This is a genomic window from Aquitalea sp. ASV15 (assembly GCF_016429115.1).
Lineage (GTDB): Bacteria > Pseudomonadota > Gammaproteobacteria > Burkholderiales > Chromobacteriaceae > Aquitalea > Aquitalea magnusonii.
The window spans coordinates 1-57,671 of sequence record NZ_JAELTZ010000008.1 but is presented as its reverse complement, the minus strand read 5'-3'; the positions used below and the strand labels follow the sequence as shown (position 1 = coordinate 57,671).

Here is a 57,671-nt window from a genome sequence, read left to right as displayed (position 1 = left end):
TGCGGAAAAGCAGCTAATAACTGGTTGCAAGGTCAAGCAAGTTGCCCTTAGAATCGATTCACTCGATTCACAATTATAAGCAGGACAAAGCAATGGACAGACAGCGCTGGTTGCAGGGTACCCTGTACCATCCGGATTTCGAGCAGGACAGCTGCGGATTCGGCCTCATCACCCAACTGGACGACAAACCCAGCCACTGGCTGGTGGAAACCGCCATCTCCTCGCTGGCCAAACTGACCCACCGTGGAGCGGTGGCGGCAGACGGCAAGTCGGGCGACGGCTGTGGCCTGCTGTTCCGCAAGCCGGACGGCTTTTTGCGTGAAGTGGCAGCCGAGGCGGATATCGCGCTGAAGGCAGTGTACGCCGCCGGTCTGGTATTCCACCACCCCGACAGTGAAATCGGCGAGCGCAGCCTGCGCCGGCTGAAAGAGTACCTGGAAGCCCAGCAACTGGAAGTGGCCGGTTTCCGCGTGGTGCCCACCGACATCAGCGCCTGTGGTGAAGCCGCGCTGGCCAGCCTGCCGGCCATTTCGCAGGTTTTCGTGAACTGTCCTTTCGGGATGGACGAGCTGACTTTCCAGCGTCGCCTGTACATGGGCCGTCGTCAGGCAGAAAAAGCCAACAAGGTGGACGATCCGTCCTTCTACCTGCCCACGCTGTCGCCGCACACCCTGTCCTACAAAGGCCTGGTGACTCCGGAAAACCTGCCCAAGTTCTTCCTGGACCTGAACGACCCGCGTTTTGAATCCAGCCTGGCGGTATTCCACCAGCGCTTCTCCACCAATACCTGGCCGCAATGGAAGCTGGCACAGCCTTTCCGTTTCCTGGCGCACAACGGTGAAATCAACACCGTGCAGGGCAACCGTTACTGGGCGCGCGCCCGCGAGCGCATCATGGCCTCGCCGCACCTGGACATGGATGCCGTGCGTCCCATCGTGCAGACCGATGGTTCGGACTCGATGAGCCTGGACAATATGCTGGAAGGCCTGCTGATGGGCGGCATTCCGCTGTTCCGTGCGCTGCGCCTGCTAGTACCGCCGGCCTGGCAGAACGTGGACTCCACCGACAAGGACCTGCGCGCCTTCTACGAATACAACTCCATGCACATGGAGCCGTGGGATGGCCCGGCCGGTATCGTGCTGACCGATGGCCGCTACGCTGCCTGCATGCTGGACCGCAACGGCCTGCGCCCGGCGCGCTGGGTGCTGACCCGCGACAATATCCTCACCATCGCCTCCGAAGTGGGCGTGTGGGACTACAAGCCGGAAGATGTCGTCCGCAAGGGCCGCGTCAAGCCCGGCCAGCTGTTTGCTGCTGACCTGGCCACCGGCGAGCTGCTGATGCCGGAAGACATCGATGCCATGCTCAAGAGCGCCAAGCCGTATCGCCAGTGGATCAAGGACAGCGCCAAGTATCTGGAACTGTCGATCGAGGACGATGCCGGCATCGAGGCGGTGAGCAAGGAAGAGCTGTCCCGTCTGCAAAAGCTGTACAACTTCAGCTTTGAAGAACGCGACCAGATCCTGCGCGTCCTGGCCGAAGACGGTCAGGAAGCCGTTGGCTCGATGGGCGATGACACCCCGATGGCGGTGCTCAGCCAGAAAGTGCGCTCGCCGTTTGACTACCTGCGCCAGCAATTTGCCCAGGTGACCAACCCGCCGATCGACCCCATCCGCGAAGCGGTGGTGATGTCGCTCAACAGCGTGTTTGGCCCGGAACGCAATATGTTTGAAGAGAGCGCCGAGCACGCCAAGCGTCTGGAAGTGCGCTCGCCGGTGCTGTCGCACGAAAAATTCATCCGCGTCACCACCCGTCCGGAACCGTATCTGAAGGCCACCACCTTCGATTTGTGCTACGACCCGAAGGAAAGCTCGCTCAAGCAGGCCATCGAAAAGCTGTGCCAGCATGTGATCGAAGCCGTACAAGAGGGTACGGTGATCGTGGTGCTGTCCGACCGCATCATCACCCAGGGCCGTCTGCCCATCCATGCGCTGTTTGCCACCGGTGCGGTACACCATGCGCTGATTGAAAGCGGCCTGCGCTGCAAGACCAACATCCTGCTGGAAACCGGCACTGTGCGCGACGCGCACCAGATGGCCTGTGTCATCGGTTATGGTGCCACCGCGGTTTATCCTTACCTGGCTTACCAGAGCATCATCGACCTGGTGAACAGCGGCGTGGTCAACTGCAAAATTAACGAAGCGCTGCAGCACTACCGCAAGGGCATCAACAAGGGCCTGCTGAAAGTGCTGTCCAAGATGGGGATTTCCACCATCGCTTCCTATCGCGGTGCCCAGCTGTTTGAAGCCGTGGGCATCCACAAGGACGTGGTGGACCTGTGCCTGAAGGGCACCGTGTCGCGCGTTTCCGGGGCCAGCTTCGAGGACTTCGAGGACGACCAGCAACAACTGCTGCGTTTCGCCTTCAACCCGATGCGCCCGATTTCGCAAGGCGGCCTGCTCAAGTACGTGCACGGCGAGGAATACCACGCCTACAACCCGGACGTGGTGCAGCTGCTGCAAAAAGCGGTACAAAACGACGACTACCAGGCCTACCAGCAATACGCCGACACGGTGAACACCCGCCCGGTGGCCATGCTGCGCGACCTGATGAAGGTGAAACTGGCCGAGCAGCCGATCTCCATCGATGAAGTCGAGCCGATCGAAGCCATTCTCAAGCGTTTCGACTCCGCCGGCATGTCGCTGGGCGCGCTGTCGCCGGAAGCCCACGAGGCACTGGCAACCGCCATGAACCGTCTGGGTGGCCGTTCCAACTCCGGTGAAGGTGGTGAAGATGCATCGCGCTACGGTACCGAGCGCATGTCCAAGATCAAGCAGGTGGCCTCCGGCCGCTTTGGTGTCACCCCGCATTACCTGGTGAATGCCGAAGTGCTGCAGATCAAGGTAGCCCAAGGTGCCAAGCCGGGTGAGGGTGGCCAGCTGCCGGGCGACAAGGTGACCGGCCTGATTGCCCGCCTGCGTCACGCCAAGGAAGGCATCAGCCTGATTTCGCCGCCGCCGCACCACGATATTTACTCCATCGAAGACCTGGCCCAGCTGATCTTCGACCTGAAGCAGGTCAACCCGACCGCGCTGGTATCGGTGAAGCTGGTGGCCGAGCCGGGCGTGGGCACCATTGCCGCCGGTGTGGCCAAGGCCTATGCCGACCTGATCACCATCTCCGGTTACGACGGTGGTACCGGTGCCTCGCCGCTGACCTCGGTGAAATACGCCGGCTCGCCGTGGGAACTGGGTCTGTCCGAAGCCCAGCAAGTGCTGCGTGCCAACGGCCTGCGTGGCCGGGTACGGGTGCAGACCGACGGTGGCCTGAAAACCGGCCTGGACGTGATCAAGGCCGCCATCCTCGGTGCAGAAAGCTTCGGCTTCGGTACCGGCCCGATGGTGGCGCTGGGCTGCAAATACCTGCGGATCTGCCACCTGAACAACTGCGCCACCGGCGTGGCCACCCAGGAAATCAAGCTGCGCTCCAAGTACTTCCTCGGCCTGCCGGAAATGGTGATGAACTACTTCCTGTTCATCGCCCGCGAAACCCGCGAATGGATGGCCAAGCTGGGCGTACGCAGCATGGAAGAGCTGATCGGCCGCATGGACCTGATGGAACTGCTGGAGGGCGAAACCACCAAGCAGAACAAGCTGGACCTGTCGCCGCTGCTGTCGCAAGGCACGGTGCCGGACGATGTGCCGCGCTTCTGCATCAGCGACAGCAACCCGTCCTTTGACAAGGGCGAGCTGGCCGAGCAGATCCTGGCCGATGCCCTGCCTGCCATCCATAACAAGCAGATGCTGGAACTGTCCTACCCGATCGAGAACATCCACCGTTCCATCGGTGCCCGCCTGTCCGGCGAAATCGCCCGTGTACATGGTGCGGCTGGCCTGCCGTTTGGCTGTCTCAAGGTCAAGTTCAACGGCAGCGCCGGTCAGAGCTTTGGCGTGTGGAACGCGCCTGGCCTGCACCTGGAACTGGAAGGCGATGCCAACGACTACGTGGGCAAGGGCATGGCCGGTGGCCGCGTCACCATCTACCCGCCGAAGAATGCGGCGTACGACAGCGGCGAAGCCATCATCATCGGCAATACCTGCCTGTATGGCGCCACCGGTGGCCAGCTGTTTGCCGCCGGTGTGGCCGGCGAGCGCTTCGGTGTGCGTAACTCCGGCGCGCTGGCGGTCATCGAAGGTGCGGGCGACCACTGCTGCGAATACATGACCGGTGGTACCGTCATCGTGCTGGGCGAAACCGGCTACAACTTCGGTGCCGGCATGACCGGTGGTTTCGCCTTCGTCTACGACCCGGGCGAGCGCTTTGCCTACCGCTACAACAATGAACTGGTCGACATTCACCTGATCAACGGCGAAGCAATGGGCATGTACCGTGCCTTCCTGCTGGAGAAGATTGCCAAGCATGTCGAGCTGACCGGCTCCGAAACCGGCCGCGCCATGCTGCAAAACTTCGACGACTACGTGGACTACTTCTGGCTGGTAAAGCCGAAGGCCGCCACGTTGGACAGCCTGCTGAAGGATTGACGATCGAGGGCGGGGCGTGCTGCCCCGCCGCTATGGAAACAACAGGGCCTGCCGCCATTTACAAGGCCGGGTCCGCAGTCAGGAAACGATCATGGGTGACGTATTCCAGTTCATGAAGCTCTCCCGCAACCCCGGCGAAAAAGTCGAAGCCGCGGTGCGCAAGATTGAGTTCAAGGAAATCTACCAACCGCTGCACAAGGTGGACGCCGCCGACCAGGCCGGGCGCTGCCTGTCCTGTGGCAACCCCTATTGCGAATGGGAATGCCCGGTACACAACTACATTCCCAACTGGCTGAAGCTGGTGACCGAAGGCAAGCTGTTCGAAGCGGCCGAAATGTCGCACAAGACCAACAGCCTGCCGGAAATCTGCGGCCGTGTATGCCCGCAAGACCGCCTGTGCGAAGGCTCCTGCACGCTGAACCAGGGTGGTTTCGGTGCCGTGACCATCGGCAGCATCGAAAAATACATCACCGACGAAGCCTATAAAGCTGGCTGGCGTCCGGACATGTCCAAGGTGATCTGGAGCGACAAGAAAGTCGCCGTCATCGGTGCCGGCCCGGCAGGCCTTGCCTGTGCCGACGTGCTGGTACGCAACGGCGTGAAGCCGGTGGTATACGACCGCTACGAAGAAATCGGCGGCCTGCTCACCTTCGGCATTCCGGAATTCAAGCTGGAAAAGGCCGTCGTGCAGCGCCGTCGCGAAATCATGCAAGGCATGGGCGTGGAGTTCGTACTGAATACCGAAATCGGCAAGGACATCGAAATCGAAGCCCTGCTGGAACAGTACGATGCCGTATTCATGGGCATGGGTGCCTACAAGTACATGAAGGGCGGCTTTGCCGGTGAAGACCTGCCAGGCGTGCTGGAAGCGCTGCCGTATCTGGTCAACAACGTGCGCCAGTGCATGGAAACCCTGCCCGCAGGCGAGCAAGCCATCTCCATGGCCGGCAAGCGTGTGGTGGTGCTGGGTGGTGGCGACACCGCCATGGACTGCAACCGCACCGCCATCCGTCAGGGTGCCAAGCGCGTCACCTGCGCTTACCGCCGCGACGAGGCAAACATGCCGGGCTCCAAGCGCGAAGTGGCCAATGCCAAGGAAGAGGGCGTGGAATTCCGCTGGAACAGCCAGCCGGTAGGCATCGAACAACTGGCCAATGGCGCGCTGGCGGTGATCCTGGCCGAAACCCGCCTGGGTGAGCCGGATGCCAAAGGCCGTCGCAATGCCGAAATCGTACCGGGCAGCGAAGAGCGCATCGAGTGCGACCACGTCATCATCGCCTTCGGCTTCCAGGTAGAAGCCGCCAGCTGGTTTGACCGCGCCGGCATCAGCAGCCAGCCCAACGGTCGCACCATCGCCTCGGAAAAGTCCAGGTTCAAGTACCAGACCAGCCACGCCAAGATCTTCGCCGGTGGCGACCAGGTACGCGGTGCCGACCTGGTGGTGCGTGCCGTGTTCGAAGGCCGTCAGGCGGCAGAAGGCATCCTGAGCTATCTGCAGGTGTGGTAAGCAGGGGTAGCCTGAGCGCTTGAGTAAAGAAGCCCGCCGACTGGCGGGCTTTTTCTTTACGCATGCGGTATGTGGCTGTAGTCAAGGCAGCTGTTACAATGTGCCGTTTTTGTTTTTGTTTATGCAGACTGGTTTGCATGCCATCTGCTCCGCGCACACGCATTTTGGAATGTGGCCGACGGCATGCCGTGCTGGTATGGCGATATGCATGACTGGCCACCATTGTTTGCCATGTATGAGGTATTCATGAGTCGTTTTCTGTCGATGAGCGACACGGCAGCCAGCAAAGGCTGGCACGCAATAGCGGTACTGTTGCTGTCTTTCATCTATGTTGCCGTATGCAGCGTGGGACACACGGTAGCATTGCGCTATGCCTTGCAAGGTGGCTTGCTGCTGTTGGCACTGCCTTTGTTGCCCCGCAGCTTGCCTACTTTCCGGGCCGCCAGATATCCCGTCATCCTGCTGGCCCTGTTCATGGCCTATGCCACACTGCATACCTTGTTGTTATCACGCTGGCCAGCCATTTCCATGGCGGAACTGCGCAGCCAGCTGGGGATGGCTACATTATGGTTTGTGATCGGAATGGTCTTGTACCGGGTATGGCGCAAGTTTTCCATCATCGACGTGGTCATTGGCGGTGGCGTTGCGCTGGCCGTGGCCGAGTTTGTCCTGGAGGCCTACCAGTATTTCTCTACCGGCACCTGGCCTTACCGCGAGACATTTTCCACACCCACGTATCTTGAGTTCACCTTTCTGATCAATTTCGTATTGGCCTTTGTTGTTGCCACCTTGTGTTTTGGTCATTGGGGACGGCAACGCGTCAGCCGCATCAGCAAACCATGGCTGCTGGGTATTCTGGCCTTGTTTGTGTTTGTCAGCCTGCATGCTGCGGCCCGTAACGGCATGATAGGCATGGTCTATCTCAGTTTTTCCATGCTGCTGCTGTACTCCATTTTCCAGGGCGTGAAGCATGGCTGGGGCAAGTTATTGCTGATCTGGCTGGTGGTACTCGGCACGCTGAGTGGCTTGGTGACCTATGCCATCAAGCAAGACAGCCGCAATCTGGCGTTTACCGAATCGGTTGCGGCAGGCTGGGATTACCAGCATCACCCCACCTGGACCCAGATCGGCCCCTTGCCGCTGATGTCCAACGGCCAGCCAGTCGATGATTCGGCCTTCAAGCGCGTAGCCTGGATTCACAGCGGTCTGGACATGATTGCCAGCCACCCGCTGGGATTTGGCTTCATGCGCGAAGTATTTGCCCAGGCGGCCACCAGCATGGGCATCAAGAATAATCTGGGGCATGCCCATAGCGGTTTCATCGACCTGGGGCTGGCACTGGGTATCCCCGGCATTGTGCTGTGGTTGCTGTTTTGCGCCAGCCTGTTTGTTACCGGCTATCGGCGTTTCCGCTATCAGCAGGATGTACGCGGGCTGATGCTGATGCTGATGGTGTGTGGTTTCCTGGGGCGCATGCTCAACGAAAGCATCTTCCGCGATCACATGTTGCAGTTGTTGTTGTTTGTAGCCGGGGCCTTGCTTGCCGAATTGGCCCATGAAAATTACTCAGGCGCAGTCGATACTGCCAAGTAAATATTGTAAGCAACTATTTCATTCCACATGATTAGTCATTTTGACTTTTTTGGCATGCTTTGCAAGTACCATGACTCCCTGAGTAAGTGTTTATAAACTGTCATCTGATTCTAAGCATACTTCATTGCACATTTCAGGTAGGCTGGTGACAAGTAGTTGGTGATACTGTATTGCATCAAGTGTGATGGGTTGAATACTGATTTAGCCAAAAGTTCAGAATTTACTTCTTTTTGATTCATACATTCCTATAGGTTTGAAGAGCTCTTTCATCATTATATGTCATCAGTTGCATGGTAAAATATTCTGTGTGATTTTGTAGGGAGGCGAATGAAATTTATTTGTAGGCATCTTTTTATGATGCATTTGCACTTCTTATTGTGGTGGCTTGCCGTTTTATAACTGTATTATTTTATGTTGTGCTAAATGGTATGACTATTCACCGATTAGTGAATAGGGTCTAATTGTGCGGCAGTGATGTATTGTCCGTGGTTATTGACTTGATTGGGTCATTTTATTTGGACATGCCGCATCTTTGACATTGCTTGATATGTGTTAAGATTAAAGTTGATATTTTTTATCTTCCACTCTGTTTTTGGAGTCATTTAAATGAAGGCAGTATTGCTAGCTGGTGGTTTGGGGACCAGAATTTCCGAAGAGACTCATCTCAAACCTAAACCAATGATTGAGATCGGCGGTCGCCCAATCCTTTGGCATATCATGAAAATGTACTCTGCGCATGGTATTAATGATTTTGTTGTGTGTTGCGGTTATAAGGGTTATGTCATCAAAGAGTACTTTGCAAACTACTTCTTGCATATGTCAGATGTTACATTTGATATGCGTAGCAATGAAATGCAAGTGCATCAGAATAACGCCGAATCCTGGAGGGTGACGCTTGTGGATACTGGTGAAAGTACCATGACAGGTGGGCGTCTACGCCGTGTGGCTCAGTATGTAGGTGATGAAGATTTCTGCTTTACCTATGGTGATGGTGTTGGTACGGTTGATATTCGTGCATCCATTGAATTTCACAAAGCTCACGGCAAGCAAGCTACTGTAACCGCTGTCCAGCCACCTGGCCGGTTTGGGGCGTTGGAAATCAACGGGAGTAGCGTCAATAGTTTTATGGAAAAACCGACTGGTGACGGTGCTTACATCAATGGTGGTTTTTTTGTCCTGTCGCCAAAGGTAATCAGTCTTATAGACGACGACACTACCATCTGGGAGCGCCAACCTCTAGAAGCGTTGGCACGCTCAGGTCAGCTGCAAGCCTTCAAGCATGATGGTTTCTGGCAGCCTATGGATACCCTGCGGGACAAGCAGCACCTGGAAGAACTGTGGAATAGTGGTAAGGCACCGTGGAAGGTGTGGGAATGACCCCCGAGTTCTGGCAAGGCAAGCGTGTTTTACTGACTGGGCATACCGGATTCAAAGGTAGCTGGATGTCCTTGTGGCTTCAGTCGCTTGGTGCTGAACTGCATGGATTCGCTTTATCACCACTCAGCTCTCCATCCTTGTTCGAAACCGCTGGACTAATGCACGGTATGTGTTCCGAGATCGGAGATATCCGTGATTACGACCATGTGTTGCGCGTAGTTCAGGATTTTCAGCCTGAAATTGTCATCCACATGGCGGCCCAGCCGCTTGTGCGTTATTCCTACAGGCATCCGATAGAAACATACGCCACCAACGTGATGGGAACCGTGCATCTTCTTGAAGCAACCCGGCAGGTTGGTAGCGCCAAGGTGATTGTCAACATCACGACAGACAAGTGCTACGAAAACCGTGAGTGGGTATGGGGGTATCGTGAAGATGAGCCTATGGGCGGGCATGATCCATACAGCAGTAGCAAAGCTTGTGCAGAACTGGTCAGCTCTGCCTATCGCCGTTCCTTCTTGCAAGAGGCGGGCATTTCACTAGCAACAGTCCGTGCTGGTAATGTGATTGGTGGCGGTGACTGGGCTGAAGATCGTCTGGTTCCCGATATGCTGCGGGCCTTTGAAAAAGGATTGCCTGTAGTTATTCGCAATCCGCTTTCTACTCGCCCTTGGCAGCATGTACTAGAGCCGCTTTCCGGATACCTAGATTTGGCAGAAAGGCTCTGGCACGAGCCTTTGGCTTTTGCTGAAGGATGGAATTTCGGTCCCAAAGACGAAGATGCCAAACCGGTAGAATGGATTGTGTCCAAGTTGTGCGACAAATGGGGTAGCGGCGCTAGCTGGCGCTTAGATGATGCTGCTCAGCCGCACGAAGCTGGTTTTCTAAAACTGGACATTTCCAAAGCCCGCCATCTGCTTGGTTGGGGCCCTCGTTGGTCATTGGAGCAGGCGCTGGAAAAGATTGTTTCGTGGCACAAGGCCTGGCTGGCAGGTGAGGACATGCGTCAACTGTGTCTGCAACAAATCCATGAATATCAAAAAACTCCCATTAAGTATTAAGAGTGTGAATCAATGACGGATACCAAAATTCTTCGTGAGAAAATCAGCCAACTGGTGGCTGAATACGCCGAGCAAGCGCTGGCGGCAAAACCTTTTGTACCAGGACAGACCGTTGTGCCGCCGTCCGGCAAGCTTATCGGGGCTGAGGAGCTGCAAATGATGGTGGAGGCCTCGCTGGACGGTTGGCTGACGACTGGCCGCTTCAACGACGAATTCGAGCGTAAGCTTGCTGAGTTTTACGGTGTCAAATATCTTATTACCGTTAACTCTGGCTCTTCGGCCAACCTTGTTGCTTTTAGTACGCTCACATCACCCAAGCTGGGCGAAAGAGCTATCCGCCCAGGTGACGAAGTCATCGGTGTGGCCGCAGGCTTTCCCACTACCGTAAACCCGATCATCCAGTTCGGCGCAATTCCTGTATTTGTCGATGTGGAGCTCGGTACTTACAACATTGATGCCAGCAAGATAGAAGCTGCCATCAGTTCGAAAACCAAAGCCATCATGCTAGCCCACACCTTGGGCAATCCGTACAACTTGGAAGTCATCTCCGCGCTGTGCAAGAAGTACAATCTGTGGCTGGTGGAGGACTGCTGCGACGCACTGGGCTCCACCTACGATGGCAAGATGGTTGGCACATTCGGCGATATCGGTACTGTCAGCTTCTATCCGGCCCACCACATCACCATGGGCGAAGGTGGTGCAGTATTCACCAATAATGAAGAACTGAAGAAAATCGCGGAAAGTTTCCGCGATTGGGGCCGTGATTGCTATTGCGCACCAGGCCGCGACAATACCTGTGGCAAGCGTTTCTGCCAGAAACTGGGCAGCCTACCGGAAGGCTACGATCACAAGTACACTTATAGCCATCTTGGTTACAACCTCAAGATCACGGACATGCAAGCGGCCTGCGGTTTGGCACAGCTGGCCAAGGCTCCTGAGTTTGTACAAAAGCGCAAGGACAACTTCGCCTACCTCAAGACTCGCCTTCGTAGCTGTGAAGAGTTCCTCATTTTGCCAGAGGCTACTGAAAAGTCTGATCCTTCCTGGTTTGGCTTTCCGATCACGCTTCGTGAAAATGCACCAGTTTCTCGCGTGGAATTACTGCAGTACCTTGATCAATATCGCATAGGCACCCGTTTACTGTTTGCGGGCAATCTGACACGTCAGCCTTATATGATAGGTCGAAATTACCGTGTTGTGGGTGAGTTGACTAATACAGACATCGTCATGAACAACACCTTCTGGATTGGAGTCCAACCAGCATTGACCGAAGAAATGCTGGATTGGGCGGCTACCAAAATTGAGGCCTTTTTAGGTGTTAATTTTTGATTAAGTCTATGGTGGCCAGCCTTAATAGGCTGGCTAAGAAAAAAGGTATTTCGACCGAAGAGCTCCTCCGCTATGTACTTGTTGGAGGAGGTAATACCATTTTTGCTTATGTATTCACTGTGGTGGTCTACTATCTATTTCAGCAAAAATTTCACATCGTACTAATTGTTATCTTTACTAACATTGTGTGTATTACAGTATCATTTTTCACAAACAAGTTTCTTGTGTTTAGAAGTAAGTCGCACTGGCTTTTAGAGTATTTGCGCTGCTATGTCGTATATGGAGGTAGTACTGTTCTTGGAATCGCGGGGCTATGGCTGTTGGTAAGTCAGATTGGAATCCCATTCTGGATTGCACAGGCTGGTCTTATGGTGATTAGTGTCGTTTTTTCGTATGTCGGTCACCGAAAATTTACATTTAAGAGCGTAAGATCATGAGCAATAAAAAAATTGTTAGCATCGTTGCAGGTTGTTATAACGAAGTGGACAATGTTGAAGAGTTGACTAGGCGAGTTGGGCTGGCTATGAGTCAGTTCCCAGAATTGGACTATGAAATAATTCTGATTGATAATGACAGTGTCGATGGTACTGATTTAAAAATAAAGCAGCTATGTGAGGCGGATAAACGGATAAAGGCAATTTTCAACGTCCGCAATTTTGGGCATATACGTTCACCATATCACGCTTTGCTTCAGGCCCAAGGTGATGCCGTGATCGGCATGGCTTCAGACCTGGAGGATCCGCCGGAGCTAATTGTTGATTTTGTCAATAATTGGTTGAAAGGCAGTAAAATAGTCATTGGGGTTCGCCGATCGCATCAGGAAAAAGGACTTACGCCTTATTTGAGGAAATTATATTACTCGCTGATTACTAGGATATCAGAAGTCGATCAAGTGAGGAACTTTACCGGTTTTGGCCTTTACGATAAAAAGGTAATGGATATTTTACGTGATATGCAGGATCCTTACCCATATTTTCGTGGGTTGATCTGCGAGATTGGCTATCCACGCGTGGAAGTCCCTTTTGACAAGCCATTGAGAAGATCAGGGCTATCAAAAGGAAATTTCTTTGTTTATCTTGATAGTGCTTTGCTTGGAGTGGTAAATCACTCCAAAGCTCCTTTACGTCTCGCAACCATTATTGGTGGCTCCATGAGTGGCTTGAGCTTCATGCTTGGGGTTTATTATCTGGTGCGGAAACTTATTGCGTGGGATGATTTTCAAGTAGGTTTTGCACCTCTTGCAATAGCATTATTTTTCTTTCTAGGTGTTTTATTTTTCCTTGTTGGAATGTTAGGTGAGTACATTGGCCTTCTGGTGACGCATACGGTTAAACGACCGATGGTTGTCGAGCGGGAACGCGTCAATTTCGAATAAATAGCTATGAATACATCAATTCCTGCCGGTTTTTCTCTTTTTAAACAAGATTTGAATGAAATCATTCAGAAAACGAGTGATGTTCACCATGATTTTGAAAACGGTAATGTCTTTATTACCGGCGCTAGTGGTTTCTTTGGCATATGGTTAGTTGAAGCGTTCCTTTGGATAGCACGTGAGCGGCGGATGAATCTGACGGTTACTGTGCTACTTCGTGATACTGCCAAATTTTTTGCACGCTATCCTCATCTTCGTGGCAATGATGCGCTGCGGTGGGTGGAGGGTGATCTCGATGATTTCAAGTTTCCTGATCAGCCTGTCAGTCATATCATTCATGCTGCGTCTGTACCCAATCTTGGCGGGTATGATGATTGGGCGAGTGAACATATATGCGCTGGCGTAATTGGTATGAGCCGGGTTCTGAAATTGGCCGCAGAAAAACAGGTCCGAGCGTTGCTTGTTACGAGCTCCGGTGGTGTCTATACCTCGGTGCTTGAATACCAGAGTGAAAGTGGCTTTGTCGAAGAAGTTGACAGTATGGCAGCGTTGACGAGTGAGAAGGTTGTCTACGGTCAGACCAAGCGAATGATGGAAATCATGTCTGCGGCAGAGGCAAGAAAACATGGTTTCAAATTGGCCATCGCGCGATGCTTTGCTTTCGTCGGTCCTTATCTACCCATGAATGCCAACTATGCAATTGGCAACTTCATCCGCGATGCCCGTGCGGGTAAGGACATTGTGATCATGGGTGATGGTACTCCACTACGCTCCTATTTGTATGCTGCTGACTTAGCTGCATCCTTGATCCGAATGTTGGTGAAGTCACGCAGTGGCGTGCCATACAATATTGCCGGTAAGGAAGTACTATCCATCAAGGAGCTTGCCCTGCTGGTTGCTCAGTGCCACGATATGCCAACCGAGTCGGTAAAAGTAATGACGCAGGTAATCTCTGGTGCACCGGTAAATAAGTATCTGGCTGACATCGATAAAGCCTCCAAAGAAGGACTGCTTTGTGACTCCACCAGTCTAGTGGATGCCATTACTAGAACAAGCAAATGGCTTGATCAGAAAGCATGATGTCGGTAACCCATTAAGAATATATTTTGAGCAATTGCAATGAAAAATGTTGAGCTCTCCAGAATTTCTGTTAATGCGGAATCCAAAATTTCCGATATCGTCAGCTGTATTCAGAACAGTGGCTCAGTAGCGTGCTGTCTTTACTACAATAATGAAGGAAAATTCGAGAATATATTCACTGATGGTGATGTACGTCGTGCCTTCTTGGCTGGGCGAGGGCTGGCCGACTCTGCACAGGAAGTACTCAAGATCAAGCAAGCGAGTAGCAGATCAAAGCCGATTACTGCTAACGAAGATGCTACGGAAGATACACGACGTGACTTGTTTACCGAGCATAGCTTACGACAGCTAGTGCTGGTAGATCAGCTTGGAGATCCGGTAGACGTAATTGGTGCTGATTATCTTTGCCATGAGTATGATTTCCAGAAGAAGAATTTTTCAGCCATTGTCATGGCGGGTGGCTTCGGTACGCGCATGCGACCTTTTACTGACACCACTCCCAAACCGATGCTGAAAGTGAATGGGCGTCCAATTCTGGAAATTAGCATCATGAAGATGATCGAGTTCGGTGTACGTAAGTTTTACATCACTACGCACTATCTACCGGAGAAGATCATGGAGCACTTTGGCGATGGTAGCCGCTATGGTGTCGAAATTAAATATATCAATGAAGACACTCCTTTAGGTACCGGTGGTGCATTGGCTCTGGTAGATCAACCAGATGAGCATATGTTGGTTTTCAATGGTGATATTCTCACCAATCTGAATGTACGAATGTTTTTTGCAGATCATATGCGAACCAATGCTTGTATGACTATTGCTTCCACTCAGTACCATGTTGAAGTTCCATTCGGTGTAATCGCTGAAGAGGATGGTGTGGTTGCGAAGATTGATGAGAAGCCGGTCTACAAGTTCATGGTTAATAGCGGAATGTATTTCCTATCGCGTGAGGTTTTCCAATATTTGCCAGCATCAGAAAAATTTAATATGACCGATGTGGCTGAGTGTTTGATCGAAAAAGGGAAAAAAGTATCCTGTTTCCCAATTTTTGAGCATTGGTTGGATGTAGGTCGCCCTAGTGATTATGATATCGCGGCAACAATTTTCGAGTGAGCCTACGAGGCTAGCTTTCATTGCGGATCACCTTGCTGAGTAATTAAATTGCTAACCTTAAAAAGGCTGCCCCTAGTTTTTTTTCTACTGTTTTTCTCTTGTTACTTTTCTTTGAGTAATCCAGGATATTTTTGGGATGACTGGGTCTGGATTTTTAAAGGAAAAGAGGAGGCTATTCGTATTGGGCGCGAGCTCGGAATCTGGTGGGGTGGGTATGCTACTTATGCGATAAATAGTCTGCCTAATCCTGCACTGGCTATACGGTGGTTCGTTTTTGTATTTTGGGGAGCCGCCTCTGTATTGGTGGCCAAGTTTTTTCGGCGCGAAGAATGGGTTAATGCTCCAATGGCTTTTGTTTTGGCACTGTTGCATGCCATTACGCCTGTTGCCTTGGTTCGGTATCAAACAAGTGTAGCTTTTTATTGTTTGTATATCGCTTGCTTCTGGTTTGGAGCGTTGATTTTTTCTAAAAATCGTACTCTGTACTTAAGGTTAATTTCATTACCTTTTTTCTTTTTCTCTTTTTACCTTAATTCATTGCTGGTTGTCTATGCGTTGTTGCTGGCATATTTTTTCTTTCGCTATCCATTGGGCTCTAGGCTACAGATTACGAATTGCAAGAGCTTGTGGGCTTTACTCAGAAAGAATGCCGATGGTGTGCAGGTTGCTTTTTGGGCTGAGTTGTTCATCTTCTTAAGATCAAATGCAGCTTTCGTTTTGCTTCCGATTGTTTTTTATGTATTGAAATGGGTAACGACACAACATTCTCAAATGTATGCTGATTATAATGCGATTCAATTTTCAGATTTGATTTGGAATGCATTTAAAATTTTGCCGACCTTTTTTAAGGCCGTGCGCGATCTTCTTGCTGTCGCTTTTTTTGGTAGTACTACTAAAGGCTTGGTTATTGCTTTTGCCATCAGCTATTCTTTGCTAATGCTTGCTTTTCAGGGGAAAGAGCTGCTGCTTCGTCATGCTGGAAAGTCAATAGCATTGGCGTGTATGGGGATTGTTTTTGGCTGCTTCGCCATTTTACCTTACGTGCTGGTAGGCAAGCCACCCGTACTTACAAGTTATTATGAAGGTCGTCATATTTTACCTGGACTGCCTGCAGTTTTGCTTTTTTTGCTTGGTTGTATTAGCACTGGTCTGGCTTTTGTCCGGCATGAGCGCGTTCGTGTCCAATCGGGCTATGTCATCATTTCATGCTTGTTTGCGTCATTTTCAATGACATCCATGTTTATTGGTGCTGACGTGTGGCGGGACTGGATGCGTCAAGATGCAATATCTGGCTATATAAGAAATAATGCAAAAGAATTTCATGATGTTGGGACCTTTATTATAGTTGATCACACCTCGGGGTATCGTGTAGGTAAGCGAAATATATGGAATTATGAATACACCGGTAATATCATTTACGCCAGAGGCGGAAAAAATAGTCTTGGGGTTGGTGTGAATGAATACCGTCATTGGGGCAATAATCTAATGTTGATTCACGATGCCTCCTATCGTGAGCGTTACAATATTAGCCAATATGTTTTTTCTGCTAGGCATGTCTTTATTGAGATAGACAACGGAAATTATTACCCCAGTCTTGGGACGGTGTTTGCTATTTCAGCATACAGCCTGCTGGGCGAAAAGTGGAAGTCGGAGTCTGGTAAGTTTTTTGAAATTAACTTTCACGAAGAAGCACGGATTTATCCAGTCATGCTGGGAAAGTTACGTTTACTGACAGCTAAGTTGGAAAATTATAAGAAGGTTTATGGTAATTATCCTTTGTCGAATAGGATTGCTGCTCCGGGTAGTGTTTCGTTAATGCGAAATGGCCGTGTCGCACCTATACCGCTTAGTTATGCGGATACTGGTGGAAATGGTTTGGCAGATAAATTTGTGGATATTCCAAACTTCGAGATGGAACCTGGCTTCTTGTATTATTCTAATGGACAGGATTACAAGTTAGTTTACGAAAATGCACCAGATTATAATTATGCGAAAGTGGCGATGACAAAGAATTTGGACCCAAGACATCTTGGGTATGGTTTTTGGACGGTTGGCGCTACGAAATGGTAATTAAGGAAATGAGACATTCTGATGATTCTGTCATTTTTTCGCCTGCCCGGCCTGATGTAAAATCACTGACTGGTCTGCGTTTTTTTGCGGCATTTTTTATTTTGCTTAATCATCTTTTACTCGGTTTTGTCTCTAGGGATACCATGTTTTTTGGGCGATTTCTTGCAAATTGCGCTTTTCTTGGGATGGATATTTTTTTTGTTTTGAGTGGATTTATTATTCACTATAATTATAGTGTTAAAATCAATGGTTCGTTAAAAAAATTCTATGCGTTTTTTGTGGCACGTTTTTCTCGGTTGTATCCTTTGTTTTTAGCAACTTTTATTATTGATTTGGTATTGGTTACTCGTGGTGGTGGTGTCCCGTGGCCAGATGTGCTCCGAGTGATTCCTTTTTTTATATCAATGTCCCAGTCTTGGTTTTATCAGTTGGCGAGCACGGGGGCTACTTTTTACTATATTTTTCCGCGCGCAAGTATTACATGGTCTGTTAGTACTGAAATGCTTATGTATGCATTTTATCCATTGTTATGGTACTGGCTTGTAAGAGTGCGTAGTTTTTCTCTGAAAATGACCGGAATTTTAACAATATTCAGCATACTGGTTCTTTCCTCTGCTTTTAGATGCCTGCATACTAATGAGGCATTTTTTGATAAGATTGGAGTCAGTATTTTTGGTGATATTTCTTCTGTTTCACGAAGCCCTGAATTTTCTTTTTCATTTTGGGTTTGGTATGTTTCTCCATACTCAAGGTTGTTGCAGTTTATATGTGGTATTGTCGTCGCGGATTATTGTTTGAAACAATTTGATCGAGTATTGAATCGTTCTGAAACTATCTTTGTTAAAATTGGTAGCTTGCTGTCATTTTTATATGTTTTAGAAACTTTCCTCCCTCAGAAATATGCCTTTCCGCTGTTTGATGAAATTTTCCAACTATTTGGTTATGCCCCCATTGTCTGCTTTTGTATTTATTATTGCTATGTTTGTCCAGTCGGGCATTTCTCCAGGCTTCTTTCCACGAGTTGGTGTGTGAGGCTGGGTGAACGTAGTTACTCTATTTATATTTGGCATATTTATTTTTACGGTTTTGTCTTGATGTTGCCGGGAACGCGGTTCCTGCATGTGGTCATGGCATGGGTAGGTATTTATATTTTTTCAGCGATTTCTTATGAGTGGCTGGAGAAGCCCTTAAGACAGCGCATGCGCAAGTTGTTGTCTTGGGCATGATCTCCTCCCCTTTAGACATGTCATTCGAGGTGGCTATGGCATTTGGCAGTCAAAACAGTGTTTTCATCATCGCCGAGGCGGGCGTCAATCATAACGGCGACCGCGAAATGGCTTTTCGCCTAGTCGATGCAGCAGTATCCGCCGGGGCCGATGCGGTCAAGTTCCAGACATTCAAGACAGAAAAGCTGGTTTCGCGGTCGGCGCCGAAAGCGGCATATCAAGCGAAGCAGACTGGTGCCGGGAGCAGTCAGTATGAAATGCTAAAGCAACTGGAGCTTTCGCATGACATCCATCATGAACTGAAGGCCTATTGTGTCAAACGCGGCATCCAGTTTCTTTCCACGGCTTTTGACGAAGGGAGTTTGGACTTCCTTTGTGAAATGGATATGCCGTTTTTCAAAGTGCCTTCCGGGGAGCTGACTAACCTTCCGTTGCTGTGGAAATTTGCTCATACTGGCAAACCGTTAGTGGTATCTACTGGAATGGCTACGCTTTCCGAGGTGGAGGCTGCGCTTGCAACCATTTGCCATGCCATTACTCACGAAAGCGAGCCCGCCTCTTTGGGTGAGGTTTGGCGCACTTGGTCTTCGCAAGCGGCGAGAGCAGCGCTTGCAGAACAAGTTGTCTTGCTCCATTGCACTTCGCAGTATCCGACTCCGATGCATGAAGTGAACCTTCGCTCCATGCAAACGCTGGGCAAGGCTTTCGGACTGCGCATTGGTTATTCCGATCATACGGAAGGCACCCTGATCCCGACTGCCGCAGTAGCGCTCGGCGCAGTGGTGATTGAAAAGCACTTCACGCTGGATCGCACATTGCCAGGGCCTGATCACGCCGCATCCCTCGAGCCTGCTGAACTGGCCCAGATGGTTGGTGCTATTCGCCAGCTGGAAGTGGCAATGGGAAGTGCAACGAAGGCCCCCAATGATAGTGAGTGGGATACGCGGGCGGCCGTCAGAAAGCAGGTGGTTGCCGCTCGCCCAATCAAGGCGGGGCATCGATTGGAGCGCGACGATCTGGCTACCGCACGGACTGGCGATGGCCTTGGTGCGGAGCACTTGTGGGATCTTGTGGGCAGCACAGCCAAGCTGGATTTGAATGTTGGCGACCATCTGTAGTGTGATGTTGGCGCAATGCGATTTTGACTGGATTGAATGATTATGCAGAAACAAGTTTGTATTCAGGGTCTTGGTTTTGTCGGTGCGGCCATGGCTGTTGCTTGCGCCCAGGCTGGCAAACGCCAGCAGGGAAAGCCTTTATATCAGGTTGTGGGACTGGATCTGGACAGCCCGGTGGGCAGGGAGCGCATACGCAAGCTGAATGAAGGTGTCTTTCCCTTCGGCACCACGGATAATGACCTGATACGTCTGACCGCCGATTCGCATGCAACCGGTAACCTGAACGCTACGTCCGATATCGAACCGTTGCGAACAGCAGACGTGGTTGTGGTGGATGTGCATTTCGATATTGGCGATCTTAGCGGGGACGGCCATCTCAAAACCGGGCCTTTCCTTGAGGCCATCAAGACGCTTGGCCGAAACATTCCGCAAGGATGCCTCGTGATTGTGGAAACGACTGTGCCGCCGGGCACCTGCCGCAACATCGTCAAGCCTGCGCTGGCGCAATGCGCGCTTGAACGAGGTTTGCCGGAGGATGCGTTTTTACTGGCGCACGCTTATGAGCGGGTGATGCCTGGAGACCAATATCTTGCCTCCATCACGGATTACTGGCGTGTATTCGCCGGCGATACGCCGGCTGCCGCGGATGCCTGCGAAGCCTTCATGTCCACGGTGGTCAACGTGGCGGAGTACCCGCTTACCCGCCTTTCCAATACAACGGCTTCGGAAACTTCCAAAGTTCTGGAAAACAGCTATCGCGCACTGACCATCGCTTTCATGGACGAGTGGGGCAAGTTTGCCGAAAAAGCCGGCGTCGACATGTTCGAAGTCGTGGGCGCCATCCGCAAGCGGCCCACACACAGCAATATCCGCCAGCCGGGTTTCGGCGTGGGGGGCTACTGCCTGACCAAAGATCCCTTGTTCGCCGATCTGGCTGCGAAGGACATATTGGGTCTGGACGGCATCGAGTTCCCCTTGTCGCGGATGGCCGTGCGGATCAACCAGGCCATGCCGCTTCACCCTGTAGACAAGCTGCGGACGCATCTTGGCGGACTGAATGGCGCGAGAGTGCTGCTGGCGGGCGTGTCTTATCGTCAGGATGTGGCGGACACCCGTTATTCTCCCTCCCAGACATTCTATGAGATTGCGGTTGGGGAGGGCGCGGTGGTCATGTGCGCCGATCCATTGTTGAACTATTGGGATGACCTGCAGATTCCGGTGGATGATGCCTTGCCATCGTGCCCTGATGTGGATGCGGTGGTGTTTGCCGTGCCGCACAAGGAATACAAGAAACTGGATCCGGTTGCATGGCTGGACGGGCGCACGCCTTATATTCTGGACAGCAATGATTGCCTCAGCGCCGCTCAGCGCGAAGCCTTTGTGCAAGCGGGTTGCCGGGTCGAATCTGTCGGTCGCGGCTCTTGAGCCGGATTGCCTTATCAAATTTTGAAATTATTCAGGAGCTGACGTGAAAGTACTCATTACTGGCGGTGTAGGTTTTGTTGGCGGCCATCTGGCCCGTTCCCTGGCTTCCGAGGGGCATGATGTAACCTTGCTGGACAACTTCAAGCGGGGTGTGCAGGACCCGTTCATCGAGTCTTGCATCAATGAGTTGGGCGTAAAGGTGCTGAAAGCGGATTTGCTGGATGAATCCACCCTGCAGGATTTGCCGACCGACTTCACGCATGTGTACCATCTGGCGGCCATTATCGGCGTGACCCATGTATTGCAGCGACCTTACGAAGTACTGGCCGACAATACCAAGATGACTGACAACGTTATCCGTCTGTGTCGCCGCCAAGAGAAGCTGCAGCGTTTGCTGTTCAGCTCCACTTCTGAAGTCTACGCTGGCAGTCTGATCCATATGGACATGCCGATTCCGACCCCTGAGACCACCCCGATTGCCCTGACCGGACTGGACCAGCCTCGCACTAGCTACATGCTCTCCAAACTGTACGGCGAAGCCATGTGCAATATGAGCGGCCTGCCGGTTACCAATGTCCGCTTGCATAATGTCTATGGCCCGCGCATGGGAATGTCCCATGTGATTCCGGAGTTGTTGTTCAAGGCGTGGAAGGCGAAAGATGGCGATACGCTGGATGTATTCAGCGTGGACCATCGTCGTACCTTCTGCTATGTCAGCGATGCGGTGCGCATGATTCGTGCGCTGACCGAATCCGAAAGCGCTCTGGGAAAGACTGTCAACATCGGTAATGAATCGCCGGAAATTTCCATCGGCGAGTTGGCCGAAGTAGTGGTAACCACTGTAGATCGCAAGCTCAATCTTGTGCCGCAACCTGCGACACCGGGTTCCCCGTCGCGCCGCTGCCCCAAGACCGGTCTGTTGCAAGACCTGACCGGCGTCAGCGGGGAGGTGTCCTTGCAAGAAGGCGTGCGCCAGACCTTTGACTGGTATCTTGCCAATGTCTTCCAGGGCGGGGTGAGCGCAAAATGATCCCCTTGGCCATTCCGAACCTGGCCGGCAACGAGCGGGCCTATCTCAACGAGTGCATCGACTCCACGTTTGTTTCGACAGTGGGGCCCTTCGTCAACCGGTTTGAACAGATGGTGGGAGAGGCTGCGGGCTACGCATATACCGTTGCCACTTCCGCCGGCACCACAGGGCTTCATGCCGCGTTGATCGCGGTGGGCGTCGAGCCAGGTGACCTCGTGATCATCCCAGGGCTCAGTTTTATCGCCACGGCAAACGCGGTTGCTCACGCGCACGCTCAGCCGTGGATGCTGGATATTGATAGCGAAAGCTGGACGCTGGATCCGCGTCAGCTGGAGAAAGCCTTGCGCGAAGAAACCGCGCGCAATGAGCACGGAGCACTGCTTCATAAGGCAACGGGCAAGCGTGTCGCGGCGATTGTGCCGGTATACACGCTGGGCATGCCGGCCGATATGGATCCCATCGTTGCCCTCGCGCGTGAGTTCCGCTTGCCGGTAGTTGCCGATGGGGCGGCTGCGTTGGGCGCGCGCTACAAGGGCCGCAGCCTTGGCGAGCTGGGCGCAGATCTCACCATGTTCTCATTCAATGGCAACAAGACCGTCACTGCTGGCGGCGGCGGCGCAGTCTCCGGCAATGACGAGGCTCTTGTCAAGCGAGTGCGTCATCTGACTACGACTGCCCGCGTCGGTGCTGATTACGATCACGACATGGTCGGCTTCAACTACCGGATGACTAACATCCAGGCTGCCGTCGGTTGCGCCCAAATGGAGTTGTTGCCTCGCTTTGTTGCACGCAAGCGCGAGATCAGCGCTTTTTACGACAAGCGTTTTGCCGCGCTGCCAGGCGTTTTGCCATTTCCCATGCCGGACTTCGCCGAAAGCGCCTGCTGGTTCGCCGGATTTGTGCTTAAGGAGGGCGATTCGGCAGCGCTGCGAGCCCGCTTGCGCGAGAAGGGCATCGACGCGCGTCCGTTCTGGAAGCCGCTGCATTTTCAGGCTCCCTTTGCCGCTTGTCCGCGTGGCGACTTGTCAGTCAGCGAGAGCATCTGGCAGCGGATCGTAACCTTGCCGTGCTCCACTGGCATCAGTGATGCTGAACTGGAGCAAGTGGCCGCCATCGTGATGGCGGAGGTGGGGTTGTGAGCGATCAAGCCCCTCGCAGGATTTGCTTTGTCACGGCCACCCGCGCCGATTACGGCCATTTGTACTGGGTAATGAAGGCGGTACAGGCAGATGCCGCATTACAGTTGCAGGTGATTGTTACCGGCGCGCACCTGTGCGAGCAGTGGGGCCGGACAGAGCAGGTGGTTGTGCGGGATGGTTTCCCTGTCGATGCACGCATCGAAATGCAGATGGCGGGTGATTCGGGCGTTGGCGTCAGCAAGTCCACCGCTTTGGCCACGATGGGGTTTGCCGAAGCCTATGAGCGCTTGTCTCCGGATCTGGTCGTGCTGTTGGGGGACCGTTATGAGGAGCTGGCAGCCGCGCAGGCCGCTTTGTTCATGCGTGTACCTGTAGCGCACATTCATGGCGGTGAAACCAGTGAGGGTGCGATGGACGAGTCCATTCGCCACGCGGTTACCAAAATGTCGCATGTGCACTTTGCCGCCGCAGAGGCCTACCGGCAGCGCATTCTGCAGATGGGTGAAAATCCGGCGATGGTATTCAATTACGGCGCGCCGGGACTGGACCACTTGCAGCGGACGCCGATGATGTCTCTTGCCGAGCTGGAGCAGGATCTTGGCGTGGCCCTGGCGGAGAAGCCGGTATTTCTCGTCACGTACCATCCCGCCACGCTGGGCGATATGGAGCCGGGCGCTGCAGCTGACGAACTAATGTCGGCGCTCGAGGCTTATCCGGACGCTGCAGTGATTTTCACCGGAGTCAATGCTGATGCCGGCAATGCGGCCATAAGCTCCCGGATTCAGGCCTATGCGGCGCGTTACCCGCAGCGGGTGCGCTTTTTCAACTCGCTGGGGCAGCGGCGATATCTCAGTCTGATGCAGTGTGCCGACGTGGTGATCGGCAACTCCTCCAGCGGGCTGATTGAAGCGCCGGCCGTACGGGTGCCAACGGTCAATATCGGCGACCGTCAAAGGGGCCGATTGAAAGCCTTGTCCGTTATCGATTGCCTCGAGAATGCCGGCGATATCCAACGCGCCATTGATCTTGCCCTGTCCGAGTCGTTTATGGCGGGACTGCCGCAGGATGTTTCGCTCTACGGCAAGGGCGACGCCGCCGTCAGGATTGCGCAAAAACTGAAGACGGTTGGGCTTGATGGCGTTCTCGCCAAGAAATTCTATGACTACATGCCTTCAGGCAACTGAGCGCGAAGAGCGAATCATGAGTAAACCCATTTATGTACTGGGCGCGGGCGGTCACGCAAAGGTAATTATCGACGCTTTGCAAAGTCAGGGCCTGACGCCGTCCGGCGTTGTCGATCCCGTCGCGCAACCCGGCGACAAAGTGCTGGGCATTGAGGTGATTGGCGGCGACGATGTATTGCAATCCTTTGCGCCGGACTCCGTCTGGTTGGCAAACGGCGTTGGCGCCACACCCAAGAGCCGAGTCAACGCCAAACTGTTCGCAATCTGGCGCGACAAGGGATACCACTTTATCAATGTGCGGCATGCCAGCGCCATCGTTTCGGTTCATGCGCAGGCGCATGAAGGATCGCAAATCATGGCGGGGGCTGTCGTGCAGGCCTCGGCGGTGATCGGCGCCGGCGTGGTCGTCAATACCGGGGCCAGAATCGATCATGATTGCGTTATCGGCCAACACTGTTTCATCGCGCCATCTGTCACGATGTGCGGCGGCGTGCAGGTGGGTGAGCGCACGTTTATCGGGGCCGGCGCCGTGCTGTTGCCGGGGGTCCGTGTCGGCAGCAATGTGCTCATCGCCGCGAATGCGGTAGTGGACGCCGATGTCGCGGATGGCGGTTGCGTACTGCGCGCCTGACCGGCTTGTAAAGCCAAATCATTTGAAGAGTTCATCATGAATGTATCTGATGTAGTGATCCGCTTTCTGGAGAAAATCGGTACCCGACATGTATTCCTGCTGTCGGGCGGGGGCATCATGTATCTGCTGGATGCGCTGGGGAAAAGCGAAAAAGTGGATTACGTGTGCAACTATCACGAACAAGCTTGTGCCATTGCCGCCGATGGTTATGCCCGCATGTCCGGCTTCGGTGTTTGTTTCGCTACTTTCGGGCCCGGCGCGGTCAATGCCTTGTCCGGGGTCGTGGGCGCCTGGTATGACTCCGTACCGATGCTGGTGGTATCTGGCCAGGTACGTTCCAATCTGGTGGCGGACTATGACAAGGTAAGGCAAGTGGGACCGCAAGAAGGCAACGTACTGGAAATGGTGAAGCCAGTGACGAAATATGCCGTTTCCCTGCGTGATCCATCCATGATCCAGTACGAACTGGAAAAGGCCTACCACATCGCCAAGAATGGCCGCCCCGGTCCGGTGTGGATCGAGCTGCCGCTGGACATGCAGTCCGCCGAGGTTGATCTGGATACGCTACCCCATTGGCAACCTGAGGCTCCGGGCGATGACGCTTGGCGGACTCAGCTGGATGAGGTGGTGAAGTCATTGGAAAGTGCGGCAAGACCCGTGTTGATCCTGGGTAACGGCGTGCGCCTCTCTGGTATGTACGAGGCAGTGAGAGGGCTCGTTGAGCGACTGCAGATTCCAGTGCTGACGCCCTACACCGGTAAGGATTTGCTGGAATCGGACAACACCTGCGCCTTTGGCACTTTTGGCACGGCCGGGCAACGGCATGCCAACCTGATCATGCAGAACGCGGACCTGATTTTGGGGTTGGGGGTGGGTTTCTGCGTGGCAAAGACTGGCTTTGAAACTTCCAAGTTTGCAGTGGGTGCCAAGAAAATTTTTGTTGATATTGATCCGGGCCAGCTACAAGCCCATCCCTTGAAAGCGGACATGCCATTACTGGCGGATTTGCGCGGCTTCGTGCCAGCACTGCAAGAAAAGCTGGCTGGCTATGAGGCCCATAACGCGAAGTGGCTGGAACTGTGTCGTTATTGGGAGGACAAGTATCCTCTGGTGACGGACGCACAGCGAGCAGATTGCGGCTTTATCAACTCTTACGTATTCATGGAAGCCCTGTCCCGTTTGTCGGCTCAGAACGATATCATCGTCACTGGCAATGGTCTTGATTGCGTCAGCTTCTATCAAGGTTACAAGATCAAGGCCGGTCAACGCGCCGCACTGAACGGTAATTGGGGATCGATGGGCTGGGATTTGCCGACAGCCGTTGGCGCGCACTATGGCACGGGACAGCGGGTGTTGTGCATTGCTGGTGACGGCGGTGTAATGCTGAATAGTCAGGAGTTGCTCACTATCGGTGCTAACAAGCTGCCGATTAAGGTGTTCATCTTCAATAATGACGGTTACGGCTCAATCAAGGCGACACAGGACAACTTGTTTAATTCTCGCTATGTGGGCGCTAATCCGCAGTCCAATGTTTTCAATCCCGATTTCGAGGCGCTGGCCGCGGCTTATCGTTTGGGCTACTCCAAGGTGGCTGAGCACTCTTCGCTGGACGAGGTGTTGGGGAAAGTACTGGCTTCCGATCAGCCCGAGGTATGCGAGGTGATGCTGTCTTCGGAGCAGTGGATTTCTCCCAAAGCATCCACTTTCCGTAATGCGGAGGGCAAGCTGGAGTCCAAGCCGCTGGACGATATGTTCCCTTTCCTGCCTGATGAGGAAACCCGGCACAACCGGGAGTTGGCTCGTGCCATTGTCTGATCGCCGGACGATAAAAAACACCCGCCTTGGCGGGTGTTTTTTATTGTACAAACCCTAAAGGTCTTACCCTTTCAGCCGATTGATGGCGAAGTGGATGCCGCGTCGCAGATCGCCCGTAAGCACGCGACCAAGGAATACCGTTACCCAGGCCCACAAGATGGCCAGCGGTCTGGGCAGCTTGAGGATAGGCGCGACCCAGATATAGAAAAGCGGCGAGCTGCCAAACCGGTCATGGAAGCGGCGATAGGCGGCTGTGAGATCCCCTGCGCGGGAAAGTCGTTGGCGCAGCAGGTTGAACGGATAGTAAGAAATCAGCATTTTTTTGCCGAAGGCCTTGATGGCGTCTTCGGTCAAGCCTTTGGGCTGGAACGAGTCTAGGATGCGGAAAATGCGTTCAACAAAGACCTCGGAGAAGTCGTACCCGCCAGAGTTGTTGCGTTTGCAGGCAAGCATGTAACGAGCAACAAAGGCATTGCGGGGCTTGGAGATAATGGCCTGAATCACCAGGTTCACCTGTACCAGATTGGTGCCGCAAAACTGGTTGGCGTCAGTAGAAGCCTGTACCTCTTTGTTGATGATGCAAGCGGAGATAAAGCTGATCAGCGCACCGATTTTGTACAGAAAACTTCCGGCATCGCTGTAGTCGATTACTTCGCCGCCACCGCCTGGAAATTCCTGTACGTAGTCTTTTTCGTAACCATAAGACTTCATGCATACTACGCCGTAGTCATTGGCTTGTAGGATGTCGAGCAGGTCCGCCAGTTTCCCTTCCAGATAAAGATCGTCATCCCCCATGATCTGAACGTATTTGCCTTTGGCTTCATTGAAACATTGGGCAATGTTGGCGTCTGAGCCTATGTCCTGAGGGTTGCGGATGTAGCGTACAGGCAGCCCCTCCCGGATGGCAGCCTCGACCACCTGGGGGGTGTGATCGCTGGAGCCATTGTCTGACACGATGATTTCCACTCGATCCGGGTGCACCCCGCGCATCTCCTTGACGAGATGATCAAGGTTGATTTTAAGAAAGTCTGCGCGGTTGTAAGTGGGAATGGCGATGCTCAGTAGATATTGGCTGGTATGGGACATGGGGGGCAATCTTTTCTGGATATGATTCAAGGCCGATCGCGTTGCAGGGCGCGGCGGTCAGACTCTCCAGTCGCGGTTGTATCTTCTCCACAGGAGGAGCGCGACCGGAATGTTGATGAAAATATAGATGCTGTCGAGCACTGCGATCATGCCGCTTACCGAGTAGCGCGGCACAACAATCAGGGTGCCGATTACTGCCACAACGGTAGTGGAAACGATGAGCAACAGAAACGGCTCCCGCTTGAAGCTTCTCAATTGCACAGTGAGGCCGCCAATGAACTGGTTGGCCAGCGTGTAGGCGAGCAGGCCCGCGAAGTCCGGCAGGTCGAGCAGGCGCTGAACAAAGCGTACTTGGGGAAACAGACTGACCAGCAACAGCGCGACAGAGGCCATGCCGATGAACATTGACAGCGAACGCATGAAGTTGCGCCGGAAGGTCGTGTCCAGCAAGTGCCAGTCCTTGTTTGCGGCGGCCAAGGCCATGGCTGGGACCCGCCGCGTAAGCCAGGATTGTGAGAGCAGACTAATGGTGTTGACAATGGCGAGGGACAAACCGAGCTTGCCGGCCACGACAGCCCCTTGCATATGAAACAGCAAGGGGATGTTGATCTGGGTGAGCAGGTAGCCGCATAGCCAGTTGAGAGCAAGCCGCAATTGCAGGGGCCAGATTTCTTGTCGCCAGGCGAATGTGGCGCTGCGATTTTGTACGGCGGTGAGCAGTAGATTTTTGCGTTTCAGCAGCAGCCAGCCAGCAGGAAGCAGCATGGCGATGGCTGGCGCCATGACGGTGGCCCATAACCCTCCATGCAAGAAGAAGGCGGCCCAGCACAACACTGAGCCGCACATGATTTGCAAAAGACGAACAATATAAACGCGAGTGATTTGCCCGCTGCCTTCCAGAATGGCCAGGAAGGGGATGGACAGCAGGCTCAGTGCAGTAAAACTGCAGATGGCGACCCAGGGTTGCAACCAGTTCAGCGTCTGGTCCGCGTGTTGCGAGCTGAAGAAAAGATAGCCTCCTGGCAGCATCAGCAGCCAGAAGGCCGCAGCCATCATGCCGTACCAATGAAAAGCCCGCCCGGTCAGTGCCGAGCAGTAGGCTGCGTTGGCGCCTTCTATCCTGTAGTCCGCGCTCCAGCTGGCGTTGCTGAAGCTGTGTGCGGATACCTGGATCAGTACGCTGGAAAGGCCCAGTTCGAATAGCGTGTAGAAAGCGGCCATACTGGTGAAGCTGTAGTACCAGCCTTGTTCTTCCGCCGTAAGAAAGTGGACGGCAAGCAGGGTGGTCACTAGGCCCGCGCCGGCTTGCCACAGCCGGAACAAGAGGATGACGATCAGATCAAAGCTGGGTTTCATGATCGGCGGGGCTCAGCAATCATACTTGGGTGGCAGGCTTTTGGCGTCGAGAGCGCGCTGATTGATAAGGCTACGTTCCTTGTCGAATATCCAGCCCCATTTGTTGAAATAACGGGCCGCGGACTGTATGTGGATCCACATCAGTCTAATATTGCGATACGAGGCCTTACCAAATTCGTGAACGACAACAGCCTCTGGGATGAAGACCACACGCCCAAGACGACCAAGCCGGCGTACAAGGTCGGTGTCTTCCATATACATGAAGAAGCGCTCGTCAAAGCCACCCAGCTGCTGCAGCGCGGCCGTGCGCGTAGCCAGGAAGCAGCCGGACGCGTTGGGCAGATCAATGCGACGGTCGTAGCCGAACCATTGCATTTCGTAGTCGTAGTCGAGTCGCTTGGCCAGAAAGGGTAGAAAGCGGCGGGCAAACAGGTTGGCTGGTGTGGGCAGCAGTTTATTCAGTCGCTGCAGGCGGCCATCAGGGTAGCGCACCAACGGTGCGCAGGCGACGATGTCAGCCTTTTCCTCCAGCGGAGCAATGAGTTTTGTTACCGTGTCGGCGCTGAATTCGATGTCCGGATTCAGGATGAGATGCACATCGCTGTGCAGACCGGCAATGGCCCGATTGTGTGCCGCGCCAAAGCCAATGTTGCTGCCGCTGTGACGATAGTCATGTCGACCAAAAAGTGCAGCCAGCGTCGTTTTGGGCGAGTTGTCCTGTACTACCAGATGAATGGGCATAGTGCTAGCGTTAATGCTGGCCAGCAGCCGTTGCAATTGTGCAGCCGGATTGTTGTACAGAACCAGAGAGGCGCTTACATGCATGGGGAGTCTTGGTTCGGGGTCAGTTGGAGAGCTCGGCCTTCGCAAAGCGCTCGCCTACCATATCTTTGGCGGACAGGATGGGCTCGATGTTGTTCAGTGGCCATGCGATATCCAGTTGCGGATCATTCCAGAGGATTGAGCGTTCCGCGTTGACGTTCCAGTAGGCGTTAGCCTTGTACTGCACTTCAGCATGTTCGCTTAGGGTAAGGAAACCGTGGGCAAAGCCTTCCGGAATCCACAGTTGACGCTTGTTGTCAGCAGACAGCATGACACCAACCCATTGACCGAATGTAGGCGAGCTACGGCGGATATCCACAGCAATGTCATACACTTCGCCCAGCGTGCAGCGTACCAGCTTGCCTTGGGCAAAAGGTGGCATCTGGTAGTGTAGCCCACGCAACACACCCTTGCTGGAGCGGCTGTGGTTGTCCTGAACAAACTCAACTTTGCGGCCAATAGCCTGATCAAAGTGCTGCTGGTTGAAGCTTTCGAAGAAAAAACCTCGGTCGTCACCGAATACGGCAGGTTCAATGATTTTGACGTCCGCAATGGCGGTATCGATGATTTTCATGAATGGCTTGCTTTCTTACTTCAGCAGCTGCAGCAGGTATTGCCCGTAGGCATTTTTCTTTAGCGGTTGCGCCAGCTGTTCCAGCCGGGATGCATCAATCCAGTGCTGCACGTAGGCAATTTCTTCCAGGCAGGCTACTTTCAGGCCCTGACGGTTTTCCACGGTGGCAATGAACTGGCTGGCTTCCAGCATGGATTCGTGGGTGCCGGTATCCAGCCAGGCATAGCCACGGCCCATGGTCTGTACATCCAGCTGGCCTTGTTGCAGGTAGTGATTGTTGACATCGGTGATTTCCAGCTCGCCGCGCGCTGAGGGGCGAATGGATTTGGCGATGTCGACGACCTGATTGTCGTAGAAGTACAGGCCGGTGACGGCATAGTTGGACTTCGGAGTGGCAGGTTTTTCCTCGATGGACAAGGCCTTGCCCTGAGCATCGAATTCCACCACGCCATAGCGCTCCGGGTCCTGTACGTGGTAGGCAAACACACTGGCACCTTGCTGTTTGGCGTTGGCCGCTTTCAGCAGTTTGGGGAAGTCATGGCCATGGAAGATATTGTCGCCCAGCACCAGTGCCGAAGGCGCGCCGGCCAGGAAGTTTTCGCCAATGATGAAGGCCTGTGCCAGTCCGTCCGGGCTGGGTTGTACCGCGTATTGCAGGCTGATGCCCCACTGGCTGCCATCGCCTAGCAGCTGTTCGAAGCGCGGGGTGTCCTGCGGGGTGGAGATGATCAGGATGTCCCGGATCCCGGCCAGCATCAGGGTGCTGAGCGGGTAGTAGATCATCGGCTTGTCGTAGATGGGCAGCAATTGTTTGCTGACGGCCAGTGTGGCGGGGTACAGGCGGGTGCCGCTGCCCCCCGCCAGGATGATGCCTTTACGTTTCATCTGCTTGCGTCCTGCATCAGGAATTGAAGATCTGCTGGAACACCTGTTCCACGCCGCTCTGCCATGCTGGCATGATCAGGCCGAAATTGCCCTCGATTTTACTGCAATTCAGCCTGGAGTTGCCGGGGCGTTTTGCTGGGGTGGGGTAGGCGCTGCCGGGAATGGCGTGCAGGTTTTCCGGCTTCAGTTGAAGTGCGACACCGTAACGTTCCGCCAGCGCAAGCAGGAATTCGGTATAACCATGCCAGCTGGTGCTGCCGCTGCTGGTGAGGTGGTAGGTGCCAAGCAGTGTTTTGTCCTGACTGGTTTGCCACTGTTTGATGATGTGGGCGCTGATATCGGCAATCAGTGCCGCGGGGGTGGGCGCGCCAATCTGGTCGGCCACCACGTTCAGGCTGTCGCGTTCGCGCGCCAGGCGCATGATGGTCTTGAGGAAGTTGCCGCCATGTGCCCCCACCACCCAGCTGGTGCGCAGGATGATGTGGTCTGCACCACTGGCACGAATGGCCTGTTCACCCCGGCATTTGCTCAAGCCATAAATGGACTGCGGGTTGGTGGCATCGTCCTCTTCATAAGAAGTGGCCTTGTCACCATCAAACACATAGTCGGTGGAGTAGTGCAGCAGCAGTGCATTATTTGCCGCGGCCCAGTCGGCCATCGCGGCCGGCGCGGCGGCATTCACGGCATGGGCCAGCTCGGCGTCACTCTCTGCCTTGTCCACGGCGGTGTAGGCTGCCGGATTGACGATGACGTCTGGCTGGGTTTGATCCAGCACTGCGGCAATGTCAGCTGGGCGGGAAAGATCCAGTTGCTGGCGATCCAGGCAGATGCACTCGCCCAGCATGGCCAGCGAGCGGCGCAGCTCAAAGCCTAGCTGGCCATTGATGCCGGTAATCAGGATGCGGCTCATGCCTTGTTCCCGTAGTGTTGCTCCAGCCATTGGCGATAATTGCCGCTGGTGACGTTGCTGACCCAGTCCTGATTATCCAGATACCACTCTACGGTTTTGCGGATGCCGCTTTCAAAGGTTTCTGCCGGTTTCCAGCCCAGCTCGCGTTCCAGCTTGCGTGCATCAATCGCATAACGGCGGTCATGGCCGGGGCGGTCCTGCACATAGGTGATCTGCTCGGCGTAGCCTGTACCATCGGCTTTGGGGCGTAAGGTGTCCAGAATGCTGCAAATGGTGTGGACAACGTCCAGATTGGCTTTTTCGTTCCAGCCGCCAACATTATAGGTTTCACCCAGGCGACCTTGCGCCAGCACGGTGCGGATGGCACTGCAATGGTCTTTGACATACAGCCAGTCGCGGATTTGCTGGCCATCACCGTAAATGGGCAAGGGTTTGCCGGCCAGTGCATTCAGGATGACCAGCGGAATCAGCTTTTCCGGGAAGTGATAGGGGCCGTAGTTGTTGCTGCAGTTGGTAGTGAGGACCGGCAGGCCGTAAGTATGGTGCCAGGCGCGTACCAGGTGGTCCGAGGCGGCCTTGCTGGCCGAGTACGGACTGTTGGGTTCGTAGCGGTTGTTTTCACTGAATGGTGCGTCAGTGGCGGAAAGGGTCCCGTACACTTCATCGGTGGAAACGTGCAGGAAGCGGAAGGCTGCTTTGGTTTCGCCTTCCAGACCATTCCAGTAAGCGCGCACCGCTTCCAGCAGGTTGAAAGTGCCCACGACATTGGTCTGAATGAAGTCGCCAGGGCCGTGGATGGAGCGGTCAACATGGCTTTCTGCTGCGAAATTGATGACAGCGCGGACCTGATGCTCCTGTAGCAGTCGGCTGACCAGTTCCCGGTCGCCAATATCGCCCTGGACAAACAGGTGGCGTCGGTTGTTTTCCAGGCTGGAGAGGGTTTGCAGATTGCCGGCGTAAGTCAGCTTGTCCAGGTTGATGACAGCTTCGTCACTGCCATTCAGCCAGTCCAGAACAAAGTTGGCTCCAATGAAGCCGGCACCGCCAGTCACCAATATCATTTAACAATTCCAATAAGTAAGTGGTTTTTGCTATGGGCAGAGCCATGGTAAAGTAGCCCGCTGTTAATTATTGCAATGTATCCGCTTGCAAGGCGGATATTATAAGACAAAATCGGCCAGCTTCTTACCGGACGGTCCTGTGACTGCTCTACGAATACGGTTAATTACACTTTTACGCCCTTTCAGGCCCTGACTTCCTATGTTGCAGATACTATTGCTCGCGCTGTCGGCTTCGCTTTTTTCGGGGCTGTTGTTGATCCGTTACTCTCATTTGCATTCCCGCTATTCAACGGATAGTGATGTCAATGGTGTGCAGAAATTTCATGCGACACCAGTGCCCAGAATTGGTGGATTGCCCATCATGATTGGTCTGATTGTCGGGTGTGCGCTATCTGGATTTCTGAATTCTTCGGTTTGGGTTTTGTTACTGTTGTTGTCGGCCTTGCCGGCATTTGCTGCGGGCTTTGTCGAGGATCTCACCAAGAAAATCGGCCCTTTGCCGCGCCTGCTCGCCACCTTTGTGGCAGCGGCGCTGGGCTATTTCCTGCTGGGGGCCGGGCTGGCTCGACTGGATATTCCGCTGATCGATACCTTGTTGGGGCATTACTGGTGGCTGTCCCTGCTGCTGACCATGGTGGCAGTGGGCGGCGTGGCGCATGCGGTCAACATCATCGATGGTTATAACGGCTTGTCGGGCATGGTGGCGGTGTTCATCTTCCTGGCCATTGCTTATGTCTGCTTTAAAGTGCAGGACATTGTATTGATGAGCGTGTGCTTTGCCATGGTCGGAGCCATCTTCGGTTTTTTGTTCTGGAATTTTCCGCGTGGGCTGATTTTTGCCGGAGATGGCGGAGCCTATCTGATCGGCTTCATGATTGCCGAAATATCCGTATTGTTGGTGGCGCGCAATCCGGCGGTGTCGCCGTGGTTTCCCCTGTTGTGTGTGATTTATCCGGTTTTTGAGACTATTTTTTCCATTTACCGGCGCAAGTTTCTGCAGGGGCGGGCGGTGGGCTACCCGGATGCACTCCATCTGCACCAGATGGTGTACAAGCGCATGGTGTTGTGGATGGTCGGCTCCAAAGAGGCCCACCATCTGACCCAGCGCAATAGCATGACCTCCCCTTATCTGTGGGCCCTGGCCTCTTTTTCGGTGGTGCCGGCCATGCTGTTCTGGAATCACACCTGGGTGCTGATGCTGCTGGTGCTGCTGTTTGTACTGGCCTATCTGCGGCTGTACCGCATGATTGTCCGTTTCAAGACCCCGCGCTGGATGGTGTTGCGGCGCGACGACTCTTCGCGCTGAACCTTCACTTAATGCCGGCAAGGGCTGGCAAGTTTTTGCCGGCCCCCCTCTTGAAACATCGTTTCCCCGTCCCTATTATTAGCACTCGTCAGGGGTGAGTGCTAAAGCCCGCCCCGTACTGCCATCCTGGCAGATGATTTTTGCTTTCAACAGCCACTTGTATTAGGAGAGATCAATGGCAATTCGTCCGCTGCACGATCGTGTTGTTATCAAGCGCCTTGAGGCTGAAGAAAAGACTGCTTCCGGTATCGTTCTGCCGGGTGCAGCTGCTGAAAAGCCCGACATGGGCGAGGTGCTGGCTGTCGGTAACGGCAAGGTTCTGGACAATGGCGAGCGCCGTCCGCTGGAACTGAAAGTTGGTGACAAAGTGATTTTCGGCAAGTACTCCGGTCAGTCCGTCAAGGTTGACGGTGAAGAAGTCCTCGTGATGCGCGAGGAAGATGTAATGGGCATCGTCGAGTAATTCCGACCCATACCGACTTCTAAACGACCCTATAGAATTCTGGAGATTTGAGAATGGCTGCAAAAGACGTAAAGTTTGGTGATTCCGCTCGTGCCAAGATGGTGGTTGGCGTCAACATCCTGGCTGACGCTGTCAAGGTGACCCTGGGCCCGAAAGGCCGCAACGTGGTACTGGACCGCTCCTTTGGCGCGCCGACCATCACCAAGGATGGTGTTTCCGTTGCCAAGGAAATCGAACTGAAAGACAAGTTCGAAAACATGGGCGCGCAGATGGTGAAGGAAGTGGCTTCCAAGACTTCCGACGTGGCCGGCGACGGTACCACCACTGCCACCGTACTGGCACAGGCCATCGTGCAGGAAGGCATGAAGTTTGTTGCCGCCGGCATGAACCCGATGGACCTGAAGCGTGGCATCGACAAGGCGGTGATTTCCCTGGTAGGTGAAATCGCCAAGATCGCCAAGCCATGTGCCACCAGCAAGGAAATCGCCCAGGTTGGCTCCATTTCCGCCAACTCCGATGCCGATATCGGTGAAATCATCGCCACCGCCATGGAAAAAGTGGGCAAGGAAGGCGTGATCACCGTTGAAGACGGCAAGAGCCTGAACAACGAGCTGGACGTGGTGGAAGGCATGCAGTTCGACCGCGGCTACCTGTCCCCGTACTTCATCAACAATCAGGAAAAACAGATTGCCGCTCTGGACAATCCGTTTGTTCTGCTGTTCGACAAGAAGGTTTCCAACATCCGCGACCTGCTGCCGGTACTGGAGCAAGTAGCCAAGTCCGGTCGTCCGCTGCTGATCATCGCCGAAGATGTTGAAGGCGAAGCGCTGGCTACCCTGGTGGTCAACACCATCCGCGGCATCCTGAAGGTGGTTGCTGTCAAGGCTCCGGGCTTTGGCGACCGTCGCAAGGCCATGCTGCAGGATATCGCCATCCTGACCGGCGGTACCGTGATTGCCGAAGAACTGGGCCTGACCCTGGAAAAAGCCACACTCGACATGCTGGGCCAAGCCAAGCGTATCGAAGTGGGCAAGGAAAACACCATCATCATCGATGGCGCTGGTCAGGCTGATGCCATCCAGGCCCGTGTTGGTGAAATCCGTCGCCAGATCGAAGAAGCTTCTTCCGATTACGACCGCGAAAAACTGCAAGAGCGCGTGGCCAAGCTGGCCGGCGGTGTTGCCGTGATCAAGGTTGGCGCGGCCACCGAAGTGGAAATGAAAGAGAAGAAGGCTCGCGTGGAAGACGCGCTGCACGCTACCCGCGCCGCTGTGGAAGAAGGCGTGGTAGCTGGTGGTGGCGTGGCCCTGCTGCGTGCCCGTTCCACCCTGGACAGCCTGAAGACCGACAACGTCGATCAGGATGCTGGCGTGAAGATCGTGCTGAAGGCCATCGAAGCCCCGCTGCGTCAGATCGTCAAGAATGCTGGCGACGAGCCGTCGGTCGTGGTGAACAAGGTGCTGGAAGGCAAGGGTAACTTCGGTTACAACGCGGCTACCGGCGAATACGGCGACATGCTGGAAATGGGCGTGCTGGATCCGGCCAAGGTAACCCGCTCGGCCCTGCAACACGCTGCTTCCGTTGCCGGCCTGATGCTGACCACCGACTGCATGATCGCCGAACTGCCGGAAGACAAGCCGGCTGCTGGCGGCATGCCGGACATGGGCGGCATGGGTGGCATGGGCGGCATGATGTAAGCTGCTTCGGCCTCTCGCTGAACCTGAAAACCCCGCACTTGTGCGGGGTTTTTGTTTTTCTGCACGATGACGGGGTGCCGCTGGCTTCTCTGGCACAATAGGCGGCAGCTCATTTCGCAAGGACGGATCATGCAATTACCGCAATTGATTGCCAGCATCGATGAATGGCTGGAGCCATGGCGCTATCAGGACTACGCGCCCAATGGTTTGCAAATAGAGGGCAGGGCAGAGGTACGGCATATCATCACGGGAGTGACTGCCTCACAAGCACTGATTGATGTGGCGATTGCCCGCCGCGCCGATGCCATCCTGGTGCATCACGGCTATTTCTGGAAGGGAGAGGATGCCCGGCTGGTGGGCATGAAGCGTGCGCGCGTGGCCAAACTGTTGCAGCATGACATCAGCCTGATCGCTTACCATCTGCCACTGGATGGGCATGCAGAACTGGGCAATAACGCCACGCTCGCCAAGCGACTGGGCTGGCAGGTCGAGGGACAGACGGGGGAGCAGGGATTGTTATGGCATGGCCGCTGGCCGGCGGCTGCCACGGCAGCAGAGCTGGCCGAGGCCATTTCGCTCAGCCTCGGCCGGCAGGCCATGCTGCTGGGCCCGGCCGAGCGGCCGGTGCGCCGGCTGGCCTGGTGTACGGGAGGGGCGCAGTCTTTTTTTCAGGAAGCCATCCGGCTCGGTGTTGATGCATTTGTCACCGGCGAAGTCTCGGAGCAATGTTTCCATCTGGCCAACGAGTATGGCGTGGCATTCATTGCCGCCGGGCACCATGTAACCGAGCGCTACGGCGTGCAGGCGCTGGGCGAGAAGGTTTCTCATTTACCCGGCATAACTGTTGAATTTGTCGATCTTTTCAATCCGGTTTAGACAAATCTACCCAACCTGGCTCAATTTATTTGCATAGGCGCTTCATGTCCCTACTGGTAATCAGGTAAAATCGTCTGGTTTGAAGTTTGAGCTCGGTTTCCACGTTTGAGGATGACTGTAATGAGTGAACAACAAGTCGATACGGGGCGCCGTCGGTTTCTGACGGTAGCAACCAGCGCTGTTGGGGGTGTGGCCGTTGCCGGGGTGGCAACGCCGTTTCTGATGAGTTTCTTCCCGTCTGAACGGGCAAAGGCTGCTGGCGCACCGGTTGAGGTGGATATCAGCAAGCTGGAGCCGGGCCAGAAGATCAACGTCGAGTGGCGTGGCAAGCCGGTATGGCTGTTGTCCCGTACCAAGCAGCAAGTTGCCGACCTGCCGAAGAACGACCCCAAGCTGGTGGACCCCAAGTCCGAAGTAGACCAACAACCCAAGTACTGCCAGAACGAAGGCCGCTCCATCAAGCCTGAACTGCTGGTGGCCGTGGGTATCTGTACCCACCTGGGCTGTTCGCCGACCTTCCGTCCTGATCTGGCACCTGCCGATCTGGGCCCGGAATGGCTGGGTGGCTTCTACTGCCCGTGTCATGGTTCCAAGTTCGACCTGGCTGCCCGTGTGTTCAAGGGTGTGCCGGCTCCGAAGAACCTGGAAATCCCGCCGCATAAGTATCTGTCCGATACCCGCCTGCTGATTGGCGACGACAAATAAGCTTAGGGGGAAAAATGAGCAAAGGACAAAAGCTGCTGAACTGGATTGACGATCGCTTCCCGCTGTCGTCGATGCTGAAAGAGCACGTTACCGAGTACTACGCACCGAAGAACTTCAATTTCTGGTACTTCTTCGGCTCGCTGGCCATGCTGGTGCTGGTTATCCAGATCGTGACCGGTATCTTCCTCACCATGAACTACAAGCCGGATGGCACGCTCAATGGTGCCGGCATTCCGGTGGCATTCGCCTCGGTGGAATACATCATGCGTGATGTGGCCGGTGGCTGGATCATCCGCTACATGCACTCCACCGGTGCCTCCATGTTCTTCGTGGTGGTTTACCTGCACATGTTCCGTGGCCTGATCTATGGCTCCTACAAGCAGCCGCGCGAGCTGGTGTGGGTGTTTGGCTGCCTGATCTTCCTGTGCCTGATGGCCGAAGCCTTCATGGGTTACCTGCTGCCCTGGGGCCAGATGTCCTTCTGGGGCGCACAGGTGATCGTGAACCTGTTCGGTTCCATCCCGGTCATCGGTCCGGACCTGTCGGTGTGGATTCGTGGTGACTTCGTGGTATCCGATGCCACGCTGAACCGCTTCTTCGCCCTGCACGTGATTGCTGTGCCGCTGGTGCTGCTGGCCCTGGTGGTGGCTCACCTGATTGCCTTGCACGAAGTGGGTTCCAACAACCCGGACGGCGTGGAAATCAAGAAACTGAAGGACGAAAAGGGCATCCCGCTGGATGGCATTCCTTTCCATCCCTACTACACCGTGAAGGATATCTTCGGTGTGGCCGTGTTCCTGATCGTGTTCTCCGCCATCGTGTTCTTCCTGCCGGAAATGGGTGGCTACTTCCTCGAGCATCCCAACTTCGACCAGGCTGACCCGCTGAAGACCCCGCCGCACATCGCGCCGGTATGGTACTTCACCCCGTTCTACGCCATTCTGCGTGCCATTCCGTCCTTCCTGGGTACCCAGGTATGGGGTGTGATCGGCATGGGCGCTGCGGTGGTGGTGATTGCCTTCCTGCCGTGGCTGGATCGTTCGCCGGTCAAGTCCATCCGTTATCGCGGTCCGAAGTTCAAGTTCATGCTGGTCTTGTTCATCATCGCCTTCATCGGTCTGGGCATGCTGGGCGCCATGCCGCCGACGGCTGGCCGTACCCTGATTTCGCAGATTCTTTCGTTCATCTACTTTGCCTTCTTCCTGGGTATGCCGTTCTACACCAAGAACGATGTCGGCTCGGTACCGGTACCGACCCGCGTGACGGAGACCAATGGCAAGCGCCAGTTGCAGTTCCTGGTGCTGGTGGCGGTGACGATCATCGCGGCCTATCTGTTCGGCACCAACGTGTAAGCAAGGGGAAAGGACATATGAAAAGCAAAATCCGCCACCTGATCGCTGCCATGGCGCTGGTGTTGCCGGTCAGCGGCACGGTTCTGGCCAATGAAGGCCCGACGCTGGAAAAGGCGCCGATCGACATTCAGGACACGGAAAGTCTGCAGCGCGGCGCGCAGATCTTCAGTAACTACTGCCTGTCCTGCCACTCGGCCAGCGCCATGCGCTACAACCGTCTGGAAGACATCGGCCTGTCCGAAGAGCAGATCAAGGCCAACTTGCTGCCTGACGGCGCCAAGATCGGCGACCAGATGAACATCAGCATGGACAAGAAGGATGCCAAGGTATGGCTGGGTGCGGCACCGCCGGACCTGTCGCTGATTGCGCGTTCGCGTGGTGCTGACTACCTGTACGCCTATCTGCGTGGCTTCTACCGTGATCCGACTCGTCCTACCGGCTGGAACAACCTGGTGTTCGACAAGGTCGGCATGCCGCATGTGCTGTGGGAAATGCAGGGCGAGCAGGTACTGAAGATCGAGAAGAACGCCGCTGGCCATGAAGAGCACAAGCTCGAACTGGTCAAGGCCGGTAGCCTGACCAAGCTGGAAAACGGCAAGGCCAATACCGTGGAGTTTGACAAGCGCATGGCTGACCTGACCAACTACCTGGTCTTCATCGGCGAGCCGGCACAAGTCAAGCGTCACCAGATCGGCTATGTGGTACTGATGTTCCTGGGCCTGCTGCTGTTGCCGCTGACCTACTTCCTGAAGAAGGAATACTGGAAAGACGTGCATTAAGCCCGGCTGCTGCATGACGAAAAAGGCGGAAATTTCCGCCTTTTTTCTTTTGTAATCATGGCTTTGCGATGTAGTTGTGGAAATTGCCTGCCTGAAAATGGTAAAATCACCGCTTCGATCGAAAATGATTGCCTCTGTCAAGGATATCCGCTAGCCATGATGACTCTTTATTCTGGAATTACCTGCCCCTTCAGCCAACGTTGCCGTATCGTGTTGTATGAAAAGGGAATGGATTTCGAGATCATCGATGTGGACATTCACAACAAGCCGGAAGATCTGGCTGTGATGAATCCCTACAACGAAGTGCCGGTACTGGTAGAGCGCGACCTGATCCTGCACGAATCCAACATCATCAATGAATACATCGATGAGCGTTTCCCGCACCCGCAGCTGATGCCGGCCGATCCGGTGATGCGTGCCCGTGCCCGCCTGTTCCTGCACCGTTTCGAGAACGAGCTGTTCTGCAATGTGAAGGTGCTGGAAGCAGGCGCAACCGGCAAGGAAGCCACCAAGGCCCGTGAAGCCATCCGTGACGGCCTGACCACCATTGCCCCGGTATTTGCCAAGCAGAAGTTCATGCTGGGCGATGACTTCTCCATGATCGACGTGGCCATCGCCCCGCTGATGTGGCGCCTGGAGCATTACAATATCGACCTGGGCAAGCATGCTGCGCCCATCCTCAAGTACGCGGAACGCATTTTCCAGCGCCAGTCTTTCATTGACTCGCTGACCCCGTCCGAAAAGGCCATGCGCAAGTAAGGAATGACCATGAGCGCCAGCACCAAGCCTTACATGATCCGTGCCCTGTATGAATGGTGCACGGATAATGGCCATACGCCGTTTCTGGTGGTGTGGGTGGACGAGCACGCCGATGTCCCGCGCGAGTATGTGAAGAATAACGAAATCGTGTTGAATATTGCAGCCGGGGCCACCCAGAACCTGCGTATCGACAACGAATGGGTGTCGTTTTCCGCGCGGTTTGCCGGGGTGTCGCGTGATATCTGGGTGCCTGTCGGCAATGTGATGTCCATTTTCGCCCGCGAAACCGGCGAAGGGATGGGCTTCGAGGTCGAGCTGGGCAGTGCGGCGGCGACGCCGGCACCGGCACCGGCTCCGGCGCTGTCTCCGGTCGCCGCCAGCGAAACCGAGCCGGCCGCGGGCAAGGCAGAGGATGCCGCTGCACCGCGGCCCAGTGGTCGGCCCAGCTTGCGCATCGTCAAGTAAGGCCACTGCTGTACCATGCCAAGCCGGGACGCGTTCCCGGCTTTTTTATGGTTCCTTGCTGACCATGTGGGCTTGCAGCAAGGGAATGTCGGTCAGCTCCTGCAGCGGATTGCCATGCAGCCTGACCTGGTTTTTGCCATGAGCCTTGGCTTCGTACAAGGCCATGTCCGCCAGCTGGTAAAGTTTGGCGAAACTATTGCCATCACTGGGGTAGCAGGCAATGCCACAGGAGAAGGTGGACGAAAATTCCACTCCTTCCACCCTGTAGCGCAAATCGGAAAAACGGCGGCGTAGCATTTCCAGCCGCATCCAGCCATTGCGTTGATCAGCCGCAGGCAGTACCACGATGAATTCCTCGCCCCCCAGCCGGCAAACGATATCGGCCTGACGACAATGGCGGCGCAGCAGGTCGGCCAGCGCACACAGTACCTGATCGCCGGCCATGTGGCCGTAGCGATCATTCACCCCTTTGAAATTGTCCAGATCGATCAGGGCAAAGGTCAGCGGCTGTTGTTCGCGTTCGGCCCGGCTGATTTCCCGGCTGAGCGTCTCCTCCAGATAGCGACGGTTGTAAAGTCCGGTCAGCGGGTCGTGCAGGGCCTGTTCGCGCAGGGTGTCCTGCAGGGTTTCGATTTCATCGATGCGGTTTTTCAGTTGCATATAAGCCTGATGCAAGGCTTCCTCGGCGCGGCGCTGGCGCGAAATGTCGCGCAGCACCAGCATGCGGCCACCCAGGGTGACCCCCGACTCCCGGATGGGAAAGGCGCGTACTTCCAGAATGGCGCGTGAGCCCGGGCCATTCAGTTCCACCTGATGGGCCCCATCCTGATCGGCGACCGCAAGCAGTGCGGCAATCTGCAATGGCTGGCCGCACAGTACGGCGGCTGGCTTGCCAAACAGGTTGGCCGCCGCCGGGTTGATATCGAGCACGGTCTTGTTGGGGTCAATCACCACGATGCCATCCCCCATGGCATTGAAGGCATTGCCACGGGCAATGGGCACGACATACAGCATGCGCAGATAAAGCAGGTCAAAGGCAAACACCATGCCGGTGATGGCAAAGCACAAGGGGGTGGGGTCCAGCCCGCGCAAAGGGATGTTGCCGGACAGATAAAGCAGATTGCCAGCCCAGGGAACGATGGCGCCCAGCATCAGGATCAGCGACTGGCCACGGTAATGGGGAGGGTAAAAGTGCAGGGTCCGCAGCAACAGCAAGGAGCCCAGCAGCATCATCAGATAGGAATAGCCGGCGACCAGCAGCCAGAACAAGGGGCCGTGGTTGAAAATCAGCAAATTATAGCCAGATGGTGAAGGCTGATAACTGCTCCAGATCAGGCCGTGCCGTTCATTGCTGATGGCCAGCGCCAGACTGAGCAGGGGGATGAGGAACAGCATGGCGATGCTGCGCAGGCGCAGTGCCTTGTCCAGCTGGTTGTAGTCGGCGGCCAGCAGGAAAAACAACACTGGCGCGCTGAGAGTGCCGAGGTATTCCAGCTTGGACCAGAAAATTTTCTCGCGCAGCATGGAAGAGGACAATTCCAGCATGGCACTGCCGGCCCATATCGTCACTGCCAGCATCAGCCAGGCCAGCCAGCGCGCGCCCGTCACCTGGCGTCGCTCCCAAGCCAGGATGCCGATGGTGGCAGCACTCAGTGCAGCCAGGCCGGCAGTCGCTGAAATGGTGGTGAATACAAAGGACATGCGCTTCTCTATGCAATATGACTATGCTGATGGCAATGTTGAAGTGTAACCCCTGTCAGCGAAGTTTCATCCACATTTTTACGTCTCTAGGTATAATTACGGCACTCCCGAGGAGCGCTGCGAGGTTCATCCCCAGGCTCGGGCTTCTTGCAAACGGCGCTCACCTGACTAAACTCCGTGCCGAAGCCGGAATAGCGGGTGAGCCGCGTTCTGGCCGGCGTGTAAAAGGACTTTGCACGATGGCTGAATTCACCGATTTCCATGTCGCCGACATCAACCTTGCCGCCTGGGGGCGCAAGGAACTGGCAATCGCCGAAACCGAAATGCCCGGACTGATGGCGCTGCGCGAAGAATTCGCGCACCAGAAGCCGCTGCGTGGTGCGCGCATCGCCGGTTCGCTGCACATGACCATCCAGACTGGGGTGCTGATCGAAACCCTGGTGGCACTGGGTGCCGATGTACGCTGGGCTTCCTGCAATATCTTCTCCACGCAAGACCACGCCGCTGCTGCCATTGCCGCGGCCAATATCCCGGTGTTTGCCTTCAAGGGCGAGAGCCTGGACGAGTACTGGGAGTTCTCCCACAAGATCTTCGAATGGCCTGAGGGTCAGGAAGCCAACATGATTCTGGACGATGGCGGCGACGCCACCTTGCTGCTGATGCTGGGCAGCAAGGCCGAACAGGATCGCAGCGTGATCAGCCACCCGGCCAATGAAGAAGAAACCGCGCTGTTTGCCGCCATTGCCCGTTATCTGGAAGTGGACCCGCACTGGTACTCCAAGCGTCTGCCGCATATCAAGGGCGTCACCGAAGAAACCACCACCGGTGTGCATCGCCTGTACCAGATGCAAAAGGAAGGCCGCCTGCCGTTCCCGGCTTTCAACGTCAACGACTCGGTCACCAAGTCCAAGTTCGACAATCTGTACGGCTGCCGCGAATCGCTGGTGGATGGCATCAAGCGCGCCACCGACGTGATGATCGCCGGCAAAGTGGCCGTGGTATTGGGTTACGGTGATGTGGGCAAGGGCTGCGCCCAGAGCCTGCGTGGCCTGGGTGCCACCGTGTGGGTGACCGAAGTGGACCCGATCTGCGCGCTGCAAGCCGCGATGGAAGGCTACCGCGTGGTACGCATGGATGATGTGGCCGACCAGGGCGACATCTTCGTCACCACCACCGGCAATGTGTCGGTGATCACCCATGATCACATGGTCAAGATGCGCAACAACGCCATCGTGTGCAATATCGGCCACTTCGACAGCGAAATCGAAGTCGCCAGCCTGCGCCAATACCAGTGGGACAACATCAAGCCGCAGGTGGATCACATCATCTTCCCGGCTCAGGGTAATGAACCGGCCAAGCGCATCATCCTGCTGGCCGAAGGCCGCCTGGTGAACCTGGGCTGCGCCACCGGCCACCCCAGCTTCGTGATGTCCAACTCCTTCACCAACCAGGTGCTGGCGCAGATGGAAATCTTCCAGCACGGTGAAAAGTACGGCAAGGAAGTCTATGTGCTGCCCAAGCATCTGGACGAAAAAGTGGCCCGCCTGCACCTGAAGCGTATCGGTGCCAACCTGACCGAGCTGACCGACGAGCAGGCTGCTTATATCAGCGTGCCCAAGCAGGGTCCTTATAAGCCGGCGCACTATCGTTATTGATAGCGGGCTGTAAGGCAAACGGACAGGGCAGGGTAGAATGCACCTGTCCGTTTTTCTATCCGCGGGCTGCTACCGCTTTGACACGCTGCAGTATAAAAACAAAGCCTGCCGCTCCGAGCAGGGACAGAGACGATCATGAACCAACAGAAAAAAACCTTCAGCTTCGAGTTTTTCCCGCCCAAGACCCCCGAAGGCGTGGCCAAGCTGCGTACCACGCGCCAGCAGCTGGCGCAGTTCAAGCCGCAGTTTTTCTCGGTGACCTTCGGTGCTGGCGGCACCACCCGCGATGGCACCCTGTCCACCGTGCTGGAAATCCGCAGCGAAGGCCATGCCGCCGCGCCGCATCTGTCCTGCATCGGCTCGACGCGGGAAAACATCAGCGCCATCCTCAACGAATACCGCAATCACGGCATCCGTCACATCGTGGCGCTGCGTGGTGACATGCCGTCCGGCATGGTGGCCGCTGGTGAATTCCGCTATGCCAACGAGTTGGTCGAGTTCATCCGCAGCGAGCATGGCGACCATTTCCATATCGAAGTGGCGGCCTATCCGGAATTCCATCCGCAGGCCAAGTCGGCCGAGGACGACCTGAACAATTTCGTGCGCAAGGTCAAAGCCGGTGCCAACTCGGCCATGACCCAGTATTTCTTCAATGCCGATGCCTACTTCCGCTTTGTCGACGAGGCGCAGGCGCGTGGTGTGGACATCCCCATCGTGCCGGGCATCATGCCGATTGCCAACTTTGGCCAGCTGTGCCGCTTCTCCGACATGTGCGGGGCCGAAGTGCCGCGCTGGCTGCGTCAGCGCATGCAGTCCTACTATGACGACACGGCCTCCATCCGCGCCCTGGGGCTGGATGTGGTGACCGAGCTGTGCGACCGTCTGCTGGCCAATGGCGCGCCGGGCCTGCACTTCTACACCCTGAACCAGGCGGGCCTGGTGTCCACCGTATGGCAGCGACTGGGTTTGTAAGCGCTAGCATGCCATCATGAGAAAGCCCGGCATTGCCGGGCTTTTTGCATGGTCGGGCGACGCCGCAGATCAACCGCTGTGCGGTGTTGCCGCATGGGCGCCGGCCGTTTCCACCCGGTTGCGCCCCCGGTGCTTGGCCAGATACAGCGCCTTGTCGGCATCGCGCATCAGCTGGTGTTCGGACTGTGGCGGTCCCTGCAGGCTGGCCACGCCGATGCTGATGGTGACCCGGTCGCCGGCACTGCTGCGACCATGGGCAATGGCCAGCTGCCAGACGGCCTGGCGGATGGCTTCTGCCAGCGTGGCCGCCGCCGTGGCCTGGTAGCCCGGCAACAGCACGGCGAATTCCTCGCCGCCTACCCGCGCCACCAGATCGGTGGCGGCGGGGAGCTGTGACTGTATGCAGAGCGCCACCTGGCGCAGGCACTGGTCGCCGGCGAGGTGGCCATAGCTGTCATTGAATTGCTTGAAAAAATCGATGTCGATCTGCAAGACGCTCAGCGCCTTGCCTTGGTCGCGCGCCTCGCGGACGCACAGGGCGAGCTGCTCGTCGAAATGGCGCCGGTTGGCAATGCCGGTCAGGCCATCGCTGAAGGCCATGCGCGCCAGGTCGGCATTGGCGGCGTGCAGCTGCTGCTGAGCCAGGCCCAGTGCCTGCAGCTGCTGGCGGCGGATGATGGTATTGGCCAGCGTTTCACCCAGCAGGCGCGCCTGCTGCTGTTCCTTGCCCAGCCACTGGCGCGGGTGGCTCACCATGTCGCAGCCGAACAGCCCCACCGGGCGGCCCATGTGATCGATGCGCAGCATGAACAGGCTTTGTACCCCGTGTTCTTCCAGTTCCTGGCGCTCCAGCACGGCCTGCTCGGGCAGCGCAGCCAGCGTATCCACTGACAGCAGGCCATGCTCCTGCAATTGCTGACAGGCCCAGCTGCGCTGCAGCATGCTCTGGCCTTGCAGGGCGTGGGTGGTGGGCGGGATGCCGGAAGCGCACCATTCGTGCACGGTATTGACCAGCCAGTCATCGGCAAAGCTGATCAGATAACAGCGCTCTACCTGCATGAAGTGTCCGATCTCGCCCAGTGCCATCTGTGTGGCCTGATCGATGTCATGCAGCGGAATATTGATGAAGCGGGTGGAAATGCCGGCAATCAGCTGCTGAAAGCTGAGCAGCTGCTTGAGCTCGCGCGTGCGTGCGGTCACCAGGCCGGCCAGCTGGTCGCGATGGCTGGCCAGTTCGTTTTCGATCCGCTGCCTTTCCTGCAGGTAGTGGCTGATATTGTTGCTCATGCTGCGGAAGGCCAGCGCCAGTTCGCTCAGCTCATTGTCGATCTGGCCATGCTGCTGGCCGGGCAGTAGCGGTGGCAGCTGCATGCCGGGCTGATAGTTGCGCACGATTTCCGCCATGCCTTGCAGCGGGCGCACCAGCCGGCGGTTGAACAGCAGCCACAGCAGCAGGGCCAGGCCGAAGAAGCCCAGCAGGAAGGCCAGGGTGGCGCTGGCCACTTCCTGGCGCATGGCGCTGTAGATGTGCTGGCGGGAAACGGTCAGCTGCAGGCTGCCAATTGCCTCCATGCTGTGTGGCGAGTACAGGGGCAGCTGGTATTGGCCGCTATTATCCGGCCCGCCCTGTTCCGGGTTGTCATAGCGCAGCGACTGGCCCAGCTCGGTGCGCAGGACCACACTCTGCACGCCGGGAATCTGCGCGATCAGCCGTAACTGCAGCTGGATGGCCGGAATATCCACATCCCAGGCACTCTGGCTGAGCAACGGCAGGTAGAGGCGCGATACCGTGGCCGGTATCGCATCCATCTGCTGCTGACCGTTGCGCCAGACCAGGGCGGCTTTCAGGCCGGTCACCACAGCCCCGAACAGCAAGGTATACAGCAGCAGCTGCCAGATCAGCTGGCGGGTGAGTCTGCGGGTTGGCATATGCCAGCTCCTATGGCCTGTTAGCGCGATGCGGCACGGCAGAGTTTGTTAAGAGCGGCTCACAAAAAGGCATTGCGTCCGTGGTGCAAGGTGGCCAACACGCGTGCGCTAGTACGCATCGCGCCAGCAGCGGCTAGTCCAGCACCATGTTGAAGCGAAAGGCGTAGTGCTGCAGGGCTGGATTGGCAAATTTGCTGAACTGTCTGAAACGGATGCTGCTGAAATCATTATCGGCAAATCGATGCTGAAAGTGCAGGGCTTGTGGCGCGGAAATGCTGCTGAACATGGCCGGTTGCAGCTGCAGGCCTTCGCTGGCGAAGTCGCGGCCGTGTTGATAGTCGTACAGCAGCACCAGGCTCCAGGCCCCGGTCATGAAATGGCCGGCGGCCAGGGCGCTGAGCCGTCCTTGCTGGCGTTCGACCATGGCTTGCTGTGAGTTGTTGATGGCGCTGAGCAGTACCTCGCGGCCGGCTTGCTTGCCGCTGCGATGGATGGCTTCTTCCAGGCCGAAGGCCATTTCGTCATTGGCTGCCCACACCAGATTGATCTGCGGATGGCGTTGCAACAGCCACAGCCCCTGCTGCAAGGCGCGCTGGCGTTCCCATTCGCCATAAACCAGCTGCGTCAGCCGCACCTCCGGATGGGCCGCCAGCACGCGCTGGGCGGCGGCCACCCGTTCGCTGGAGGCCGGGGTGGCGTGGTCGCCGGCCATCATCAGCACATGCAGTGGCGTGCCGGGGGGAAAGTGCCGGCTGGCCTCGCTCAGCAGTCCCTGCATGGTGAGCGTGCCGGCGGTGGCATTGTCCGGCGCCAGCGAGCCCAGCCAGTGTTTCAGCCTTTGCCGCGGCAGGCCGCTGTTGCGTAACTGGGTGGGGGTGAGCTGGTTGAAGCTGAGAAAGCAGGGGATGCCGGCCTGCTCCGCCAGCGACAGCAGGGCGGGGCCGGTCAGTTTTTCGTTGACCAGCAGCAGGTAGTCCGGTTTGTGGCGGCGCAGGGTGACGGTGCGGGTCAGCTTGACCATCTGCAAGGGATCGCGTTCGGCGTACAGCACTTCCAGCTGGATATCCAGTTGCTGTGCCGCCGCCTGCATGGCCCGCGTTGCACTGAGCCAATACGCTTCGTCATGGCGCCCCGGCGAAATGAAAGTGACCGAAAATGCCCATGCCGTACTGTGCAACATTATTGCAACAGCCAGGGACAGGGAGTGCAGTTTTCGGATCATGCTCATGCCGGGGCCTTTGCTTATTCCTCCAGGATATATCGGATGGCGCAGCGCTTCAGGCGGGCAGGCCGGCTCACAGGCTGCGGAGCTGGCTGAGCGGTAGCGAGGTCGTGCGCTTGATTTCTTTCAGGACAAAGCTGGATTTCACATCTTCCACGCCTTGCTGTTGTAGCAGCTCATCCATGACAAAGCGCGAGAAATGTTCCAGATCTTCAAAATAAACTTGCAAGAGGTAGTCCATTTCCCCGGTCATTGCAAAGCAATTGATCACTTCCGGCCAGCGCTGGACGGCATCGATGAAACTTTGCACATGGGTATTGCCACGCTTCTCCAGCACGACACGGACATAGGCCTGCAAACCGAGGCCGATTTTTGCCGGGTCGAGCAGGGCGACATATTGACGGATGACGCCGGACTCCTCCAGTTGCTTGAGACGTCTCAGGCAAGGTGAGGGAGAAAGGGCCACTCTTTCCGCAAGCTCCACATTGGTCAACCTGCCGTTGAGCTGCAGCTCCGACAGGATGCGCAAGTCTGTCTTATCTAGCGTAAGACTTGGCATGTAAACTCCTCTGATTTGAATTTTTTGAAATTATATTTCTAGTTATTGTTTGTCTGGGGAATGTTTGCAAGAAAATTGCCAGGCGTTTTCCCTAGAATAAATAGCCTAACCCGGACATTTTACACGGTGGCGCGAGATCACTGGATAATGTCGGCAAAGATAGAGGAGAGCCCCCGGTGAGACACACACAATCGTGCCGCCAGGGAAAGACGACAGCCCCGGCTGTCGCAACGGCATGGCGCACCCCACTGCGTGCACCTGCCGGGTCTGGCCCGTTGCGGCCGGCCGGTTTGCCTGTACAGCCGCCCTGCGCTGTGCCGCCTGCCGACTTGCCGACGCGCCGCCATCTCCTCCGCTTTGTCCATTGTCCCCCTGTCTTGACTGCTGCTGCCGTGCCCGGCCGGTTGTGACCCTTGCCGTATTGCACATCAGCCATTGCGCCCGGCTTGTGATCCAGGTCCGCGCAGCCAATGGATAAAGAGGAGAAAAGATGAAAATGGAAGCACTGCTGCAAAACCCGCTGGCGACCGACGGTTTCGAGTTTGTCGAGTACACCGCCCCCACTGCCGAAGGCATTGCCGATCTGCGCCAGCTGTTCCTGTCGCTGGGTTTTATCGAGGTCGCACGCCATCGCAGCAAGAATGTCAGCCTGTACCGTCAGGGCGACATCAATTTCATCCTGAATGGCGAACCCACCCAGCCCGCCAATGAATTTGGCAAGGTGCACGGCCCCTCCGCCTGTGCCATGGCCTGGCGGGTCAAGGATGCGGCCAGGGCCTATGAATATGCGCTGGCCCACGGTGCCAAGCCTTATGTGCGACCCATCGGCATGATGGAACTGAACATTCCCGCGGTGGAAGGCATCGGTGGCTCGGCACTGTACTTTGTCGATCGCTACGGCCCGGCGCACAATATCTACGATGTGGATTTCCTGCCGCTGGAGGGCGTGGAGCAGCACCCGGCGGGTGTCGGCCTGGTCGAGATCGACCACCTGACCCACAATGTTTTCCGCGGCAATATGGGCAAGTGGGCGGATTTCTACACCGGCATCGGCAATTTCCGTGAAATCCGCTACTTCGATATCGAAGGCAAGCTCACCGGCCTGGTGTCCAAGGCCATGACCAGCCCCTGCGGCAAGATCCGCATTCCCATCAACGAATCGTCCGATGACAAGAGCCAGATCGAGGAATTCCTGCGCGAATACCATGGCGAAGGCATCCAGCACATCGCGCTGACCACCCGCGACATCTACCAGACGGTGGAAACGCTGAAAGCCGCTGGCACCCGCTTCCTGGATACCCCGGACACCTACTACGACAAGGTGGACAGCCGCGTGCCCGGCCATGGCGAGGACCTGGCCCGCCTGCGCAAGAACAGCATCCTGATCGATGGCGCGCCGGTCGAAGGCGCCGGCATTCTGTTGCAGATTTTTACCGAAACCGTCATCGGGCCGATTTTCTTTGAAATCATCCAGCGCAAGGGCAACGAGGGCTTTGGCGAGGGCAACTTCCGCGCCTTGTTTGAATCCATTGAAGAAGACCAGATCCGCCGTGGCGTGCTGAAGGCCGACTGATCCGCACCGTGACTGCGTGGCGCGCAGCCTGCTACTGCGCGCCGCCCCGCTAAATCGACAGCCTGCGGCGCCTGGCGCGCCACAGGCGCAAGGAATGGCCCATGCGCAAATGGATAAGTTTCCCGCACCGGGAAGGGACAATCTCCCGTCAGGCCCATGCCGATCTGCCGGCCGAGGGCATTTATGAACGTGAAGTCGGGCGCAGCGGTTTTTTCGGCCCGGCCACCCATCTGCATCACAAGCACCCGCCCACCGGCTGGTCGGCCTGGGAAGGGCCGCTCCAGCCGCGCGCCTTCGACCTGAACGAACTGCCCAAGGACGTGGCAGCCCCCTGGTCCGCCCCGCTGGTCTTGCACAACAGCCAGTGCCAGCTGCGTATCTGGACCTGCAGCCAGGCCATGACCCAGTTGTTCCGCAATGGCGATGGCGATGATTTGTTATTCATTCATGCCGGCAGCGGCGAGCTGTTTTGCGACTACGGCCACCTGAGCTATCGCGATGGCGATTACATCCTGATTCCACGCTCTACCAGCTGGCGTATCGAGCCGGCCGACACCACCACCATGCTGCTGATCGAGGCCAGCAATGGCGCTTACCAGCTGCCGGACAAGGGACTGGTGGGGCCGCATGCCATTTTCGATGAGGCCATGCTGGATGTGCCGGCCATCGACGATGCCTTCAAGGCGCAGCAGACCGAGGACGAGTGGCAGGTGGTGATCAAGCGCCTGAATGCGCTGTCCACCGTGACCTATCCGTTCAATCCGCTGGATGCCATCGGCTGGCACGGCAATATCGCGGTGGCGCGCATCAACTGGCGCGACATCCGCCCGCTGATGAGCCATCGTTATCACCTGCCGCCCTCGGCGCACAGCACCTTTGTGGCGGATGGCTTTGTGGTGTGTACCTTTGTGCCGCGCCCCATCGAATCCGACCCCGGTGCGCTCAAGGTGCCGTTCTATCACAACAATGACGACTACGACGAAGTCATCTTCTACCATGCCGGTGACTTTTTCAGCCGCGACAATATCAAGCCCGGCATGCTCACCTTCCATCCGGCCGGCTTCACCCATGGCCCGCATCCCAAGGCTTTTGCCAAGGCCATGACCGAGCCGAAGAAATTCACCGACGAAGTGGCGGTGATGATTGATACCCGCAGCGCGCTGGAGCAAGGCCCCGGCCTGCCTGCGGTGGAGTGGACCGGCTATGTCGACAGCTGGAAGCCCAAGACCTGAACCAGATCACCGGGCGGCCGGCGCGACGCGCCACACCGCCCGTCAAGGAAAGCACACCGATGAAACTTGCCACCTACCGCAATCACACCCGCGATGGCCAGCTGATGGTTGTCAGCCGCGACCTCAGCCAAGCCGTCGCCGTACCGCATATCGCCGCCAGCCTGCAGGCTGCGCTGGATGACTGGAGCCGCTGCCAACCAGCCTTGCAGGAAGTGTATGCCGCGCTGAACCAGGGGGCGGTCAACGGTGCCGTCGCCTTCGACCAGTCCGCCTGCCACAGCCCCTTGCCGCGTGCCTATCAATGGGCCGATGGCAGCGCCTACCTCAATCACGTGGAGCTGGTACGCAAGGCGCGCGGTGCCGAAGTACCGGCCAGCTTTTACCAGGACCCGCTGATGTATCAGGGCGGCTCGGATACCTTCTTGCCGCCGCATGCCGATATTCCGCTGGCCGATGTCAGCTGGGGGCTGGATTTTGAAGGTGAAGTGGCGGTGATTACCGACGATGTGCCGCTGGGCAGCCAGCTTGACGATTGCGCCGGGCATATCCGCCTGCTGATGCTGGTAAACGATGTCACCTTGCGTAACCTGATTCCGGCCGAGCTGGCCAAGGGTTTTGGCTTCTTCCAGAGCAAGCCGGCCACCGCCTTCTCGCCGGTGGCAGTCACCCCGGACGAACTGGGCCACGCCTGGCAGGACAGCAAGGTCCATCTGCCGCTACGGGTGGAATACAACGGCAAGCTGTATGGCCAGCCACAGTGCGGGGTGGAGATGCAGTTCAACTTCGCCCAGCTGGTGGCACATGTGGCCAAGACCCGCGCGCTGGCGGCCGGCTCGATTGTCGGTTCCGGCACCATTTCCAATCACGACCGCGCCACCGGCTCTTGCTGTCTGGCCGAGCAGCGCATGATCGAGATCATCGAAACCGGCGAGGCGCGCACGCCTTTCATGCAGCCAGGCGACCGCATCCGTATCGAAATGCTGGATGCTGCGGGCCATTCCATTTTCGGCTGCATCGACCAGCAGGTAGCCGCCGATGACTGAGCGTGTGCTGTATGGCTACTACCGCTCCAGCGCGGCCTACCGGGTGCGCATTGCACTGAATCTGAAAGGCCTGCAATACCGGCAACAGCCGGTCAACCTGCTCAAGGGCGAGCAGCGCGCTCCGGACTATCTGGCACTCAACCCGCAAGGGCTGGTGCCGGCGCTGCTGGATAATGGCCAGTTGCTGACCCAGTCGCTGGCCATCTGCGAGTATCTGGACGAAGCCTATCCGGCTACGCCGGCGCTGTTGCCATCCGGTCTGATCGAACGCGCCCGCGTGCGCGCGCTGGCACTCAGCATCTGCGCCGACATCCACCCGCTGCACAATGCCCGTGTGCTCAAGTATCTGGAGACCGAACTGGGCCAGGACGATGCGCAGAAAACCCAATGGATACGTCACTGGATAGCCAAGGGCTTTGCCCCACTGGAACAGCAATTGGCGGCTAAGCCTATGCCGTTTGCCTGTGGCGATGCCCCCGGCCTGCTGGATGCCTGCCTGGTGCCGCAGGTATTTGCCGCGCGGCGTTTCGGGCTGGAGCTGACGCCGTATCCGCACATTGTGCGCGTTGATGCCGCCCTGGCCAGCCTGCCGGCCTTTGCGGCCGCCCATCCGGCACGGCAGGCCGACGCCCCGGCTGACTGAGCACTGCGCCGGCCGGCCGCGAAAATCAGCCGTCTTTTTCAGGCTTTTTGAAAAATATCTTGACGCAGCATGGCGGCTCTGATTTAATGCGTGGCTCTGATGACGCGAAAGCGTAGCAGTGATGGCCAGTTAGCTCAGTTGGTAGAGCAGCGGATTGAAAATCCGCGTGTCCGTGGTTCGATTCCGCGACTGGCCACCAAATCACCGCAGCTGTCAGACGGCCAGTTAGCTCAGTTGGTAGAGCAGCGGATTGAAAATCCGCGTGTCCGTGGTTCGATTCCGCGACTGGCCACCAGAATCCCTGCAAAAGCCAAGCTCAATGCTTGGCTTTTTGCTTTGCTGCGCCCGCTGCGGTGTAGTCCTGCGGCTACATGGTGGCAGGTGTAAAATGACCCGCTCCCACTACAAGCGGAGTTTTGCCGTGTACCGTTTCATCGCCTCCGATCTGGACGGCACCCTGCTGGATGAACACCACGCTGTCAACGCGCTCACCGCGCAAACCCTGCAACAACTGGAAGCGCAAGGCCTGCGCTTTGCCCTGGCCACCGGCCGCCATTATCTGGATGTAAAAGGCATTCGCGATGCGCTGGGGATTTCCGCCTATCTGATCAGCTCCAATGGTGCACGGGTGCATGACCCGGACAACCGCCTGATCCACAGCAGCAATCTGGACCCTGCCATCGTGCGCCAGATTGCCCAGCCGGAATTTGCCGCCGGCACCATCCTCAATTTCTATCTGGACGATGCCTGGCTGATCGACCAACCCTACCAGTATCTGCTGGACCTGCATGCCGACTCCGGCCTGCATTACCACATTGCACCCTTGCATCAGCATGATGGGGCAGGGGTGGCCAAGGTCCTCTATATTGCGGACCATGCCCATTTGCTGACGGTGGAGGCCAGGCTGCACCAGGCCTTGGGTGAGCGTGCCTATATCACCTTCTCGGCGGACAACTGTCTGGAAGTGATGGCGCCTGGCGTGTCCAAAGGCCATGCCTTGCGGCTGGTACTGGACGAGCTGGGTATCAGCCCGGCCGATTGTCTGGCCTTTGGCGATGGCCAGAACGATATCGAGCTGCTGCAGACAGCTGGCCACCCGCGAGTGATGGCCAATGCCCACCCGCGCCTGGCATCGCAACTGCCGCAGGCGCAAACCGTGGCCAGCAATGTCGAGTCCGGCGTGGCCCGGCATCTGCGCCAGCTGTTTGCCTTGTAGCCGCCGGGCGTTGTTCCGCACGCAATGAAAAATGGCTGCCATCGGCAGCCATTTTGATTGTTGATACGTGGCATCTCGCTTTCTTGCGAGAAAGCGAGGCTCCCTTTCAAGGAAAGGGCGGGGGGATTGGGAATCGATGGGAAGGCTGCGGAATCAAGCAGTGAATCGAAAGGCCCGGCTTTGCCGGGTCCCATACCATCGCACCAAATTACTGTGGCAGCAGCCTGAGGCTGCCAGTGGCAGCCCTTGTTGTTGCTGGCTAAGCTGATCAGCCCTGCAAGGCTTGTGCCAGTACGGCGGCCTGTTCACCCACCACCAGATGCCATACACCCGGCTGGGTCTGTACGCAGGCCACCACGCCGGCTTGCTGGGCGGCCGCCTGATCAAAGGCCGCCGCCTGTTTCAGCTCGACGCGCAGACGGGTATGGGCGATGGCCTCCACCTTTTGCACATTGCCACGGCCACCCAGTGCGGCCAGCACGGCGGTGGCGGTGGCGGCAACTTGCGGATCGGCCGGGGCGCTGCTGACTACTGCCGGAGCATGGGCTGTTGCAGTGGCTGCACTGGCTGCTGCTGCCGCAGGCAGTTCGGCATCGTCACCGGCGGTTTTCAGGTAGATCTCCATATCGGTTTTCAGGTTTTCCGACTGCGGGCCAAAGATGGCCTGAATGCCGCTGCCTACCTGAACCACGCCAGAGGCACCCATGGCCTTGAGCTTGGCCTGGTCTACCTGCGCCGGGTTTTTCACCGCAATACGCAGACGGGTGATGCAGGCGTCCAGATTGGTGATGTTGCTGCGACCACCAAAGGCCAGCACCAGGGCGCGGGCGCGCTGGTCTTCGCTGACGGCGGCCTGAGCCTCGCTGCTTTCATCTTCACGACCCGGAGTTTTCAGGTTGAACTTGAGGATGACGAAGCGGAACACGCTGTAATAGATGACGGCATAGATCGGGCCGAGGATGAACACATACCAGGCATGGTGCGACTTGTTGCCGATCAGGTTGAACATCAAAAAGTCGATGCCACCCTGCGAGAAGGTAAAGCCCATGTGCATGTCCAGCGTATTGGCCACAAACTGGGCCGATGCCGCCAGGCAGGCATGGATGAAGTACAGCACCGGGGCCACGAACAGGAAGGCAAATTCGATGGGCTCGGTAATGCCGGTCAGGAAGGAAGTCAGCGCGGCGGAAATCATGATGCCGCCCACTTTCACCCGGTTTTCCGGCTTGGCAGTGTGCCAGATGGCAATGGCAGCAGCCGGCAGGCCGAACATCTTGAACAGGAAGGCACCGGACAGCACGCCTGCGGTCGGGTCACCGGCAAAGAAGCGGTTGATGTCGCCGTGGATGTGCTTGCCGCTGGCATCGACAAAATCGCCCATTTCAAAGAAGAAGGGCACGTTCCAGATGTGGTGCAGGCCAAACGGAATCAGCAGACGCTCGACGAAGCCGTAGACGGTGGCCGCGGTACGCGGATCGCTGACGGCAGCCCACTGCGAGAAGGACTTGATGGCACCACCGATGGGCGGCCAGACAAAGGACAGCACCGCACCCAGCACGATGGCGGCCACGGCGGTGACGATGGGCACAAAGCGCTTGCCGGCAAAAAAGCCCAGATACTGCGGCAGGCTGATGCGGTAGTACTTGTTGAACATGTAAGCCGCCAGGCCACCGGCCAGAATACCGCCGAACACGCCGGTCTGGATGGATGGCATGCCCATGATGGTGTCGGGTTTCACACCCAGCAGCCCGGCCATCACGCCCAGCGTGGTGGTCATCACCAGGAAGCCGATGGTGGCGGCAATGGCGGCCACGCCGTCATTTTCGGTAAAGCCCAGCGCCACGCCCACGGCAAAGATCAGCGGCAGATTGCCGAAAATCACGTCACCGGCGTTTTTCATCAGCGACAGGATGGCCAGCAGCACGGTGCTTTGGGTGTGGAAGTCGGTGGCACCAATGCCCAGCAGCAGGCCGGCTACCGGCAATACGGCTACCGGCAGCATCAGCGATTTGCCGATTTTCTGCAGAAAAGCGAAGGATTGATCAAACATGATAGTGATTCCTGCGTAATGCCCCCAGCCGCCGGGCGGCGGGGGCCAGCACCGTCCGGGCCAGCCGGACGGCAGGTTTCATTGCGCTTAACGCGCCTGTTGCGCCAGATGGGCGCGCACTTCTGTCACGGTGGAAAGCGCCAGCACCTGCTGCGCCAGCGCACGGCAT

General features: G+C 56.2%; 48 protein-coding genes, 2 tRNA genes and 1 riboswitch (1 of these 51 running past the window's edge). Of the genes, 38 read left to right on the top strand and 12 right to left on the bottom strand.

The window, feature by feature from the left end:
* The 20 genes from JHD64_RS05315 to JHD64_RS05220 all read left to right on the top strand — a co-directional run.
* On the top strand, window positions 1-51 hold the final stretch of the coding sequence (locus JHD64_RS05315) for a hypothetical protein (protein ID WP_158527695.1). The gene continues 102 nt to the left of window position 1, outside the view; 51 of the gene's 153 nt are visible here — the last part of the coding sequence; the start codon falls outside the window, past its left edge; its stop codon occupies window positions 49-51.
* A gap of 41 nt (window positions 52-92) precedes the next feature.
* Window positions 93-4,541 (top strand): glutamate synthase large subunit, encoded by a 4,449-nt coding sequence (gene gltB / locus JHD64_RS05310; RefSeq protein WP_199052504.1) that lies wholly within the window; start codon window positions 93-95, stop codon window positions 4,539-4,541.
* A 91-nt stretch (window positions 4,542-4,632) separates the two neighbouring features.
* Window positions 4,633-6,048 (top strand): FAD-dependent oxidoreductase, encoded by a 1,416-nt coding sequence (locus tag JHD64_RS05305; RefSeq protein ID WP_199052503.1) that lies wholly within the window; start codon window positions 4,633-4,635, stop codon window positions 6,046-6,048.
* Window positions 6,049-6,294: 246 nt separating this feature from the next.
* Window positions 6,295-7,641 carry an O-antigen ligase gene (locus JHD64_RS05300; RefSeq protein ID WP_199052502.1) on the top strand — a complete coding sequence of 449 codons (1,347 nt, stop codon included), beginning with the start codon at window positions 6,295-6,297 and terminating at the stop codon, window positions 7,639-7,641.
* 606 nt (window positions 7,642-8,247) lie between these two features.
* A complete protein-coding gene (rfbF, locus tag JHD64_RS05295; RefSeq protein ID WP_059284760.1) occupies window positions 8,248-9,018 on the top strand; it encodes a glucose-1-phosphate cytidylyltransferase in 771 nt (256 codons plus the stop codon).
* A complete protein-coding gene (rfbG, locus tag JHD64_RS05290) occupies window positions 9,015-10,079 on the top strand; it encodes a CDP-glucose 4,6-dehydratase (RefSeq protein ID WP_199052501.1) in 1,065 nt (354 codons plus the stop codon). The genes rfbF and rfbG overlap by 4 nt, the downstream gene beginning before the upstream one ends.
* 12 nt (window positions 10,080-10,091) lie before the next feature.
* The gene (gene rfbH / locus JHD64_RS05285; RefSeq protein ID WP_110313127.1) at window positions 10,092-11,408 is read left to right on the top strand and encodes a lipopolysaccharide biosynthesis protein RfbH; all 1,317 of its coding nucleotides are present in this window, start codon (window positions 10,092-10,094) and stop codon (window positions 11,406-11,408) included.
* 8 nt (window positions 11,409-11,416) lie between these two features.
* Window positions 11,417-11,845 (top strand): GtrA family protein, encoded by a 429-nt coding sequence (locus JHD64_RS22445; protein WP_370540935.1) that lies wholly within the window; start codon window positions 11,417-11,419, stop codon window positions 11,843-11,845.
* Window positions 11,842-12,783, top strand: coding sequence for a glycosyltransferase family 2 protein (locus JHD64_RS05275; RefSeq protein ID WP_059284757.1), 942 nt, complete (start codon window positions 11,842-11,844; stop codon window positions 12,781-12,783). Before JHD64_RS22445 ends, JHD64_RS05275 begins: the two co-directional genes overlap by 4 nt.
* A gap of 6 nt (window positions 12,784-12,789) precedes the next feature.
* Window positions 12,790-13,860, top strand: a complete 1,071-nt coding sequence (locus JHD64_RS05270; RefSeq protein WP_199052499.1) for an NAD(P)-dependent oxidoreductase — start codon at window positions 12,790-12,792, stop codon at window positions 13,858-13,860.
* A gap of 39 nt (window positions 13,861-13,899) precedes the next feature.
* The gene (locus JHD64_RS05265; RefSeq protein WP_059284754.1) at window positions 13,900-14,973 is read left to right on the top strand and encodes a nucleotidyltransferase family protein; all 1,074 of its coding nucleotides are present in this window, start codon (window positions 13,900-13,902) and stop codon (window positions 14,971-14,973) included.
* A 111-nt stretch (window positions 14,974-15,084) separates the two neighbouring features.
* Window positions 15,085-17,043: a hypothetical protein gene (locus tag JHD64_RS05260; protein ID WP_146215923.1), complete on the top strand. Its 1,959-nt coding sequence runs from the start codon at window positions 15,085-15,087 to the stop codon at window positions 17,041-17,043.
* 8 nt (window positions 17,044-17,051) lie between these two features.
* On the top strand, window positions 17,052-18,269 hold the full coding sequence (locus tag JHD64_RS05255) for an acyltransferase (RefSeq protein ID WP_199052498.1): 1,218 nt from the start codon (window positions 17,052-17,054) through the stop codon (window positions 18,267-18,269).
* Window positions 18,266-19,387 (top strand): N-acetylneuraminate synthase, encoded by a 1,122-nt coding sequence (neuB, locus tag JHD64_RS05250; RefSeq protein ID WP_199052497.1) that lies wholly within the window; start codon window positions 18,266-18,268, stop codon window positions 19,385-19,387. Before JHD64_RS05255 ends, neuB begins: the two co-directional genes overlap by 4 nt.
* Window positions 19,388-19,429: 42 nt before the next feature.
* Window positions 19,430-20,812 (top strand): nucleotide sugar dehydrogenase, encoded by a 1,383-nt coding sequence (locus JHD64_RS05245; RefSeq protein WP_199052496.1) that lies wholly within the window; start codon window positions 19,430-19,432, stop codon window positions 20,810-20,812.
* Between the two features lie 43 nt (window positions 20,813-20,855).
* Entirely contained in the window at window positions 20,856-21,842 is a 987-nt protein-coding gene (locus JHD64_RS05240; RefSeq protein ID WP_059284751.1) for an NAD(P)-dependent oxidoreductase, read from the top strand.
* A complete protein-coding gene (locus JHD64_RS05235) occupies window positions 21,839-22,981 on the top strand; it encodes an aminotransferase class I/II-fold pyridoxal phosphate-dependent enzyme (protein WP_199052495.1) in 1,143 nt (380 codons plus the stop codon). The genes JHD64_RS05240 and JHD64_RS05235 overlap by 4 nt, the downstream gene beginning before the upstream one ends.
* A complete protein-coding gene (neuC, locus tag JHD64_RS05230; RefSeq protein ID WP_199052494.1) occupies window positions 22,978-24,165 on the top strand; it encodes a UDP-N-acetylglucosamine 2-epimerase in 1,188 nt (395 codons plus the stop codon). Before JHD64_RS05235 ends, neuC begins: the two co-directional genes overlap by 4 nt.
* Before the next feature lie 16 nt (window positions 24,166-24,181).
* On the top strand, window positions 24,182-24,796 hold the full coding sequence (locus tag JHD64_RS05225; RefSeq protein WP_199052493.1) for an acetyltransferase: 615 nt from the start codon (window positions 24,182-24,184) through the stop codon (window positions 24,794-24,796).
* A 36-nt stretch (window positions 24,797-24,832) separates the two neighbouring features.
* Window positions 24,833-26,611: a thiamine pyrophosphate-binding protein gene (locus JHD64_RS05220; protein ID WP_059284747.1), complete on the top strand. Its 1,779-nt coding sequence runs from the start codon at window positions 24,833-24,835 to the stop codon at window positions 26,609-26,611.
* A 63-nt stretch (window positions 26,612-26,674) separates the two neighbouring features.
* Here the strand turns inward: JHD64_RS05220 and JHD64_RS05215 are convergent, their stop codons facing one another.
* The 7 genes from JHD64_RS05215 to rfbB are packed head-to-tail and all read right to left on the bottom strand — an operon-like array spanning window position 26,675 to window position 33,305.
* Entirely contained in the window at window positions 26,675-27,697 is a 1,023-nt protein-coding gene (locus tag JHD64_RS05215) for a glycosyltransferase family 2 protein (RefSeq protein WP_059284746.1), read from the bottom strand.
* 57 nt (window positions 27,698-27,754) lie between these two features.
* Window positions 27,755-29,053: a hypothetical protein gene (locus JHD64_RS05210; protein ID WP_199052492.1), complete on the bottom strand. Its 1,299-nt coding sequence runs from the start codon at window positions 29,051-29,053 to the stop codon at window positions 27,755-27,757.
* A gap of 12 nt (window positions 29,054-29,065) precedes the next feature.
* The gene (locus tag JHD64_RS05205) at window positions 29,066-29,878 is read right to left on the bottom strand and encodes a glycosyltransferase family 2 protein (protein WP_199052491.1); all 813 of its coding nucleotides are present in this window, start codon (window positions 29,876-29,878) and stop codon (window positions 29,066-29,068) included.
* Between the two features lie 19 nt (window positions 29,879-29,897).
* Complete coding sequence (gene rfbC / locus JHD64_RS05200; RefSeq protein ID WP_059284743.1) at window positions 29,898-30,449, bottom strand: dTDP-4-dehydrorhamnose 3,5-epimerase; 552 nt, start codon at window positions 30,447-30,449, stop codon at window positions 29,898-29,900.
* 15 nt (window positions 30,450-30,464) lie between these two features.
* Window positions 30,465-31,334 carry a glucose-1-phosphate thymidylyltransferase RfbA gene (gene rfbA / locus JHD64_RS05195; RefSeq protein WP_059284742.1) on the bottom strand — a complete coding sequence of 290 codons (870 nt, stop codon included), beginning with the start codon at window positions 31,332-31,334 and terminating at the stop codon, window positions 30,465-30,467.
* 16 nt (window positions 31,335-31,350) lie between these two features.
* Entirely contained in the window at window positions 31,351-32,244 is an 894-nt protein-coding gene (gene rfbD, locus JHD64_RS05190; RefSeq protein WP_199052490.1) for a dTDP-4-dehydrorhamnose reductase, read from the bottom strand.
* Window positions 32,241-33,305: a dTDP-glucose 4,6-dehydratase gene (gene rfbB, locus JHD64_RS05185; protein ID WP_199052489.1), complete on the bottom strand. Its 1,065-nt coding sequence runs from the start codon at window positions 33,303-33,305 to the stop codon at window positions 32,241-32,243. Before rfbB ends, rfbD begins: the two co-directional genes overlap by 4 nt.
* A 421-nt stretch (window positions 33,306-33,726) precedes the next feature.
* Between rfbB and JHD64_RS05180 the strand changes: the two genes are divergently transcribed.
* The 9 genes from JHD64_RS05180 (at window position 33,727) to JHD64_RS05140 (ending at window position 41,707) form a co-directional block, all read left to right on the top strand.
* Window positions 33,727-34,611: a glycosyltransferase gene (locus JHD64_RS05180; protein WP_233170345.1), complete on the top strand. Its 885-nt coding sequence runs from the start codon at window positions 33,727-33,729 to the stop codon at window positions 34,609-34,611.
* Between the two features lie 175 nt (window positions 34,612-34,786).
* Window positions 34,787-35,074 carry a co-chaperone GroES gene (gene groES, locus JHD64_RS05175; RefSeq protein ID WP_045846653.1) on the top strand — a complete coding sequence of 96 codons (288 nt, stop codon included), beginning with the start codon at window positions 34,787-34,789 and terminating at the stop codon, window positions 35,072-35,074.
* Window positions 35,075-35,127: 53 nt separating this feature from the next.
* Window positions 35,128-36,771, top strand: coding sequence for a chaperonin GroEL (groL, locus tag JHD64_RS05170; RefSeq protein WP_059284738.1), 1,644 nt, complete (start codon window positions 35,128-35,130; stop codon window positions 36,769-36,771).
* Window positions 36,772-36,900: 129 nt separating this feature from the next.
* On the top strand, window positions 36,901-37,647 hold the full coding sequence (locus JHD64_RS05165; protein ID WP_199052488.1) for a Nif3-like dinuclear metal center hexameric protein: 747 nt from the start codon (window positions 36,901-36,903) through the stop codon (window positions 37,645-37,647).
* A gap of 120 nt (window positions 37,648-37,767) precedes the next feature.
* A complete protein-coding gene (gene petA / locus JHD64_RS05160; RefSeq protein WP_059284737.1) occupies window positions 37,768-38,352 on the top strand; it encodes a ubiquinol-cytochrome c reductase iron-sulfur subunit in 585 nt (194 codons plus the stop codon).
* A gap of 14 nt (window positions 38,353-38,366) precedes the next feature.
* Window positions 38,367-39,704 carry a cytochrome bc complex cytochrome b subunit gene (locus JHD64_RS05155; protein ID WP_110313125.1) on the top strand — a complete coding sequence of 446 codons (1,338 nt, stop codon included), beginning with the start codon at window positions 38,367-38,369 and terminating at the stop codon, window positions 39,702-39,704.
* A 17-nt stretch (window positions 39,705-39,721) separates the two neighbouring features.
* A complete protein-coding gene (locus JHD64_RS05150) occupies window positions 39,722-40,483 on the top strand; it encodes a cytochrome c1 (RefSeq protein ID WP_199052487.1) in 762 nt (253 codons plus the stop codon).
* A gap of 156 nt (window positions 40,484-40,639) precedes the next feature.
* Complete coding sequence (locus tag JHD64_RS05145) at window positions 40,640-41,242, top strand: glutathione S-transferase N-terminal domain-containing protein (RefSeq protein ID WP_082693274.1); 603 nt, start codon at window positions 40,640-40,642, stop codon at window positions 41,240-41,242.
* Between the two features lie 9 nt (window positions 41,243-41,251).
* Window positions 41,252-41,707, top strand: coding sequence for a ClpXP protease specificity-enhancing factor (locus tag JHD64_RS05140; protein WP_199052486.1), 456 nt, complete (start codon window positions 41,252-41,254; stop codon window positions 41,705-41,707).
* Window positions 41,708-41,752: 45 nt separating this feature from the next.
* On the opposite strand, the gene JHD64_RS05135 is transcribed toward JHD64_RS05140, so the two are convergent.
* Window positions 41,753-43,408: a histidine kinase N-terminal 7TM domain-containing protein gene (locus JHD64_RS05135; protein ID WP_199052485.1), complete on the bottom strand. Its 1,656-nt coding sequence runs from the start codon at window positions 43,406-43,408 to the stop codon at window positions 41,753-41,755.
* A gap of 104 nt (window positions 43,409-43,512) precedes the next feature.
* Window positions 43,513-43,577, top strand: a riboswitch (S-adenosyl-L-homocysteine riboswitch).
* A gap of 70 nt (window positions 43,578-43,647) precedes the next feature.
* Here JHD64_RS05135 and ahcY point away from each other — a divergent pair.
* Both ahcY and metF read left to right on the top strand, forming a co-directional pair.
* A complete protein-coding gene (gene ahcY / locus JHD64_RS05130) occupies window positions 43,648-45,063 on the top strand; it encodes an adenosylhomocysteinase (RefSeq protein WP_059284733.1) in 1,416 nt (471 codons plus the stop codon).
* Window positions 45,064-45,198: 135 nt separating this feature from the next.
* A complete protein-coding gene (gene metF, locus JHD64_RS05125) occupies window positions 45,199-46,035 on the top strand; it encodes a methylenetetrahydrofolate reductase [NAD(P)H] (RefSeq protein WP_059284732.1) in 837 nt (278 codons plus the stop codon).
* Window positions 46,036-46,104: 69 nt separating this feature from the next.
* On the opposite strand, the gene JHD64_RS05120 is transcribed toward metF, so the two are convergent.
* The 3 genes from JHD64_RS05120 to JHD64_RS05110 form a co-directional block, all read right to left on the bottom strand.
* Window positions 46,105-47,964, bottom strand: coding sequence for a GGDEF domain-containing protein (locus tag JHD64_RS05120; RefSeq protein WP_199052484.1), 1,860 nt, complete (start codon window positions 47,962-47,964; stop codon window positions 46,105-46,107).
* A 133-nt stretch (window positions 47,965-48,097) separates the two neighbouring features.
* Window positions 48,098-49,192, bottom strand: a complete 1,095-nt coding sequence (locus tag JHD64_RS05115; protein ID WP_199052483.1) for an ABC transporter substrate-binding protein — start codon at window positions 49,190-49,192, stop codon at window positions 48,098-48,100.
* A 67-nt stretch (window positions 49,193-49,259) separates the two neighbouring features.
* A complete protein-coding gene (locus tag JHD64_RS05110; RefSeq protein ID WP_089085887.1) occupies window positions 49,260-49,745 on the bottom strand; it encodes an Lrp/AsnC family transcriptional regulator in 486 nt (161 codons plus the stop codon).
* A 490-nt stretch (window positions 49,746-50,235) separates the two neighbouring features.
* Here JHD64_RS05110 and hppD point away from each other — a divergent pair, with 490 nt between their 5' ends.
* From hppD to JHD64_RS05075, 7 genes are all read left to right on the top strand, one after another.
* Entirely contained in the window at window positions 50,236-51,318 is a 1,083-nt protein-coding gene (gene hppD, locus JHD64_RS05105) for a 4-hydroxyphenylpyruvate dioxygenase (RefSeq protein ID WP_199052482.1), read from the top strand.
* 101 nt (window positions 51,319-51,419) lie between these two features.
* Window positions 51,420-52,550 carry a homogentisate 1,2-dioxygenase gene (locus JHD64_RS05100; protein ID WP_199052481.1) on the top strand — a complete coding sequence of 377 codons (1,131 nt, stop codon included), beginning with the start codon at window positions 51,420-51,422 and terminating at the stop codon, window positions 52,548-52,550.
* 59 nt (window positions 52,551-52,609) lie between these two features.
* On the top strand, window positions 52,610-53,593 hold the full coding sequence (locus tag JHD64_RS05095; protein WP_199052480.1) for a fumarylacetoacetate hydrolase family protein: 984 nt from the start codon (window positions 52,610-52,612) through the stop codon (window positions 53,591-53,593).
* Complete coding sequence (gene maiA, locus JHD64_RS05090) at window positions 53,586-54,236, top strand: maleylacetoacetate isomerase (protein WP_199052479.1); 651 nt, start codon at window positions 53,586-53,588, stop codon at window positions 54,234-54,236. The genes JHD64_RS05095 and maiA overlap by 8 nt, the downstream gene beginning before the upstream one ends.
* 123 nt (window positions 54,237-54,359) lie before the next feature.
* A tRNA-Phe gene (locus tag JHD64_RS05085) sits at window positions 54,360-54,435 on the top strand.
* A gap of 20 nt (window positions 54,436-54,455) precedes the next feature.
* Window positions 54,456-54,531, top strand: a tRNA-Phe gene (locus JHD64_RS05080).
* A 93-nt stretch (window positions 54,532-54,624) separates the two neighbouring features.
* Window positions 54,625-55,452 (top strand): Cof-type HAD-IIB family hydrolase, encoded by an 828-nt coding sequence (locus JHD64_RS05075; RefSeq protein ID WP_199052478.1) that lies wholly within the window; start codon window positions 54,625-54,627, stop codon window positions 55,450-55,452.
* Between the two features lie 268 nt (window positions 55,453-55,720).
* Here the strand turns inward: JHD64_RS05075 and ptsG are convergent, their stop codons facing one another.
* Complete coding sequence (gene ptsG, locus JHD64_RS05070) at window positions 55,721-57,502, bottom strand: PTS glucose transporter subunit IIBC (protein ID WP_199052477.1); 1,782 nt, start codon at window positions 57,500-57,502, stop codon at window positions 55,721-55,723.
* Window positions 57,503-57,671 lie beyond the last annotated feature (169 nt).

Excerpts from the sequence above, each read along its gene's own strand:
- gltB (WP_199052504.1), top strand. The coding sequence starts at position 93 with ATGGACAGACAGCGCTGGTTGCAGGGTACCCTGTACCATCCGGATTTC.
- JHD64_RS05305 (WP_199052503.1), top strand. The coding sequence starts at position 4,633 with ATGGGTGACGTATTCCAGTTCATGAAGCTCTCCCGCAACCCCGGCGAA.
- JHD64_RS05300 (WP_199052502.1), top strand. The coding sequence starts at position 6,295 with ATGAGTCGTTTTCTGTCGATGAGCGACACGGCAGCCAGCAAAGGCTGG.
- rfbF (WP_059284760.1), top strand. The coding sequence starts at position 8,248 with ATGAAGGCAGTATTGCTAGCTGGTGGTTTGGGGACCAGAATTTCCGAA.
- rfbG (WP_199052501.1), top strand. The coding sequence starts at position 9,015 with ATGACCCCCGAGTTCTGGCAAGGCAAGCGTGTTTTACTGACTGGGCAT.
- rfbH (WP_110313127.1), top strand. The coding sequence starts at position 10,092 with ATGACGGATACCAAAATTCTTCGTGAGAAAATCAGCCAACTGGTGGCT.
- JHD64_RS22445 (WP_370540935.1), top strand. The coding sequence starts at position 11,417 with ATGGTGGCCAGCCTTAATAGGCTGGCTAAGAAAAAAGGTATTTCGACC.
- JHD64_RS05275 (WP_059284757.1), top strand. The coding sequence starts at position 11,842 with ATGAGCAATAAAAAAATTGTTAGCATCGTTGCAGGTTGTTATAACGAA.
- JHD64_RS05270 (WP_199052499.1), top strand. The coding sequence starts at position 12,790 with ATGAATACATCAATTCCTGCCGGTTTTTCTCTTTTTAAACAAGATTTG.
- JHD64_RS05265 (WP_059284754.1), top strand. The coding sequence starts at position 13,900 with ATGAAAAATGTTGAGCTCTCCAGAATTTCTGTTAATGCGGAATCCAAA.
- JHD64_RS05255 (WP_199052498.1), top strand. The coding sequence starts at position 17,052 with ATGAGACATTCTGATGATTCTGTCATTTTTTCGCCTGCCCGGCCTGAT.
- neuB (WP_199052497.1), top strand. The coding sequence starts at position 18,266 with ATGATCTCCTCCCCTTTAGACATGTCATTCGAGGTGGCTATGGCATTT.
- JHD64_RS05245 (WP_199052496.1), top strand. The coding sequence starts at position 19,430 with ATGCAGAAACAAGTTTGTATTCAGGGTCTTGGTTTTGTCGGTGCGGCC.
- JHD64_RS05235 (WP_199052495.1), top strand. The coding sequence starts at position 21,839 with ATGATCCCCTTGGCCATTCCGAACCTGGCCGGCAACGAGCGGGCCTAT.
- JHD64_RS05225 (WP_199052493.1), top strand. The coding sequence starts at position 24,182 with ATGAGTAAACCCATTTATGTACTGGGCGCGGGCGGTCACGCAAAGGTA.
- JHD64_RS05220 (WP_059284747.1), top strand. The coding sequence starts at position 24,833 with ATGAATGTATCTGATGTAGTGATCCGCTTTCTGGAGAAAATCGGTACC.
- JHD64_RS05215 (WP_059284746.1), bottom strand. The coding sequence starts at position 27,697 with ATGTCCCATACCAGCCAATATCTACTGAGCATCGCCATTCCCACTTAC.
- JHD64_RS05210 (WP_199052492.1), bottom strand. The coding sequence starts at position 29,053 with ATGAAACCCAGCTTTGATCTGATCGTCATCCTCTTGTTCCGGCTGTGG.
- JHD64_RS05205 (WP_199052491.1), bottom strand. The coding sequence starts at position 29,878 with ATGCATGTAAGCGCCTCTCTGGTTCTGTACAACAATCCGGCTGCACAA.
- rfbC (WP_059284743.1), bottom strand. The coding sequence starts at position 30,449 with ATGAAAATCATCGATACCGCCATTGCGGACGTCAAAATCATTGAACCT.
- rfbA (WP_059284742.1), bottom strand. The coding sequence starts at position 31,334 with ATGAAACGTAAAGGCATCATCCTGGCGGGGGGCAGCGGCACCCGCCTG.
- rfbD (WP_199052490.1), bottom strand. The coding sequence starts at position 32,244 with ATGAGCCGCATCCTGATTACCGGCATCAATGGCCAGCTAGGCTTTGAG.
- rfbB (WP_199052489.1), bottom strand. The coding sequence starts at position 33,305 with ATGATATTGGTGACTGGCGGTGCCGGCTTCATTGGAGCCAACTTTGTT.
- groES (WP_045846653.1), top strand. The coding sequence starts at position 34,787 with ATGGCAATTCGTCCGCTGCACGATCGTGTTGTTATCAAGCGCCTTGAG.
- groL (WP_059284738.1), top strand. The coding sequence starts at position 35,128 with ATGGCTGCAAAAGACGTAAAGTTTGGTGATTCCGCTCGTGCCAAGATG.
- JHD64_RS05165 (WP_199052488.1), top strand. The coding sequence starts at position 36,901 with ATGCAATTACCGCAATTGATTGCCAGCATCGATGAATGGCTGGAGCCA.
- petA (WP_059284737.1), top strand. The coding sequence starts at position 37,768 with ATGAGTGAACAACAAGTCGATACGGGGCGCCGTCGGTTTCTGACGGTA.
- JHD64_RS05155 (WP_110313125.1), top strand. The coding sequence starts at position 38,367 with ATGAGCAAAGGACAAAAGCTGCTGAACTGGATTGACGATCGCTTCCCG.
- JHD64_RS05150 (WP_199052487.1), top strand. The coding sequence starts at position 39,722 with ATGAAAAGCAAAATCCGCCACCTGATCGCTGCCATGGCGCTGGTGTTG.
- JHD64_RS05145 (WP_082693274.1), top strand. The coding sequence starts at position 40,640 with ATGATGACTCTTTATTCTGGAATTACCTGCCCCTTCAGCCAACGTTGC.
- JHD64_RS05140 (WP_199052486.1), top strand. The coding sequence starts at position 41,252 with ATGAGCGCCAGCACCAAGCCTTACATGATCCGTGCCCTGTATGAATGG.
- JHD64_RS05135 (WP_199052485.1), bottom strand. The coding sequence starts at position 43,408 with ATGTCCTTTGTATTCACCACCATTTCAGCGACTGCCGGCCTGGCTGCA.
- ahcY (WP_059284733.1), top strand. The coding sequence starts at position 43,648 with ATGGCTGAATTCACCGATTTCCATGTCGCCGACATCAACCTTGCCGCC.
- metF (WP_059284732.1), top strand. The coding sequence starts at position 45,199 with ATGAACCAACAGAAAAAAACCTTCAGCTTCGAGTTTTTCCCGCCCAAG.
- JHD64_RS05120 (WP_199052484.1), bottom strand. The coding sequence starts at position 47,964 with ATGCCAACCCGCAGACTCACCCGCCAGCTGATCTGGCAGCTGCTGCTG.
- JHD64_RS05115 (WP_199052483.1), bottom strand. The coding sequence starts at position 49,192 with ATGAGCATGATCCGAAAACTGCACTCCCTGTCCCTGGCTGTTGCAATA.
- JHD64_RS05110 (WP_089085887.1), bottom strand. The coding sequence starts at position 49,745 with ATGCCAAGTCTTACGCTAGATAAGACAGACTTGCGCATCCTGTCGGAG.
- hppD (WP_199052482.1), top strand. The coding sequence starts at position 50,236 with ATGAAAATGGAAGCACTGCTGCAAAACCCGCTGGCGACCGACGGTTTC.
- JHD64_RS05100 (WP_199052481.1), top strand. The coding sequence starts at position 51,420 with ATGCGCAAATGGATAAGTTTCCCGCACCGGGAAGGGACAATCTCCCGT.
- JHD64_RS05095 (WP_199052480.1), top strand. The coding sequence starts at position 52,610 with ATGAAACTTGCCACCTACCGCAATCACACCCGCGATGGCCAGCTGATG.
- maiA (WP_199052479.1), top strand. The coding sequence starts at position 53,586 with ATGACTGAGCGTGTGCTGTATGGCTACTACCGCTCCAGCGCGGCCTAC.
- JHD64_RS05075 (WP_199052478.1), top strand. The coding sequence starts at position 54,625 with ATGACCCGCTCCCACTACAAGCGGAGTTTTGCCGTGTACCGTTTCATC.
- ptsG (WP_199052477.1), bottom strand. The coding sequence starts at position 57,502 with ATGTTTGATCAATCCTTCGCTTTTCTGCAGAAAATCGGCAAATCGCTG.